Origin of the sequence: Neisseria sp. 74A18, from assembly GCF_001308005.1 — a bacterium.
Lineage (GTDB): Bacteria > Pseudomonadota > Gammaproteobacteria > Burkholderiales > Neisseriaceae > Neisseria > Neisseria dumasiana.
Genome location: NZ_LGZA01000006.1, coordinates 1 through 57671 on the forward strand (window position 1 = coordinate 1; position 57671 = coordinate 57671).

The window sequence follows — 57671 nt, forward strand, 5'->3', positions numbered from 1 at the left end:
GAGAGGCTGTGCCATTGGCCGAGCAGGACGGCTTTGAACATGGAGAGCAAAGGATAGGCGGGACGGCCGCCGTTGTCGCGCACGTAGCGGGTTTTGCGGCCGGCGAGGTATTGTTCGATGGGTGTCCGGTCAAGAATACGGTCGAGTTTGATGAGGGGGAAGCGGTCGAGATGTTTTTCGATGTGGTTGAGGGCGTCGGTGTGCAAAAAGCTGCTCATGAACAAAATTCTCTAAATTCTCGGAGTTTGATGTGAGTGGGAATTTAGAGGATTTTTGAGGGTTTTGCAAAGGTCTCAGGCTAGAGGCCGTCTGAAAATTCGGGGAAAACCGTTTGCGGTTTAATGTAGCCGCGCGAAGGCTGTTTTCCTCTTTATAGAATATTTTTACCGAACTAAAAAAAGATACGCATTTTTATGCGTATCTTTTTTAATGGTTTTGGCTAAGCAGTTTTATGTCTTTACAATAAATATCACAGGGCGGGCATTTCTACCTGCTCCAACTTATTGACTGACTCCAACTTATTGACTGAGACCTTTGCAAAACCCTCAGATGTGGATGCAGTTCAAGGCGTAGCAGCACAGCGAGTGCAGACATATCATATAGATAGGCAAACGAGCGAGCAGCGCACAACGCAGAAATGCGCCTCAGATGAGGGTTTTGCAAAGGTCTCAAGCCAGCAAGCCGCAAACAGTACACGTAATACGGAACCGATTCTGTTGCCGCTTTAGCGGCTCACACAATCGCTCTCTTTGGAGCTAAGGCACAGCAACGCCGAGTAAAAGTTAAGTGGATTGGCTATGATCAAACTTGAAATATTTGAAAACCCTGATCGGCTCAGATCAGATTCATCACCATTCGTGCAGAATTAACCGAAGCCGTTTTCAAAAATTCGTCAAAACTGATTTCGGCCTGCTCATCTGCCGCATCCGATACCGCGCGCACGGTCACAAAAGGCATATCGAGTTGGAAACAGATTTGGGCAATCGCCGCAGCCTCCATTTCTACCGCCAATACATTGTTGAAATTGCGGCGGATAAAATCCACTTTTTCACTACTGTGGATAAACTGATCGCCGCTTACAATCAATCCTTTATGTACATCTGCACCCTCAAACGCATCCGCAGCCACCGCTGCCTTAGCCACCAACTCACCGTCGCTTTCAAATTCCGCAGGCATTTGGGGAATCTGACCGGGCACATAGCCGAATGCCGTCACATCCACATCATGATGCGCCACACGCGTGCCGATAACCACATCCCCTACTTTCAAACCACTGCCGACACCGCCCGCACTACCGGTATTGATCACGTAATCAGGCGAATATTTTCCTACCACCAAAGCAGTTACCGCCGCCGCATTGGCTTTACCGATTCCGCTCAACGCCAACGCCACGCGCTTTCCGTTTAAAAAACCCGAATGCACGGTAAATTTACCGAAATATTCAGTTTGCACATTTTCCATGCTGCTTTTCAGTAATTCGATTTCTTGCTCCATCGCACCGATAACCGCCACCGTACCGCTTGTTTTATGCTCGAACATTCATCTTTCCAATTCAGATAATAAATATCAAAATTATACCTTATATGTATAATTTCTACTAACTCTGTAAAGCACCGCCGACATGCTTAAAATACCACGGCAAACTTGCTATAATCTAGGCCATTTTATCAAATTATCATACAGGCTGAAAAATGGTTGAAAATCCTCTGCCCGCTAAAGAAGAAATCTACTCTTTATTGAAAACATTGAATAAATACAAAGGTTCCGATCTCTTTATCACAGCCAATTTCCCGCCGGCCATGAAGCTCGACGGCAAAATTACCCGCATCAACGATACCCCGCTCACTCCTGAGCGGTGCATGGAAATCGCCTTTTCCATTATGGCCCCGAAACAGATGGACGAGTTCATGAATACCAACGAATGCAACTTCGCCATCAGCCTGCCCGATACCAGCCGCTTCCGTGTAAATGCAATGGTTCAACGCGGTGCAACGGCATTGGTGTTCCGTACCATTACCAGCAACATTCCCAAATTTGAAACCCTCAACCTGCCGCCGGTGCTGAAACAAATCGCCATGCAAAAGCGCGGTTTGGTGATTTTCGTCGGCGGCACCGGTTCGGGCAAGTCCACCTCTTTGGCTTCCATGATCGACTACCGCAACGAAAACAGCCACGATCATATCATCACCATCGAAGACCCGATCGAATTTGTACACAGCCATAAAAACTGCATCATTACCCAGCGCGAGGTCGGCGTGGATACCGAAAACTGGTTTGCCGCTTTGAAAAATACGCTGCGCCAAGCCCCCGATGTTATTTTAATCGGTGAGATCCGCGATCGCGAAACCATGGATTACGCCATTGCTTTCGCCGAAACCGGCCACTTATGCATGGCTACTCTTCACGCCAACAGCACCAACCAAGCGCTCGACCGCATCATCAACTTCTTCCCCGAAGAGCGCCGCACCCAGCTGCTGACCGACCTATCGCTCAACCTGCAAGCCTTTATCTCGCAACGCCTCATCCCGCGCGAAGGCGGCAAAGGCCGTGTGGCTGCCGTAGAAGTGCTGCTCAATTCGCCGCTGATTGCCGAATTGATCCACAACGGCGATGTGCATTCGATCAAAGAAATCATGAAAAAATCACAAAGCCAAGGCATGCAAACCTTCGACCAAGCCTTATACGAATTATACGAAAACGGCCACATCAGCTTTCAAGATGCCATTAAAAATGCCGACTCCGCCCACGACCTGCGCCTGGATATCCAATTGCGCAGCCGTCGCGCCCAAAACGCGGGGCCGGATTTGGAGCTGATTTAACCTGCCAGTTTGGCAAATACCCGCGAGGCCGTCTGAAAACAAATCTTTCAGACGGCCTCTTGCTTCAAATACAAACAAACATGCAACCGCAGCCGGCATCACTATTTAATGGCAACTCAAAACCGTTCGTCATATAATCAACAGACTAAACTTATTCGGCAAATCCACTGCGTATCAAAATGAACAATCAGCCAACCCGACTGCATTACTCCCCTGTGCTATTAAAGCTTTCCATCTGCTGCATGATCATATCCATAGTATTACCCGGCTTCTACACACATTATGAAACTTACTATGGTTTAAAAATCCTGCTAACCGGCTTATTTTTCGGCTGGTTATCTGGCCCCGGAGGGCTGGCTGTTTATGCCAATTTATTTTATATCCGTATTGTTTATAAATTAATAAAAGGCAAAAAATCTCACACCCATCCATTACTGTTTTCAAATATAGCCCTTATATTCTTAGCCGGCTGCACCGCTTTCTTCACTGAAGTCAACTCTTTAGGAAATCCAAAAGAAGTAGTTGCATGGGGCTGGGGAGCGATAGTTTGGGGTATCTCCATCATGTTGCTGTATGCTGCCCAACATGTAAACTCTTCTCTCGTTATAAAACAACACACCATCCTTTGGCTTAGTGTATCCGTATTGATTTTGCTGAATGCGGGCGTTTTGAAATACAACCTTTGGCAACGTGCCAATAACGACGAAAGAGTGCGCTACTTACGATTTGGTGCGGCATTTAATACAAAACCCCTATCCGGCATCCCCTATATCCCGTTTCCTGAACCGGAGAACATACCCATCCATGCAAATACCTTATTTGAAATAAAGGGGGAGCTAAACTCAAACGGCAAACTCAATATCCACATTGATGAAAACGGCCATATCCAACGTGAACAAGATTTACCCGACCGTTTCCAATACGGCCAATACATTTGGGAAAATAAACATCATAATATTTGGTTTTTAAAACCAAGCTCACAGATCGCCGATTACACCCTACACATCCAACCCGGCACACATCAGGCAGAATTTTCACTTTCCACTCCGATTAAAACCTTGTGGAAAGCACCCTCAATTATTACGGAAGATCCATACTACTCATCAGGCATTTACCCGGGCTATGACTCCGCCCTGAGAGATTTATTTATAGATTACAATAACTTAGTACTATACAACCAACAAGACTCAACCAAGCAACTCAATCACTATACCAGTGAAACAGCCGGCCTCAGCTGCCCCATTACCCACAACATAAAGGTTATGAATGTACCCGATGTTTTTAAGTGGCAAAATACACTCATGTGGCTTGAGCGGCATTCCGAATCACATGCCAAAATTCAACAATATCAATCATTTTGCTCACCCAGCTATGCAATATTGCTCCCGCCTGCCAACGATGGATATCCCGACTATACGGAAGAGCCGGAACAAAACCGAACAGTAACCTTAAACGCATTATTATTCAGTCGGCACGACATGCGCTTCATTGATAGGGTTAGCACTACTGTTACTGTTCCCAAACTATCAGACGGCAAGACATCTACAATAAAATATCTAAAGGTTATACCCCAAGCTGAGAAAAATGCCGAAACCAATGAAACTATTGAATACAGATTCAACATCGAACCCATTATGCCAGAAGCAAATCAATAACTTCTTGCAATCCGCAGCAACATATACTGCATAACAAAGGCCGTCTGAAACAAATCTTTCAGACGGCCTCTTTCAACAACCCAACAACTTGATCAGGCAAAAGGCTGCAATTGCTCGTTGATTTCCGTGCGAGCCAGATTATTGGCGTAATTGCACAAAGTGGCCAACGCCACGCCCAGCACTACTTCCAAAGCCTGTTGCTCGTTATACCCCGCATCAAAAAACGCCTGCAACTCGGCATCGCCCACATTGCCTTTATTCGCCATCACTGCTTGTGTAAACAAAGCCAAGCGGTTGAGCTTGGGGTCTGCCAAGGCCTGCGTGTTGCGTAAAGCTTCAATTGCTTGCAGGTTGAGCAAATTCTTTTTCGTACTCAAAGCAGTATGCCCCGCTTTGCAGAAACCGCACTCATTCAGCACCGCCGCCGTAATCTGCACCACCTCTCGCTCGCCCGCAGTCAGGCTAGTGGTGGCATTTAATGCACCCACTTCCTGATACATAGCCAAGGCCGCCGGCGCATTGGCCAACACGCCAATCAGATTCGGCAAAAAGCCGTTGTTTTTCAGAGCCGTTTCCACACGGGCTTTTGCCGCTTCGGGTGCGGATTCCAAATTATGCACAGTTAAACGGGCCATACTTTCCTCTCCGGTTTTTCGATTAAAAGGCCATTCTAGCAAGGCTACCTGAAAGGCTGAAATAACCGTAAGCAATATCGAACAAAGGAAAAATTATATCTTGGTAGCGGTATCTGCTGGATGGCAGGTAAGACAAGGCCGTCTGAAAAGCTGATGGTAAGTGTTTTCAGACGGCCTTAACTCCCACAGATCAACTGCTGTATCATGGCTGGTAATATATGTAATATACGTGGCACAAGCCACGCACGCTGTTACTGGAAAAACGAGCAACGTATGCGTACCGATGGCACACATCCTACATACAGGCTACGCTGGCTACACATGAGTTTTAAGTTTCATGCAGGCTACGGCTTGCTAACTTGCTATCGCGTCAATAAATGACTTAAATTATTCTAACTAAATTTAAACTTTTTTGTTAATTGCTGTAGTGCTTTATAAGAGATTTGTACACTCAACTCTTCTTTGACTTGCTGAGAAGCTCGTTCTATGCGCTTTTTATATAAGATAAGGTTGTTGTAAAGTTCTCTATCATTTCCTAGCACATCAATTTTTTTATCAATCACTTTACATAAAGATTCCAAAGGTCTAAAAGAAGCTCTTTTAGGATCACTCTCTGTAACTTCGTTTAGAAGTTTAATAGCAGTATTTAAATGATCTTGAAAAGAAGGATCTACACTTTTATATTGTTCTGCTTTCATAATATGGACACGAGCTAATTGAGTTTGAATATCATAAATAAAATATTTTCTGCGTTTTCTTATGCTTTCAGCTAGTTTAAGAGCTGTATCAAGATACTTCTCTGCTAACTCTAGGTTTGGATCACGCTGAATATTTGCATATGCTAATCGAGCAATTGCGTACTGAAGCCAAAAATGTGGATTTTTAGTTTGTTGTGGAATAGATCTGAGTCCTTCATAATACTTGATAATGTTAGCTCTTTTTTGCTCATCAGGTAACATTTTTTGTATATTGGTATACGTAGCAAAAGATTTATATAAAGATCTTTGATCTAGATCATACATTTTTTTTGCAATTTTAATCAACAATTCTACTAGTAATTCAGTTTTTGCAAATTTCTTAAAAAAGAACTCAGCAAATAAAACTGATTTAGGACTAATAAAGCTATCAGAATAATCAAAAAATAATGGCTTAAGTGCAGCATTTCTAGAAAAGCTTGAATCCAAAATCAAGGTATTTTCAGTTGCATTGAAGATATCACTTTTTGATATTTGTTGCTTCTTACCAAGAATATTCAAAGAAAAAACATAAATAATTATTTCTAAAAGATCTTTATCATTAGATATAACTTCAAAAATAGAGTTATATTTTTTTGAAATATTTGGTGTATTAAACAAAGACAGCAATAAATGATTTAATTGTTGTTTTGAATCTTTCTTTAAATCATCCATGATACTTTTTGAAGTGAAACTAACTTTGTTTGGATAAAGTTTTTGTAATTCATCTTTTTTCAATAAAGCATTTTTTTCCAAAATATCCTTAAAATCATTAAATTCCTGGTTTGTTAAAAGGCTAGCATTAATCTCTGTAATACTTCTTGATTCAATCAAACGCTGTCTAAACACTATTTCTGTGTAAAACTCTTCATAATTATCATCCCTCATGACAACAACTAATTTATCTATGTTTTTTCGTAATTTTTGAGTGAAGTATAATAATAAATCAGAAACCTGAGAAGTATAGAAATTTATATCTAAAACGAATGCAACTTTTATTGTTTTTTGAGAACTTAAAATATGATCAATATCATCATTAGGTTTATAGAAATCATCTTTTAAAAAATAAACGTCATAGCCTTCTTTTAGAAGGTGATTAGCCAATTGTTTTGCAAAAATACTTTTCCCAACACCTAAATCCCCATGCATGAAAATATAATCAAATCCATGCAACTGCTCAATACGTTCTTTTTGTCTACTGATTGCAAAATCATTTAAACCTCTCCATGTCACATCTTCAAGTAGTTGAGGATTTTCATGACCTAATGTTAAAAATTTAAAGGTGCACTCATTGACATTAATAGACTGCTCTCTGGATTTAACTTCTAGATGTTTCTGAAAGTTAGTAATGCTATACTCTCTATCATCTATTTCTATATTTTTGTATTGAAACAAATCTCGTGCAAATTGTTCTACTCCAATATCACATATTGTACCAAACTTTTGTAATATTTTATCTTGTTTATTTGTTATAAAAAAAACTTTGCTTTTTAAATCACTTTTAAATTCAAAAAATAATTTTTTGATATCAAAGTCTGCTTTTAATGAATAACCAACAAAAAAAATAACTTTACAACTCATAACTTCCGAATAAAAAGATTGATACCATTTGCTTTTAATAAATTGATCAGCTAAATAGCTACTCTGAGTTAACTTAAAACTAGATTGCAAAGTATCTTGTGTTAGATCTTTTATATACCCATTAACATGAATAATATAATCATTTGATGGAGGATAATCTCGATTATTCATTAATGGCCCCACTGCAGATCTAGAAATAGAGTTCTGCTGAGAAGAGTATTCTAATGAATCATCATAATTGGTTGTAAAAATACTTCTCCATCTATTTTTACTAATCCATTCATAGTATTCAGGAACATTTTTAGTAGTGAAAATATCTTTCAATAATTCAATCAATTTATATTCACCAAGTTCTTCAATATACAATTGACTACTATCTTCTAAATTATCAATGTATTCACTTTCAGAATATCCTAATTCTTTACTTAATAAATGAGAAAGTTGATATCCCAAAGGCATTTTTTTTCCATTTATGCCAATTACTTCAGATGACATCCCTGAACCATAAAATAATAATGCTTGGCCGGCTTTTGCATGAAATAAAGCTTCTTGATAATCCATTTTTCACCTTTACAAATATATAATTGAAATACCATGTAAATTTTACTTAACTTCTTCCCACTCCTTCAACAACCTCTTCACCGACACCGGACTCGGCGTCTTCAACTCCTGTGCAAACAGCGACACGCGCAGTTCTTCTATTTGCCATTTAAACATCTTCAGGCCGTCTGAAACGGGTTGGTTTTGTTTCAAAAGTGATTGTACCTTTTCTTGCCACATTTGTTCCAACTCCTGAATATCGGCTTCGCGTGCGGCATCGCGGGCGGGGTTGGCGCTGTATTTTTCCATGCGCAGGGTCATGGCTTTGAGGTAGACGGGTAGGCGTGGCCATTGGCTCCAGGGGGTGCGGCCGGCGAATCCGGCGGATAGTAGGGTTTGGGTGCGTTCGCGCAGCAGGTGGGTGAGCAGGTGTTTGCCGAGTTTGCCGTTGAGTTCGGCGTAGGCAGCGGCGGTGTCTTGCAGGTAACGGCTCATGGCTTCTTTTACGGCGGGCAGGCGGCTGCGGGCGCGTTTGATTTGTTCTTTGAAGGCTTTTTCGCTGCGGGGCAATTCGTCGTCGCCGATAAAGGCGCGGTCGCAGATGGCGGCGGTGAGGTCGTCGCGCAGGGCGTCGGCGGGTATGTGTTTGAGCAGCATGGCGGCTTGGGTGAAGCCTTGGATGCCTTTGCCCAGGTCTTTCATGTGCTCTTTGAGCTGGAGCTGCATGAGGGCGATCACGCCTTGGCGGTGGGCTTGTTCGGCGGCCTCGGGGGTGTCGAACAGGCGCAGGGCGATGGTGTTGTTTTTTTCTTTTTGCAGGCCGAGGTAACCGGTGAGCTGTTGTTTGCCGCGGGCGAATTTGATGCTTTCAGGTAGCGTGCCGATGTCCCAGTTGGTGAGGTTGTCACGCTCAAATTCTTGGGTGTTGTCGCGGAAGGTTACGGCGGCGGCTTGGCCTAGCTCTTGTTGGAGTTTGGCTAAATCGCGGCCGGTGGCAAGCTCTTGGCCGCCGTCGTCGATAATGCGCAGGTTGAAATAGCAATGCTCGGGCAGTTTGAATGCGCTCCATTCGTCTTGGTCGATTTGCTCGAGCAGGCGCATGTCGCCGGCGGTTTTGGCGATAAAGCGGGCAAGCTGCGGGATGAGCGGCTCTTGGCGGTTGGGGTTGCTTTCTAAAAATTGTGTGATGAAATCGGGTACGGGCACGCAGATGCGGCGGATTTGTTTGGGCAGGGCTTTGATAAGCAGTTGCAGTTTTTCGCGCAACATGCCGGGCACGAGCCATTCGAGCGCGGGGGCATGGATACGGTTGAGCACGGTGAGCGGCAGGGTAAGGGTTACGCCGTCGAGCGGGTGGTGCGGCTCGAAGCGGTAGCTGAGTTTGAATTTGCCGTCGGCGTTTTTCCAATGGGGCGGAAACTGCTCTTCGGTGATGTGCGCGGCGGCGTGCTGCATAAGGTCTTCGCGGGTGAGGAACAGCAGGCGCGGGTTGTCGCGCTCGGCGGTTTTAAGCCAGCTTTGAAAGGTGCGGATGTCGGCAAGGGGCAATGGTTTTTTCAGACGGCCTGTGTGATGCGGGCTACCTGAAAGGCCGTCTGAAACAGGGGTATTTTGAGTAGGTCGGATACTGGTATCCGACATCTTATTTACTGCCTTTGTTTCTGCTGTGTTGTCGGATTCGAGAATCCGACCTACGTTTTCTGCACTTTCAGACAGGCCTGTGTTGTCGGGCAGGGATGCCCGGCCTACCTTTTCAGACGGCTCGTAAAACTGCGGTAAACGCCGGTTGTAAAACTCAAACAAGGCTTCTTCGTCCACCAGCACGTCCTGCTTGCGTGATTTGTGTTCCAACTCGCTGATTTCTTTAATCAGTTTTTTATTGTGGATAAAAAAGGCCGTCTGAAGATTGCATTCCTGCGCCACCAGTGCGCTGCGGATAAAGATTTCGCGGGCTTCTTCAGGGGCGACTTTGCCGTAGGCAACGGGGCGGCGCGGCAGCACGGTCAGCCCGTAGAGGGTAACGCGTTCGCTGGCGACGACTTCGCCGCGTTTCTGCTCCCAATGCGGCTCGAAATAGTGGTAGCGCACGAGGTGCGGGGCTTCCTGTTCGATCCATTCGGGCTGGATGGCGGCGACATCGCGGGCATAAAGGCGAGTGGTTTCGGTGAGTTCGGCGGCCATTACCCACTTGGGTTTGGATTTGAACAGGGCGGAGGCAGGGAACAAATGAAAGTGCGAACCGCGCGCGCCGGTGTAGTCGTGGCCGTCGGGCGATTTCATACCGACATTGGCAATCAGGCCGGTCAGCAGGGCGCGATGGATTTGCTCGTAGCCCGCTTCTTTGGCGGCGCGGATGTGGGCTCGATGCTGCTTTTTATCCAGTTGTTTTTGTTTGAGTTTGGCAGATAAATCTTGGTCGCCGGTGTTTTTCCGCAAGGGACTTCCTTCGGTCGCAGACAGCAATTGCGGTTGTGCAGGAGGCCGTCTGAAAGCCTGCTCTTTGGTAGTCAAACCCATTTCCACGGCAATGTCGGCGAGCTGGTGGTGCAGTTCGCGCCACTCGCGCATCCGCAGGTGGGAAAGGAAATATTGGCGGCACCATTGCACCAGTTGCTTGTTAGACAAACCTTTGTCGCGCTCGCGCTGGAAGCTGTCCCAAATATTGAGGTAGGCGAGGAAATCGGACTGCTTGTCGGTAAAGCGTTCGTGCGCTTTTTGGGCGGCTTCGCGGGCTTCGAGCGGCCGTTCGCGCGGGTCTTGAATCGACAGGGCGGACACGATAACGAGTATTTCCGCCATACAGTCGTGCTTTTGTGCCGCCAGCAAAATGCGGGCGACCTTCGGATCTATGGGTAAACGCGCCATTTGTTCGCCGAGTTTAGTTAGGCGGTAGCGCGGTTTGCTTGGGGAATCTGATCTCAGGCCGTCTGAAAGGTTTTTGTTTCTCAGAAACTCGCTTCGCTCATTTTCAGAAGGCATATTTGTATTGCTTTTCATGTTTTGCATAACAGATTCATAAGTCGGGCATTTATGCCCGGCATTTTTGGTTGTTTATTGGTTTCAGTCGGGCATAAATGCCCGACAAAACACTACTGCTACCTGAAATATAACAGGCCGCTTTTTTAGGTTTTATCAAACGGCTTGCTTGGGATTGCCCAACAAAAAGGCAGGCTAAAGCCCACCTTCCTGCAAACTGCCGGTTTATGCTGCTTTCCGCTTGATGGATTCGGTTTCAATATCGTTTAACAATCGAACTAATGCGCGTCCAACTGCATAAGCCAGATTAACAGGAACCGCATTGCCGATTTGTTTGTATTGCGCCCCGAGTGAGCCTTCAAACTGCCAATCGTCGGGAAAGGTTTGAATACGGGCGTATTCGCGTACGGTCAGCGGGCGGGTTTCTTCGGGATGGCAGCGTTCGGTTTGTTTTTGTGCCGGCGCGCAGGTCAGCGTCAAGCTGGGTTCATCCCATGCCAGCCGCCTCGCCATGCCTGTTTTGCCGCCGCTAAGAAAATAACTTTTTTGCATATATTCTCGCTGTAACGCATCGGGGAGGTCTTTCCAATATCCCCCAGCAGGGACTTGCGCCATGATTTCCGCTTTGCGCTGCGGATATTTCTGCCCTGCCGAAGCCGGTACATCATTGCTATAAAGTTCACCCGCTCTCAACGCGTCTTGCAGAGTTAGAATGCGGTGATAAGGTGAAGGCCAATGAAACTCAACTTTTTCCGCCAAATCTTTGCGGATACCGATAAGAAACAGACGCTCGCGCTTTTGCGGTACTTTGTAGAATACGGCTTTAAGTACGCGGGGCGGCACCAAACAGTAGCCGAGTTCGTCGATAATGCCGGTAATCGCAGCTAAAGTGCGTCCTTCGTCATGCGCCAGCAGTCCGCGCACATTTTCAGCGACAAAAACTTTCGGATTGATTTCCTTAACAGCGCGGGCAAACTCGAAAAACAGCGTACCGCGCGTGTCTTCAAAGCCCAGTTTTTTGCCGGCATAAGAAAACGCCTGACATGGAAAGCCGCCGGACAGGATATCGATTTGATTCCGGTAAGGTGTAAAGTCCAGTTTGGCGATATCGCCTTCTACTACATTCCAATGGGGACGGTTTTTACGCAAGGTTTTACAGGCTGCCGCATCAATTTCGTTGAGCAATACAGATTCAAAACCTGCCAACTCCATACCGATTGCCAAACCGCCCGCGCCAGCGAACAATTCCAGCAGTTTGTATGGACGGTTCGGACGGATGGAGAGTTCCTCCTGCCAGCGGCTGTCGAACAGCAAACGGGCTTCTTCAAATACTTCAAGCTGTTCGCGGCTGTATAAGCGGTAGTTGTTGTCTGTTTGACGCTGCGGAACAAGTGTGCCGTTCTTATCCCAACGGCGCAGGGTTTCTTTGGAAATACTCAATATATCGGCAACTTGGGCAATGGTGTAGAGTTCGGGGCTTTGCATGATTCGGTCAAACCTTGGTTATGGTTATTGATTTTCGCGTACTCTAACCCGAAATACCCAAGCAGTCAAACATTACTCATGGTTACTCAATTTTTTTATCATTTCGCTGGCTGAAAGCGTTTGGACGATACGGTCGAAATCCTTACTAAAATCCGCTTCTACTGCAACAGAGCCGATTGCATTGATTAATTCATGATAAAAACCCTCATCGCCTGTCAGCCTGTGCCATAAATCTTTACCGACCACAACATCGTAATCGTATTGCTCGGTAATGCGACGATAATGCCCGCTCAAGTCTTCCGGTTCCCCATACAGAACGCCGACTATCATATCGTCGTTGGGAATTTTCAGGTTATTGGTTCGTGACAGATTACGTACCGATTTGAAATGGCCGGCAATGGTTTCCACATCGTCGGCATTGATGGTGTTCGGCCCTGCTTTAAGCTGGCAATATTTTCTGCGCCCGTCAGTTTGGTCGGTAAATTCGATGTCCATGCCACTGGCGGTGCTGCCGACGGCATTTTGAATGGCGGAAATAAAGCCCTGCATATTTTGCCCAAACGACGTATTGATGGATGTTCCCAAAACACGGGGAAAAAGCAGGGCTTTGGCAATGCTTTCGGGACTGGAATTACCCGTCAGGAAATTGGCGAGATAAACCGTTAAAAATGGGTTGATATTGAATTGCTTAGGGTCGGTCAGCTTTTCTGTATTTTTGATATGGTTTTGCGCAATACGGTCACGAAACCATTGTTTGGACGCATCCAATATTTTTTGCTTTTGTTCTTTATTCAATGACATGGCAATTTCCTTTTGCAACTTGTTCAAAATAAAAAGGGTTATTTTACTTGTCGGTATGCGGATGCACGCAGCAAATGCAGCTTTATCCATAATCCGAAAAAAGTGTGATATCCCATTATGAAAGCTGGAACCTTTTCAGACGGCCTCCTCCACCGCCCCCAATTCCAACAACACCTGAAACCCGTCATTAATATAACGCTGATCCGGTGCTTCGAGGAACGGAAACGCCGCCACATCACCGAGTTTCAATGCGGCCATACGCAGAATGACGGCGGCCAGATTGCTGCGGATGATTTCGGGGTCGGTAAAGGCGGGGCGCTCGTTGAAATCGTCTTCGCTGTACAGGCGCACGGCTACGCCGGCGGATACGCGGCCGCAGCGGCCGGAACGTTGGAGCGCGGCGGCTTGGGAGATTTTTTCCACATGAAGCTGCTCCACTTTGGCGCGCGCGGAATAGCGTTTGACCCGTGCTAAGCCGGTGTCGATCACATATTTGATGCCCGGCACGGTGAGCGAGGTTTCGGCCACATTGGTCGCCAGCACGATGCGCCGTTTGCTGCCGCTGGGGTGGAAAATTTTGTGCTGTTCGGCGTTCGACAAGCGGGCAAACAGCGGCAGGATTTCGTCATCACGGCGCAGCGGAGATTTGCGCAGGGCTTCGGCGGCCTCGCGGATTTCGCGCTCGCCGGGCAGGAACACCAGAATGTCGCCGTCGCCCAGCCGCGCCAGTTCGTCGGCGGCATCGACAATCGCGTCGGTCAGCTCGATTTCCGCTTCGTCTTCATCTTGCGAATGCAGCGGGCGGTAGAGAATGTCGACGAGGAAGGTGCGCCCGCTCACTTCCAGCACGGGCGCGTTGTTGAAATGTTTGGAAAAGCGCTCGGCATCAATGGTGGCCGAGGTGATGATGACTTTCAAATCGTGGCGACGCGGCAGCAGCTGTTTCAGGTAGCCGAGCAGAAAATCGATGTTGAGGCTGCGTTCGTGCGCTTCGTCGATAATAATCGTGTCGTAGGCGGTGAGGAAGCGGTCGGTTTGCGTTTCGGCGAGCAGAATACCGTCGGTCATCAGCTTCACATAGGCATCGCGCGAGGTGTTGTCGTTGAAACGCACTTTGTAGCCGACGGTTTGGCCGATGTTGCTGCCCAATTCTTCGGCAATCCGCTCCGCCACCGAACGCGCCGCCAAGCGCCGCGGCTGCGTGTGTCCGATCAAGCCCGCCGCACCGCGCCCGAGCTCCAAGCAGATTTTCGGAAGCTGGGTGGTTTTGCCCGAACCGGTTTCGCCGCAAATAATGGTGACTTGGTTGTTTTGAATGGCGGTTTTGATGTCATTCAAACGCTCGTGTACCGGCAGCGTGCCGTCATACTGCGGCTTGGGCAGCGCGGCTTGGCGTTTTAAAAATGCGTCGTGCGATTTTCGGTATTTTTTCTGCACTGCTTCGATACCGCCGAAGCGTTTGGGGTTTTTGAAGGCGTTTTGCAGGAAATGGCGGTCGCGGGAAAGCGTTTGGGTGAAGTCGGGCTGCTGCATAGTGTGTGTAAAAAATCAAATAAAACAAAGGCAGTAATTATAACAGAAGGCCGTCTGAAACTTTTAACCGGCCTTATGGTAAATGCGGTGTAAATTTAGTATGCTAGCGCGTGTATATAACGAAGGAGAAACAGACCATGAGCACTATCCGCCGCTTTTCTCTCGGCCTGCTGGCCGGTGCAGCATCTTTCGCCGCTTGGGCTGATCACACACCGGTCGAAGAGCCGGTTTCGGCAGAAGCGCAAGCCGTCTCGGAACAGCAGCCGGTTTATGTGCCGGTTACCCGCCCCTCCTCTGCCGAAGAGCAGGAACAACACAATACTTGGGTAGACAGAAGGCATAAAGATATCCGCAGCACTCTGAGCGGCTGGGCGCATAATATGGACGACTGGTTCGGCGACCCCGACCCCGACAACCCCGCTACCGCCAACCTGCGCCTGATTGTTGATACCTCATGGAACAAACACGACGATTTTTCCGTGAAGCCCCGCGTTCGCGGCAAAGTGAAGCTGCCCGTGCTGCAAAAACGCTTGAACGTGGTATTCGGTGACGATTCGTTGGACAGCGAACCGCAGCAAACCGGCCATCTGTACGACGAAACCGTTCAAAACCGCCAAAAAACCTTCAGCAAAACCGAAACTCGTGAGAGCAACTCTTCGCTGGCCTTGCGTTGGTCGGATATCCACAAACACACCGGCATAGACACCGATGCCGATATCGGTATCCGCTCCGGTGACGATTTATATGTACGTTTGAAAGGCAGTAAAGATTGGGATTTGGGCAACGATTTCAGCACCCGCGTCGAACAGATTTACCGCTACGGCCTCAAAAGCGAACACCACACCCGCACCACTTGGGATGTGCGCCACGGCAAAGCCGGCAAACCTTTTATCGCCAACCACTTGAATATCGAATACAACCATAAAGACCAAGACGAACATTGGACATGGGGCAACAGCCTCTACCGCCAACACAATTTTCCCAATCACAAACGTCTGAACTACGGTATCTACACGAGCGGCGACATCAAAAACAAAAAGGTAAAACTCAACAGCTACGGCCCGTTTGCAGGCTGGCGGCAACCGGTTTGGCGCGAATGGCTGTTTGTGCAACCTGAAATCAATTATCTCAACAACCGCAAAGAAAACCGCAAACACCATATCGGCGCATTGCTGAGGGTGGAGGCTTTATTTTAACGAAACCTTCTCGGGCTGAATTCGGATACGGGCTTTAAATCGACTTACCATCATTTAAAGCCCGGAATCTTTTGCGTGATTTAAGATAAAAATCGTGAGAGAACCTTAAAAAGCTTAATGCCGTCTGAAAGTTATAGTCAATCAACTTAATTTACTACGGCATTGCTGCGCCTTAGCTCAATAAGTTGATTCACATAGACTGTGCGGGTTTCGCCAAAACGCTTTCAGACGGCCTGAGCGGCTTTTCGTAGATATGCTTTGGCTTTGCAGCATTCAGCCGCGCATAAAAAAACGCCGCTTGATATAAGCGGCGTTTGAACATATAAAAGATTATTTACGCAAGCCCAAACGGGTAATCAGATTACGGTAAGTGTCGGGCTTGGTGCGACGCAAGTAAGACAACAGGCGGCGGCGTTGGCTAACCATTTTCAACAGGCCGCGGCGGCTGTGGTGATCTTTGGGGTTGGCTTTGAAGTGAGGGGTCAAATCGTTGATACGGAAAGTCAACAATGCAACTTGTACTTCAGAAGAGCCGGTATCGCCTTCTTTGCGTTGGAAATCTTTAACGATTTCGGCTTTTTGTTCTACGCTTAATGCCATGATGGATAAACTCCGAATAAATAAGTAAGAACCTTTCGGTTCGGACAAGTTTGCCAAGCCTAAACCCGTGCAAACTCCTTAAACCCGTGTAAACGGACAGGCAATTATGCCACAACGCACTGCATTTTGCACGGTTTATCAAACGGTGCCTTGCCATATGTTGCCGATTTTGCCCGCTTGACGGTTTTTCAGACGGCCTCGGCCTGCGTTCCATTCATCCGCAAAAGAAAGCTCAGCCTTTAAATACCGGCACGGCTTCCCATTCGTGCAATATTTTGGCGGCGATATTAATCACGCCGAAAGCAAATACCCACACAATCAGCCACATGCCGCCGTAAACACGGTAGCCTTTGTTTTCTGTGAATTTTTTGCGCGAGCGGTAAAGCAGCATCGAAGGAATCAAGGCCGTCCAAACCGTAGCCGCCAAGCCGACATATCCGATAACTTTTACAAAACCGGTAGGAAACAGCAAACAGCACACCAAAGGCGGCAAAAACGTGAGTGCCGCTGTTTTCGTGCGGCCTGCCGTGCTGTTGTCCCATTTGAACATATCGGCCAAATAGTCGAACAAACCCAATGTTACGCCCAAGAAGGAAGTAGCAATCGCCATATAGGCAAAAAACGACAATACTGCGGCCATGCTGCCCGTGGGCACAAACTTAGACAAAGTTTCAATCAACACCGAAACCTGCCCGTTCACTTCGATCACCGGCCCGAATGCGCTGCGCGGCAGGTTGCCTTGAATGGCCAACTGCCACAGGATGTAGATCACCAAGGCCATCAGCGTACCCCAAAACAAGGCGCGCGCAACTCTGGGGGCATCGCCGTTAAAGTATTTCAACAGACTCGATACGTTGCCGTGGAAACCGAACGATGCCAAACACACCGGCAAAGCGGCGGCAACGTAAATCCAATATTGCGTACCGGGTGCGGCATCGGTATCGAACAGCACCGGCAGCTGCACACTGCCGATTAAGCCGCCGGTAGCCCAGAAAAAGGCGATTACCATACCGGCAATCAAAATACTGGTCAGCCGGTCCACCCAGCGGGTCGATGCCCACACGCAAAACGCCAACACAAAGAAAAACAGCAGCTGCCCCGCAGGCAAGCCTACCTGCCCTTTCAGCAGGCTGCTCAAGCCTTTGGCGGTTAAATCGCCGCCTACGAAAATATAGGCGTAAGTGAGCAGATAAAGCACAAACGCCACGGCAAATCCGTTTACCGCATTCCAACCTTTGCCGAGCAAGTCTTTCACCATCGTATCGAAACTGGCACCGTGCGGGTAATGGGTATTCACTTCCAGCAACATCAAACCGCTCGACAACATAGAAAACCATGTATAAAACAACACCAGCAGCGAGCCGGTAAACCAGATACCCGACGTAGCGGTTGGATTGGCCAGCATACCCGCCCCAATCACCGTACCCGCAATAATCAATGCTCCGCCTACCAGCGACGGATTTTTAGCAGACATATTCATTCCCTTTGTTGCAACCATACGGGCGGGCCTTATCCGTGCCCGACACCTTTAACATGAAATAATATAAACAAAAAATATAAAGCCCCCCGTGCTTTCGCAGCAAACGGCGGGCGGATATTATGCCTGATTGCAGGCTTTCTGACCTACACTTATCCGCTTCGTCAGGATAAAAAATTCAGACGGCTCCGAGAAGCCGTCTGAATTACGCTTACCAGCAATAATAGCAATACCGCCGGAAGGGGTAATAAAAACCGTCCCAATCGTGGTAATAACGCGCTCTTTCGAGTTCTTGGCGAGCAATATAGTTTTGCCAAGCCAATTTGTAGCAGGCCTGAAACATCGGATCGGACACTTTATCTATGTAGCGCAAACGAAACGCTTTTTGCTCTTTTTCGCTGCGGGGCGGCGAATCGAATTGTTGGCGCATCAACTCTGCGGTTTCTTTGTCGCATTGGGAAGCCAGCGATACCTGTAAATCCTGTTCGTATTTTTTCTGTGCAGCGTCCCTTGCGGCCCGCTGTTCGGGAGTAATGGCACATGCCGCCAGCAATAATGCGGCAGACAATAACGGGGCCGTCTGAAAAATCCTCATAACACGCTCCTTCGGCAAACAGAAAAGATGGGGTAAGACCTTTGCAAAACCCTCAGATGTGGATGCAGTTCAAGGCGTAGCAGCACAGCGAGTGCAGACATATCATACAGATAGGCAAACGAGCAAACAGCGCACAACGCAGAAATGCGCCGCAGATGGGGGTTTTGCAAAGGTCTCGGGGTGCGTACCCGCACCGGGTGTACCGCCGCAATGCCTTCTGACGATACGCCCTAGCACACAGTCCGCTTCATGTTTAAATGTACGCCTTTTTCTGCCACATTGCACGCGGTTTACCTATTTTATTGAGCAGAAACAATATCCGATATGAAATTTCATGCCGACGATTGCTAACTATAACGTGTTATTAAGGCCGTCTGAAAACCGGCCCGAACAGGTTTTCAGACGGCCGGATACTTTTGCAAACAGCAGCTGCCTGTTTATTCGGCATCCCATGCTTTATTGCGTTTCAGCAAAATCCGCACCGCGCCGTCGTTGCCTTTGTGCGGTTCCACATAGGCCAACACATCGGGATGGGCCATCAGCCAACGGCGCACCAGCGTTTTCAACACAGGCTTGTAGCCTGAAGACCCCAAGCCGCTGCCGTGTACGATTTCGCCGCACACGCCGCGCTTTTTGGTAAATTCGATAAACTCGTTCAATACTTCCTGCGCCTGCTCTTGGGTGTAGCCGTGCAAATCCACATCGGCCACCACCGGCCAATGGCCGCTTTGCAAACGGCGGATGTCGTTTTTGCCTTGGCCGTTTTTGCTGAACGATGCGGGCGGCTCGTCAAACCCGCCGTCGCCCACATAAAAATAATCTTCCGCCGCCAATGCCGCTTCATCGGTTTTACGCGGTTTGATGGGGCTTTTGTCGCGCGGGGGAGCATAGCGGTTGCTGTTTTTCAGCGGCACGACTCCGCCCATTTCTTTGACAAAGTCCACCTCTTCGGCAGCCTGTTTGCGCGCCTTTGCTTCGGCTTCTTCCCGCTCTCGGGCTTCTTGTTTGGCTTGTTTGCCCAACGCTTTGAGCGCGGCTTGAAAATCGTTGTTCATGGGTTCGGCCTTCGATGGAGTCTTTCAGACGGCCTGATAGGGGCAGGCCGTCTGAAAATGGTTTGTGCTGTATTCAATGTCTTTAAGCAGATTTAGTTCAGTTACCTTTATGCCCTGCATAACGGCGCACATCGTCTATAACTTCTTTGCCGAAATCGGCAGATGCAATCATGGCGGCAATACGGGCGGCGGTATCGGCGGGGCTGCTCAAACCGCCCTGCTCTTTCAGGTCGAGAAAACGCTGCCGCATCGGGAAAGCACCGTCATGCGAAGCACGGATTTCGGCCTGCATCGGCGTATCCACCACGCCGGGCGCAATAGAAGCGATGTAAACTCCGGCATGCTGTTCGGCGGCGATACAGCGGGCATGGTGGTCGAGCGCGGCTTTGCTTGCGCCATACACGCTCCAGCCGGGATAGGCATTGCGCCCCGCCCCGCTGCTGATGTGGACGATTTTCAACACGCTGCGCTCAGGCTTGCAGGCGATCAGATGGTTGGTCAGCAGCAACGGTGCGGCAATGTTTAACGATACGGCGGTGGAAATTTCACCGGCACTCTGCATACCCGCCACGGCATTCGGAGCAACGGCGGCGGCATTGTTGATTAAAATGATTTCGCGCACGCCCGCCGAAAAATCATCTAACAGGCCGTCTGAAAGCAAAGCAGCCAATGCTTCTGCCCGGCTTAAATCCACACTGTGCTGCAACAGATTTTCAGACGGCCCCAAAGCTGCCTGCCGTCGCGACAAACCCAATATGCGGCAGCCTGCCGACAGATAATGTTCGGCCAACGCCAACCCTAAGCCGCTGCTGTGCCCGCTGATGATGACTCCGGTATCCATAAATGCTCCGCCGCTGAATGATTCTGAACAGGCTCCGATGCCGCCGAACGGCACCGGCGTCTTTATTTTAGCGGCTTTTCCAAGCACCCGAAACCCGCGTTTCCGCAGCCTGCCGTATCCAGCGCTTTTATTTTGCGGTATATTAAACGCCTGTTTTCAGACGGCCTAACGCTATTTAGCCGCAACATAAAGGAATTTCCGCATGTTCAAACGCCCCGAAGAATTGATCTTAGCCACACTTGCCGCCCTGTGGGTTGTACTCACTTACCTGATTTCCAATTATTTCGGTGCGCCGATGCAGACCAAACTGCTGATCAGCGCGCTTACGTTAATTTGTTCGGTGGTGTGCTTCGTATTATGGCAGCGCAATTTGAGCCGCAACATTTGGCCGTTTTTCCTCGGCCTGCTCACCGCCTGTTGGTGGCCGTATCTCGACTGGGTTGCCGTACGCGATATTCTCGTTTCAGGCGGCACGATTTCGGCCGACACCATCGTGATTGCCCAACCGTGGTATGCCACTTGGACATTCAAATGGATTATCGCCCTCGCCCCCGTGCTGCTGGGCTATGCAGTGAAATGGAAACTCCGCAACGGCAGGCAAAAAACCATTGATTAACCGTTCATTTCACAATCATCCGTCCATATAACAAAGGCCGTCTGAAAAACTTTTTCAGACGGCCTTTCATATCGGCATTACCCTTTACTTATGCTTGTAAAACAAACTCTTGAAATAAACATCCGCTCCTTCGCGCAGCAACACCAACGTTACCGCCGCCAACGGCAAGCCGATCAACATGCCCACGAAACCCATCAACTGGCCGAACGCCATCAACGAGAAAATCACCCAGAAAGGCGACAAACCGATGCGGTCGCCCACGATTTTCGGCGTGATGAAGAAGCTCTCCAAAAACTGGCCGACACCGAACACCGCCCACACCATCAACAAACCCTGCCACGAACCGAATTGCAGCAAAGCCGCCAACGTTGCCAACAGCAGGCCGGTAAATGCGCCCAAATACGGCACAAACACCAAAATGCCGGCGATCATACCGATGGCGAAACCCGAATCCAGCCCCGTGAGCATCAAGCTCACGCCGTAAATCACGCCCATAATCAGCATGACCAACAGCTGACCGCGCAAAAACTCGCCCAATACCTTGTCCATATTGCCCGCAATGCGCGTGTAAGTATCAATAAAGCGTCTGGGAATCAAAGCCTTGATCCCGTGCGACCACCGCTGCCAATCGAGCAGAAAATAATACAGCAGAAACGGCAGCAGCATCAGGTTGGTCAACCCCACCGCCACATTGCTGCTTTGTCGCATCAAGGTCGGCGCAAGTCGGCGCAAGGCATTGTTCAACTCGCCCGTATGCGATTGAATCCACAGCGTAATACTCTGCACATCAATAGTTGCATGCTTGCCGGCCAGCTTATCGAGCCAAGGCAGCAGTTTGCCCTGAACAAAATGAATAATCTGCGGCACACGGTCGATCATATTGTTAAACTGGCTGATCAGCATCGGCACGATAATCAGCATCAACGCCAGCAGCAGCATCAACGCGAAAACCATCACCATCATCGAAGCCGGGCCGCGTTTTACACCTTTGTTACGCAGCTTTTCCACCAGCGGATTCAAAATATACGCCAACACCGCTGCAACAATAAACGGCGTCAGAATATTTCCGAGTGCATACAGCAACCACACCAGCAGCAGCAACACCACCGTCATCACAATCCACGGCTTCGCGCCGCGCGCTTTTTTATGATACATAGTTTTTCCTGTGTGTAATCAAACGCATCTCTTAGCCGATGCGCGCAAAACGGTGTGAAGCATACCAGTTTCAACCGCATTGCGCATCAGGCTTCCGACAAACGGAACCGAGCATATCCGCAAACGCCTGCGGCAGAAACCGCCCCGAGCCGGCGCAACCGAAAACGGGATAAAGCTGTATAATCGGCGCGAGGTAACTTATAATCCCAGCCTCAATCGGCCTTCATGAACAAAGATTGAATTTCTACTGCAACCACCCGCTTATCAAAAGGAAAAACATGAGCATCAAATCGGACAAATGGATACGCCGTATGAGCGAGCAACACGGAATGATTGAGCCGTTTGAGCCGAATCAGATTAAAGAAATCAACGGTAAAAAAATCATTTCCTACGGCACTTCAAGCTACGGTTACGATATCCGTTGCGCCAATGAATTTAAAATTTTTACCAACATCAACAGCACGATTGTCGATCCCAAAAATTTCGATCCGCGCAATTTTGTAACGGTTGAAGACGACTACTGCATCATCCCGCCCAACTCTTTCGCACTGGCACGCACGGTCGAATATTTCCGCATCCCGCGTAACGTGCTGACGGTATGCCTGGGCAAATCGACTTATGCCCGCTGCGGCATCATCGTGAACGTAACGCCGTTCGAGCCTGAATGGGAAGGCTATGTTACGCTGGAATTTTCCAATACCACCCCGCTGCCGGCCAAAATTTACGCGGGAGAAGGCGTGGCTCAGGTATTGTTTTTTGAAAGCGACGAAGTGTGCGAAACCTCTTATAAAGACCGCAACGGCAAATATATGGGGCAAACAGGCGTTACCTTGCCCAAAACCTGAAGCAGCAACCCGATACCCTTATGCAAAACGATGCCGTCTGAAACGTTTCAGACGGCATCGTGATTTTCATTGCGGCTTATGATTTGGAATCGGGGTAAAACAGCGAAGATTTGTTTTTTTCAAACTCTTTCTGCTTTTCAGGGTTTTTGAATTTCACTTCAAACAGATTTTCACGGCTGAACGTATGTTTGATTTTCTGCTTGACCTCAGGGCTTTCCTGAACGTAGTAAAGGCCGCCCAATAACGCCGCCGCTGCAACAAAAACGGTAATACGCATGATTCCCTCCTTTTTCGATTCTTTTTTGGAGCAACTTTTCATCTTTAAAAAAGGATAAATCGGATGCCGTATTCCCAAGCAAATATCACTCAAACGGTTGCATATCTCACCGAGCGGAAAACAATCAACTTAAGTAATCACTTTGATTATAAATAATTTTTATCTGCCAAAAATCTTATATTCTTCTCTTAAACCTGCTGTTCTGTGAGCAAGCACAGCTTTTTTACCGCTCGATAAAGCCCTAACACGTTTCATATTTTAGGCCGTCTGAAAACCTACTGAATCTTTTTTGCCGAAACAAGTTCGGTAAATATCATCACCTATTTTCACGTTAACCGCCTGCTTCCGCTCGGCCAAATCGTCTATCCGCACGCAGATGGTTCGGGCGGCAAAGCTTCATAATTAATGTCTGTTTTTATTATTATTTTATAAATGCCTCGTTTAAGACAGAAACACCCCCGCATATTGTGCAAACCCGACACGAACACGCATTCTGCCGCCCACTCTTTGACACAACGCGCGAAAATTTCAGCACCCGCCATCGGGTTTCAAACAAGTCGGCCGCCTATGGCGTATCGGCAACAGGCAAAATGAAAAAACCTAACCCTGCCCGTATTTCGCGCTTTTCCATGCCCGATACCTCAACTTTGAGAAAAGTTGACCTGAATCAAATCCAAATAATTATTTTTATCTATAATGTGTTTCAAATCTAATAACAAATATTACCGGGAACATTATGGAACTACTCAAAGAATTATTTGAATCGCCTGTGGGCATTATGTCGCTGCTGACGATTCTTTTTGTGATTGTGATTGCAACGGTTTTATTCTTCTGGGTGAAAAAACAAGCGGACAAACCCGGAAACTGATTTTTTTCATCTCTTTCCTCTTGATGTGTGTGTGTTTGGGTGTGGCGGTCTGCCACCCCTTTTTTTTGCCGATGCCTTTTCAAAACTCTTGTTTTTCAGCCAAACCAAGCCGAACAATCAAAAAACATCAGGCTGAGGCCTTTGCAAAACCCTCAGATGTGGATGCAGTTCAAGTAGCAGCACAACGAGTGCAGACATATCATATAGATAGGCAAACGAGCGAGCAGCGCACAACGCAGAAATGCGCCGCAGATGGGGGTTTTACAAAGGTCTCAGGCCGTCTGAACAGTCAGAACGGCCTGATGTTTTTAAAGCTGCCCTAAGGCTATTTTTCCAATTCCGAAAGCAGTTTCTCATGAATACCGCCGAAACCGCCGTTACTCATAACCAACACATGGTCGCCGCTTTGCGCCTGCCTTACAATTTCCGCCACAAATGAATCAAAATCCTTGCCGACGTAAAGCTTGCTGCCGAGCGGAGCGAGTGCGGCGGCAACATCCCAATCCAACCCGCCTGCATAGCAAAACACTTGATCGGCTTCACGCAGGCTTTCCGGCAACGCTTCTTTCATGGTGCCGAGTTTCATGGTATTCGAACGCGGCTCCAATACGGCCAAAATCCGCCGGCTGCCGATTTTCTGCCGCAAACCGGCAACGGTTGTGGCGATGGCGGTGGGGTGATGGGCAAAATCATCATAAACCGTTACGCCGTTTGCCACACCTTTGGTTTCCATGCGCCGCTTCACGTTTTTAAACTGCCCCAATGCTTCGCAGGCCGTCTGAATGTCCACGCCGGCATGTCTCGCGGCGGCAATAACGGCCAAAGCGTTCATGCGGTTGTGTTCTCCTATGATTTGCCAAGCAACATGTCCTGCTTTTCGGCCTTCGAACCAAACGTCAAACGAGCCGTCTGCCTCTACATTGCCGATCTGCCAACCGCTTTCTCCGCCGAAATATTCCACGGGTGTCCAGCAGCCTTTGTTCAAAGTATCGCGCAAGCTCTGTTCGGTGCCGTTGCAAGCGATCAGCCCTTCAGACGGCACGGTACGCACAAGATGATGGAATTGGGTTTGAATCGCGGCCAAATCGGCAAAAATATCGGCGTGATCGAATTCTAAGTTGTTGAGAATACAGGTGCGCGGGCGGTAGTGGACAAACTTGGAGCGTTTGTCGAAAAAGGCCGTGTCGTATTCGTCGGCTTCAACCACAAAAAACGGAGACTTACTGTTCGGATCTTGACGCGGAGATTGCGGCAGGCGGGCGGACACGCTGAAATTTTGAGGCACGCCGCCAATGAGAAAGCCCGGAGCAAGCCCTGCATATTCCAACACCCAAGCCAGCATGGATGCCGTGGTGGTTTTACCGTGCGTTCCCGCCACAGCCAGCACCCAGTGCCGGTGCAATACATTTTCGGCCAACCACTGCGGGCCGGAAATATACGGCAGGCCGCGGTTCAATACCGCTTCTACCACTTCCATGCCCCTTTTGGCTACGTTGCCGATCACATACACATCGGCTTGAAAGGTATCAAGCTGTTCGGCATCGAAGCCTTCGTGCACATCGATACCGAGTGCTTCGAGTTGGGTGCTCATCGGCGGATACATCTTGGCATCGCATCCGGTTACTTTGAATCCTGCTTCTTTGGCAATCGCCGCCACGCCGCCCATAAAGGTTCCGCCGATACCGATAATGTGTATGTGTTTCATATGATAAGTGGTCTTAACAAAAAAGCTTATTATATCGTGAATCGCTGCCAAGCCGATATATGCGCCAAACAGGAAAGGCAGGTAAGAGCCGCTGTTTTTGTTGCCGATACCTGTCAGTTTCAGACGGCCATGTTTTAAATGCCGGCGATATTCTGCCAATAGCCGCCAAACGGTCGAAAAAACATTTATTCGCACCGCATCTGTTTATTTGCCCTGAAAACACACCGCAAATTTAAATTTTTCTCGCACAACTTTACATAAATCAGTATGATACCGTACATGGCGGTTTTTTTACCGACTGCAAACAACCTGCTTCGGTGCGTTTAGAGCCATCCTTTTTCAAGCCGGCTTCTTTTCAAACGCCCGCGAAGCAGCCGTGCCGGAATAAATGTTTCATCAAACATCCGGCGTAAAACATACTTTAAATTATTCACGAGGTACGATTGTGTCTGATTCAAATCAATCCAAGCGCGAAACCTTCTCAAGCCGGCGGGCGTTTATGTTTGCCGCCATCGGTTCGGCGGTCGGTTTGGGCAATATCTGGCGTTTCCCTTACGTTACTTACGAAAACGGCGGCGGTGCATTTATCGTGCCTTATTTGGTTGCATTGCTGACTGCGGGCATCCCCCTGCTGTTTTTAGATTACGCTTTGGGCCACCGCAACCGCGGTTCCGCACCTTTGGCCTTCCGCCGCGTTAACAAGGCTTTCGAGCCTTTCGGCTGGTGGAACGTACTTACCAACGTAATCATCTGTATTTATTACGCGGTGATCATCGGCTGGGCGGCCAGCTATACCTATTACTCGCTTATCGGCGCATGGGGTTCCGACCCGCAGGCATTCTTTTTTAAAGACTATCTTCAAATGGCCGACGGCGTATCGTTAGGTTTGGATTTTGTCGCCAAAGTTGCCGGGCCGCTGGTGGGCGTTTGGATTTTTACCCTGCTGATTTTGGCCTTGGGCGTACAAAAAGGCGTGGCCCGCTCTTCCAGCTTCTTCATGCCTTTATTGGTGGTGATGTTTTTGATTATGGTGGGAATTTCCCTCACTTTGCCGGGCGCGGAAAAAGGCTTGAACGCGCTGTTTACGCCTGATTGGTCCAAATTGTCCGAACCCGGAGTGTGGGTTGCCGCATACGGCCAGATTTTCTTCTCGCTCTCTATCTGTTTCGGCATCATGATTACTTATTCGTCTTACCTGAAAAAGAAATCTGACCTGACCGGCACCGGTTTGGTAGTGGGTTTTGCCAACAGCAGCTTTGAAGTATTGGCCGGCATCGGCGTATTCGCCGCTCTCGGCTTTATGGCGGCCGCCAACGGCAAAGAAGTGAGCGAAGTTGCCTCTTCGGGCATCGGCTTGGCATTCATCGCTTTTCCGGCCATCATCAACCAAGCCCCTTTCGGCGCTTTAATCGGATTGCTCTTTTTCGGCTCGTTGGTGTTTGCAGGCATCACTTCGATGATCTCTATTGTAGAAGTGATTATTGCGGCCATTCAAGACAAAATGAAACTGGGGCGGGTAACGGCAACATTTACCGTGTGTATTCCCATGATGATCATTTCCACCCTGCTCTTCGGCACCACCACGGGCTTGCCGGTGCTGGATGTGATGGATAAATTCGTTAATACTTACGGCATCGTGGCAGCAGGTTTCTTATATGTCTTGGCCATTGCCGCCAGCAAAAACCTGCCGGTTTTACGCCGACACATCAACGCCGTTTCTTCTTTCAAAGTCGGCCCGATTTGGTATGCCTGCATCGGCATTACCATCGTTATACTGGGTTACATGCTGTTTAAAGACACTTCCGCTCTACTGGAGAAAAACTACGAAGGCTATCCCGACTGGTTCTTAAACATCTTCGGTTGGGGCATGTCGCTGGCTTTGGTTGTATTGGCTTTGGTTTTGTCGGCAATGCCTTGGAGAAAAGAAGAAGCCTTCAATCCTGATGCAGAAAAAGGAGATCAAGAATGAGCAGCACCGCAATCATGATGCTTATCATCACACTGGTTATCATTTGGGGCGGATTCCTAGTATCCATCATCCGCCTGCCTAAAGAATAAAACAAAATAACCATCTGAAAAGCCGGAGGCCGTCTGAAAATTTCAGACGGCCTCATAGCAACAAATATAGTTAATCAACACATTTTTAATACAAGGCAGAAAACTTGTTCAAGCCTTGCCCGTGCTGCCGAAACCGCCTTCTCCGCGCTCGCTTGCGGCAAATTCTTCTACCACTTTAAACGAAGCCTGAACCACGGGCACAATCACCATTTGGGCAATCCGCTCAAACGGTTGAATCACAAATGCTTCTTTACTGCGGTTCCAAACCGATACTTTTAATTCGCCTTGGTAATCCGAATCAATCAAACCGACCAAATTGCCCAGCACAACGCCGTGCTTATGCCCCAAGCCTGAACGGGGCAACAATACCGCAGCATAATCGGGATTGCCCAAATGAACGGCCAGCCCCGTCGGCACAAGAAACGTCTCGCCCGGTTGCAGCTCCACGGCCTCGTCGAGGCAGGCACGCAAATCCAAACCGGCCGAACCGGGTGTAGCGTAAGCAGGCAGCTTGTCGGCCATCTTGGGGTTTAAAATCTTCAATTCCACTTCTGTTTGCATCACATATCCGTTATCAGGGTTAAAGCCGCTCATTATACACAAAGGCCGTCTGAATTTTTTCAGACGGCCTTAAAGCCTTAGAAAATCGGTTGAGCCGATTCGGGCAACAAATAACCGTTTAGCCGATTTCGGCACCGTATTGTTCGGCAGTCAGCAAACCGTCCAAATCGGCAGCATTGGCCGGTTTGATTTTGAAGAACCAACCTGCGCCGTAAGGCTCGCTGTTTGCCGTTTCGGGCGCATCAACCAAAGCTTCGTTGATTTCCACCACTTCACCGGCAATCGGCGCGTAAACGTCGGAAGCCGCTTTTACGGATTCCACCACACCGGCCTGCTCTTCGGCAGCCAGATTCGCACCCACTTCGGGCAGCTCTACAAATACGATGTCGCCCAACAACTCTTGCGCGTGTTCGGTAATGCCCACGGTTACGGTGCCGTCGGCTTCCAAACGCAGCCATTCGTGGCTGGACACATATTTCAATTCAGCGGGGATATTGCTCATGGTTTGTTCTCCATAGGTTTCAAAATTAACACTGCCGTTAGTCAATTAACACATTTTTAAGGCAGCAAGGCGCAGCAACGCCGTAGTAAAAGTTAAGTTGATTGGCTATTTCTCGCATTGCTTGGTGGTTTCATTATAGCTGCCGCCTTGATCCAAGCAAGCGTCTTTCGCATCGCAGCCTGCTAAGGCCAGCGACGACAAAACAGCAGCCAAAAATAATATCTTACGCATTGTGTGAATCCTCTTGTGTTCGGCCTTATGGTCAGCCTGTTTGAAAATACCGTTTGATCTTTTTCAGACGGCCTCTTGGTTTAAAGGCCGTCTGAAAACGCAGGATTATAGCTGTTTATCTGCTATATCGAACTTGATTTACAAACCGTTTCCATCATGCCCATGCCGTTTTACGAAGATTCGGCACAAGCATCAAATATTGGTTTCCAAATAAACCATCTGCGTTTGCAGATACTCTTCCAAACCGTGTTTGCCGTCGGCACCGCCGATACCCGATTTTTTCCAACCGGCATGGAAACCCTGCATAGCCTCGAAGTTTTCGCGGTTGATGTAGGTTTCGCCGAATTGCAGGCGGCGGGTTACGTAGAAGGCTTCGTTCAGATTGGTGGTGTACACCGAGCTGGTAAGGCCGAATTCGCAATCGTTCGCCAACGAAACGGCTTCGTCCAGCGTTTCAAAAGTCGCAATCGGCAGCACGGGGCCGAAGGTTTCTTCTTTCATAATGTCCATGCTGTTATCGACATCGGTCAACACGGTCGGCTCGAAGAAATAGCCTTTACCCTCGGCGCGTTTACCGCCGCACACCAGCGTCGCACCTTGCGAAACGGCGCGCTGCACTTTTTCCGCCACTTCCTTCACCGCGCGCTCTTCAATCAGCGGACCCATTTCCAACGCACCTTCAGCCGCTTCGGCAGGATTGCCGAAACGCACCGCTTTCATGGCGGCGGTCATCTTCTCGATAAATGGGTCTTTAATGCTCTTATGCACATACACGCGTTCGGCGCAGTTACAGATTTGGCCGGTATTGCCCACGCGCGAAGCCACTATCGACTTCACCGCCAAATCCAAATCGGCATCTTTCAACACCAGCGCAGGCGCTTTGCCGCCCAATTCCAGCGACACCTTGGTGATGTTTGCCGAAGCCGCTTCCATCACTTGGCGGCCGGCTTCCACCGAACCGGTAAGGCTCACCATCGCCACTTGCGGATGTGATGCCAACGAATTGCCGATTTCCGCGCCCGGGCCGTTCACCACGTTAAACACGCCCGCAGGCAGGCCGACGCTGTGTACGATTTCAGCAAAAATATGGCAGTTGATCGGCGTAACGCTGCTGGGCTTAACCACAATCGTATTGCCCGTAACCAGCGCAGGCCCCATTTTGCGGGCAATCAGGAAAAACGGGAAATTCCACGGCAAAATACCGCCGATCACGCCCAACGGACGCTTAAACAGGAAAATATTTTCTTTCGGACGGTCGCTCTGAATAATCTCGCCCTCATAACGGCGCGCCCATTCCGCCTGATAATCCAGATAATCGGCGGTAAACATCACTTCGATACGCGCCAAATCTTTGGTTTTGCCGCCTTCGGCCACAATCGTATCCGTCAACTCGTCGGCACGCTCGCGGATGCCCGCCGCAATTTTACGCAGATACGCACTGCGCTCCACCGCCGGCACGCGTTCCCACGCAGGCTGCGCCGCATACGCTGCCGCCACCGCTTTTTCCACATCCGCACGGCTGCCCTTCGGCTCCTGCGCAATCACCACCTCGGTAGCCGGGTTCAACACATCGCGGTAGCTGCCTGCAAAATCAGACACAAACGCACCGTTGATATACATTGCCAATTGTTTCATGCTGTTACTCCTTTTTCCTTTGTAGTGTCGGATAAATTTTACGGGTATGTGTGGTTTGGGTGTAAAGCGGAAACGGCTCTTTTGCTTGTCAATCTTTTTCTTATAAAGTGATTCAAGCTATTTTCAGACGGCATCGTAGAAACAGATAGATATAGGTTTCGTTAAGAGGCCGTCTGAAAATTTAGTGTTGGTAAAACAATTCTGCTTGCCTCGCGTAGGGTGTGCGGCTCAAACCGCGCACGCGTTCTCAACCATTCCCAACCAACGCGTGCGTGCTGGTGGCACGCACCTTGCTTTACTTACTATCCCCAGCCTCAATACCCGATTTGACTAGCCATGCAGTGACTAGATATGAAAAAAATAAGTTGGGAGGAATACGAATGACATTCGCTCCTAAAAGCTGATTTAAGTTTTCACTGAACGTGATAAAAAAGGCGGGAATGCCAAAACATACTCCGAGCCAAAATATCAATAACAAGTCTTGTCCCCAACTACTCTCTTCGCTAGTTAGCCATTTTTTCGTATGAAAACTTAACCAAGGCAAGCCTGAACCAACATATGCACCAACAAGCATAGTATTCACTGATTCCGGTATTGCAATTTTCCTCCAGACGACTATACAACAGCAGCAAATTATGCAAATCGGAATCACATATTGTAGAAAATTAATGATAATTTTTTTGCTCATCTTAATAATCTTTCCTAAATGATGATGGCAAAAATTTTACTTGTTTTTTTCCTTGCGTCAATAGTTATAATAACAGCAGCAACCAAAAAACCCACAAAAAAATCAACAACTAATAACAGGGAAAATATATAAAATTGCTAAAAAGACAGTTAATAGCGGCGTTTTCGGATTTTTTATAGAAACGCGATTTCAAGGAAATGTCAAAATCATATATATGTAAAATTTTGTAAACTTTATTTTTGAAAAACTAAAACAACAACAGCTAGAAAAGACAGCTCTATCACACTTAATTCGGATAAGCCATGATCTTTAATGAATAAAAAACGACTTGCCATTTCAGATGGCTTTTTTATTTGTATATTAAAAAGAAACATTATAGGCAATTGCCACATATGCCTTATTGATGTATCTACCTGCCTCAGCTGGTCCAAAATAAATTAAGCACCTTCAAAAAATCTGAATCACTTTTCGTTTCAGACGGCCTCTCCATACTCAAGGCCGTCTGAAAACCTCAATCAAACTGCTTCTGCCCATTCCGTACAAAAGGCAGTTTCAACACGCGCACGTCCACTTCTTTGCCGCGAATCACCACTTTGGCCGTGTCGCCTTCAAACGCTTTGGGCACGCGGGCGATGGCGATGGATTGTTTCAGGCTGGGGGAAAACACGCCGCTGGTGGTGATGCCTTTGCCTTGTTCGGTAACGACTTCCATACCTTCGCGCAATACGCCGCCTTTGGCCAGCAGCAGGCCGACTTGTTTCACGTCCACGCCTTTTTCTTTGAGGGCGACGAGGGCGGTTTTGCCGATGAAGTCGCGGTTTTCGTCTTTCAAATCCACCGTCCAGCCCATGCCGGCTTGCAGGGGGCTGGTTTCGTCGTTCATGTCGTGGCCGTAGAGGTTCATGCCGGCTTCCATGCGCAGGGTGTCGCGTGCGCCGAGGCCGCAGGGTTGTACGCCGGCTTCGCGCAGGGAGGTGAAGAAGGCGGTGGCTTCGGTGCCGGGCAGAATCACTTCTACACCGTCTTCGCCGGTGTAGCCGGTGCGGGCGACAAACCAGTCGTTGCCTAAATCTGCACCTTGGAAGGGCTTGAGTGCGTTCACGGTTTCGGCCCATTCGGGTTTGACGGCAAGCAGTTTTTCAACGGCTTTGGGGCCTTGCACGGCGAGCATGGCGAGGTCGTAGCGGGGGGTGATTTCGATGCCGAACGCTTCGCCGACTTTGGCAAATTGTGCCAAGTCTTTTTCGCGGGTGGCGGCGTTAGATACGATGCGGTATTGGGTTTCGGCTTCATTGGTGCGGTAAACGATCAGGTCGTCCATCACGCCGCCGTTGTCGTTGAGCATGGCGGAATAGAGGGCTTTGCCGACAAACGAGAGTTTGGCTACGTCGTTGGCAAGCAGTTTTTGCAACCATTGCTTGGCTTGGCTGCCTTTGATGTCGGAAACGAGCATATGGGATACGTCGAACATGCCTGCGTCGGTGCGCACGGCTTCGTGTTCTTGGATTTGCGAGCCGTAGTTGACGGGCAGCTCCCAGCCGGCAAAATCAACAAGTTTGCCGCCTGCGTCTTTATGGGCTTGATTGAACGGGGTGGTTTTGAGGGTAGTCATTGCTCTGGTTCTCCATAGGTTAAGGGCTGCGATGCTTTTCACGCGCCCCTATCTGTCCTTGAACCTGAGATTTTCGGCAACAGGCCGTCTGAATCGAATGCCTGCGTGTTCGCCCGAATATTTTCAGACGGCCTTCTCCCCTTCGGTGGGCGCAGCCGCGCCGCTCTCCAGATGATTTGACGAATGCAGTCCTTTTGCCTGAGCGATTTAAGGGTGTCTGCGCCTTCGGCGGCTTGCCGTGTAATACGGTGTCGCGCTCTCCTGCATTGCGCCTGATTATGGCGGGATTTTCGGTTGCGGGCAAGTTTCGTTTATTTATAAGGTAAAGGTTTTGAACCGGCTGCGGATACGCCGGGTAAAAACGGCGAAAACGCCCGCATGCTCAGACGGATTGTAACCTTTGCAAAATCCTTGATGTGGACGTGGTTCAAAGCGTAGCAACGCACAACGCACAAATGCATCGCAGACAGGGGTTTTGCAAAGGTCTCGGATTGCGTGCAACGCCCGCAAACGGCCTACCCAAACTCCCGAGCAGCAGAGAAAATTAAAAATACTGAAAAAATACAAAACAATATGAAGCTGAAAACTGTGTTTATTATCACATAATATTTTAAAAAAATATGTTTTTTAGACTATTGTGCGTTAAGTTAAATTATTTTATATTAAGCTTGCAGTCGGAATATAAACCAAACCAAAACCATAAGAAAAAGGGCAAGAAAATGGCACAAATCACTCTGGATAAAACCGATTTAAAAATCTTGCAGGTATTACAAGAAAACGGCCGCCTGACCAATGTGGAGCTTTCCGAGCGGGTGGCATTGTCGCCCTCTCCGTGTCTGCGCCGTTTGAAGCAGCTCGAAGATGCCGGCATCATCCGCCAATATGCGGCATTGCTCTCGCCGGTGGCGGTCAAACTGGGGTTGCAGGCGTTTATCCGCGTTTCTATCGATAAAGCGGTGGAGGCGCGTGACGATTTCTCTTCTGCCGTTCAAAACTGGCCGGAAGTGTTAAGCTGCTTTGCGTTAACGGGAGAAACCGATTATCTGCTTCATGCGTTTTTTACCGATATGAACGCGTTTTCGCATTTTGTGTTGGATACCCTTTTATCGCACCCCGGCGTGCAGGACGCGAAATCCAGTTTCGTATTGAAAGAAATTAAAAACACCACCGCCCTACCTTTGGGGCATTTGCATCAAGATTAAGACAACCAACGCCATAAAGGCCGTCTGAACCGTTCAGACGGCCTTACTTGTATCTGTACAACACCACCTTACACGCATTGGCATCGGCAAAATAGCAGCTTTTTGCCCGCCCGAAGCCGCATCTCTTCCGACAATACCCGTTAATCCGTTTTGACACCCTCTCCACCACCCAATAAATCGGGCGTTATTGTTTTCATTCGGGGTAAAAAACCTTATCATTACAAGTTATTCTCAGATAATGCAGTTTTTAACCGATATGACTATTTGCAACCAAACCGTAATCGAGCACACCCGCCAATGGCTGGAAAAAGCCGTTATCGGTCTCAACTTGTGCCCTTTTGCCAAAGCCCCTTATGTTAAAGGGTTGGTGAGGATTGAAGTCAGCAGAGCCAAACATCTCGACGGTTTTCTCGAAGATCTCGACCGCGAACTGCAATTATTGGGCAGCACGCCCCCCGAAGAGTTGGAAACCACTTTACTGGTGCACCCCGATTTATTCGGCGATTTTCTGCTATTTAACGATATGCTTGATTTTGCCGAGCAGGCGGTGGCGGATAACGGTTTGGAAGGGATTATTCAGATTGCTCCGTTTCACCCCGAATTTCAATTTGAAGGCACTCAAGCAGACGATATTACTAACTATACCAACCGTTCGCCTTACCCTACCCTGCATTTAATCCGCGAAGACAGCATCAGCAAAGCGGCCGAAGCATTCCCCGATGCCGAAGCGATTTTCGGCCGCAATATGGCTTTGCTGCGAGAAATGGGGCATCAAGGCTGGAACGATTTAAACATTGCACGTTGCCCCTTCGATAAGCATAACAACAAACACAAACGCTGAAACCTTTACTCACTCACAACACAACATCAAGAAAAACATGATATTACGTCCTCTATTCTGGCTTTTCGGTGCGATTGCGCTGTTATTGGGCATTATCGGCATCTTTCTGCCGATTCTGCCCACCACCCCGTTCGTGATTCTGGCCGCCGCCTGCTGGGCGCGTGCTTCACCGCGTTTCCACCGCTGGCTTCACCAACACCGCTTTTTCGGCCCGATGGTCAAAGATTGGGAAGAACGCCGCGCCGTACCGCGCCGTGCCAAATATTTCGCATTCAGTATGATGGCCTTTTCTTGCTGCCTGATGCTGTATCAGTTTCCCGAACGCTGGTGGGTTGCCGCCGTTTCGGCCGTATTCTGCTTCTGCGTAGCCGTTTGGATGTGGCGTCTGCCCGATGCCTGAATAGGTATATTCAACCAAGGGATTCGCACTGGCTTGCCGACATTTTATGCCATGATTGTTTTCAGACGGCCTGATTGCTGAACAGGCCGTCTGAAAACACGCTGCGGCAAAAGCTGACACACCCGCATCTTTCATTTACAATTTGCCCCTTTCGTAGCCGGAAAATCGGTGGATACACACCATTCAAAGTGTGTTTAACCATCAACATGCGGCAAAACCGATATGGCAAACGGTTGCCTTACCGCTATGATTCATCGAAGCCTTAGGTTTCGGCCGTGCGCGGCAGTTTTTTCCCGCCGTGTATTTCGACGACCCTCCACCATAAGGAATAATAAATAATGCGATTATCCACCGCACTTCTTCCCCTGCTGCTTGCGCCGGCACCTGCGATGGCAGCATCTCTCGACGGTGCCACACTCAGCCTGATGTGGGGCATCCCTTTCGTTCTGATTCTGCTTTCCATTGCCACCGGGCCTTTGCTGTTTTCACATACTTGGCACCACCACTTCGGCAAAATCACTGCCGTTTGGACTTTGCTGTTTTTGATTCCGTTTATTTTCGTATTCGGTTTCGGCGAGGCCGTTCATACCGTTGCCCATGCTTTGGTGGCCGAATATATTCCGTTTATCGTGCTGCTGTTTGCCCTCTACACGATTTCAGGCGGCATTTTGGTGTGGGGTAATCTGCACGGCAGCCCCCGCCTGAATACGACCATTCTTGCCATCGGCACGGTGCTGGCTTCGATTATGGGGACGACCGGTGCGGCGATGCTGCTGATCCGCCCGATTCTGAAAGCCAACGACAACCGCAAACACAAGGTGCATGTGGTGGTTTTCTTTATTTTCCTCGTGGCCAACATCGGCGGAGGTCTGACTCCGCTGGGCGATCCGCCGCTGTTTTTGGGCTTCTTGAAAGGTGTTGATTTCGGCTGGACCGTGCAACACATGATGGTGCCGGTGCTGATCAGCTCCGTATTGCTGCTGATTCTGTTCTACCTTGTAGACAGCTATTTCTTCTCCAAAGAAGATGAAATCCTGCCTAAAGACCCTTCGCCCGACAGCAAACTGAAAATTTTCGGCAAATGGAATTTCCTGCTGCTGGCCGGCGTAGTGAGTGCGGTATTGATGTCGGGCTTATGGAAACCCGACCACCCCGGCATCAATGTTTTGGGCACTCCCTACCTGCTGCCCAACCTGTTGCGCGATATTATTCTGGTTGTGTTGGCTCTTATTTCGCTTGCCATCACCGCCAAACAAGTACGGGCAGGTAACGAATTCAACTGGGATCCAATTCTCGAAGTGGGCAAGCTGTTCTTAGGTATTTTCATTACCATCGCGCCTGTAATTGCTATTTTGCAGGCAGGTGAAAAAGGAGCGTTTGCCGGATTGATTTCGCTGGTGCACAACGAAGCGGGTGATCCTATCAACAGCATGTATTTCTGGATGACCGGCATATTGTCTGCCTTCTTGGATAACGCGCCCACCTACTTGGTATTCTTCAATATGGCCGGTGGCGACGCCCAAGCATTGATGAGCGGCCCGCTGTTCCACACTTTATTGGCTATTTCAATGGGTTCGGTGTTTATGGGCGCATTGAGCTATATCGGTAACGCGCCGAACTTTATGGTGAAAGCGATTGCCGAGCAGCGCAAAGTCAACATGCCCAGCTTCTTCGGCTACATGGCTTGGTCTTTCGGCATTCTTGTACCACTGTTTATCCTGCACACTTTAATTTTCTTTGTGTGGGAATTGCTGTAACACTGCTTATATGTTTTAAACACAGAGGCCGTCTGAAATCATTCAGACGGCCTCTGTGCTTTACCACAACCATTCGGGCGGTTGTGGCGTTGCCACCCCCCATTCCGGCGGATAGTCCACACCGGTCAGATACAAACCGTCCGGCATCAGAGTGGGCGGCGCATAAAGCCTGCTGCGTTTTTCCATTAACGCTGCAAAATCTTCCACACTCAACCGCCCGTCGCCCACATACACCAGCGCGCCCATAATATTGCGTACCATATGATGAAGGAAGGCATTGCCGTGCAAGTCTAAAGTCATCAAAGCAGGGCTGCCTTTGAGTTCTGCACTGTAAATGGTTTTAACCGGCGATTTGGCTTGGCACTCAGCCGCTCGAAAACTGGAAAAATCATGCTCGCCCACCAATAAAGCCGCCGCTTTGCGCATGTTATCCAAATCAAGTTGGCGGCACACCCAGCCCACCCTTCCCTCCAATAAAGGGCTGCGCACGGCCGAAGACTGCAATACATAACGGTAACGGCGGCCGAACGCATCGAAACGGGCATGAAAACGCGCATCTACCGGTTGGGCATGCCACACGGCCACTCCCTTAGGCAAATGAGCATTCACACCCCGTATCCATGCTTGGGCGGGACGCTTTGCCGACGTATCGAAATGCACAACTTGCGCCGTTGCATGAACCCCCGTATCCGTCCGGCCTGCCACCACCGTGTGTATCGGCTCTCCGGCTATACAACTTAAGGCGTATTCCAAAGATGCCTGTACCGTAGGCACACCCTGCACCTGTTTCTGCCAGCCGTAAAAAGCTTCGCCGTTATAAGAAAGCATCAGCACCCAGCGTTGGGAAAATCGAGAAACCGTTTCTTGAACCATAAAACCCTAATAACGCACTTAAGCGGTTTAAATGCGTAAAATGTAAAAACACGCAAGTATAGCGGAAAAAGCAGATGGCGATTAAGGCGGGTTTTTAAGGCGCTCAACATTTTTCCCCATAAAATACATCTCAAACCAAGCTGTTAAAACTAAACCTATCTTTGACAAACCTTAACTCTTCCCCTAATATCAGCAAGCTAACCCGCAGGCAAATTTTTGTATGTGGTTTGATTTTTATGGTTTTACCGGAAAGAAAAATTTATGGAATGGGTATTTAACAGTTATTACACACTGATTGCCGCTACCATTGTTTTGCTGGTTGGCAAAATAATGGTAAACAAAATCAAAGTATTACAAAATTTCAACATCCCCGAACCCGTCGCCGGCGGCTTGGTTGCCGCCATCATCCTATACGCTTTACACTCTTTTTACGGTGTCAGCTTCAAATTTGAAAAACCGCTTCAAGATACCTTTATGCTGATTTTCTTCAGCTCCATCGGTTTGAGTGCAGACTTTTCCCGCCTTAAAGCAGGCGGCCTGCCTTTAATCATCTTTACCGCCATTGTCGGCTTTTTCATTTTCATTCAAAACGCCGTCGGCGTCGGCTTGGCCACCGCACTCGGTCTCGACCCCTTGATCGGCTTGATGACAGGTTCCATTACCCTCACAGGCGGTCACGGAACTGCCGGCGCATGGGGCCCTGACTTTGAGAAAAATTTCGGCTTAACCGGCGCAACAGGCTTGGGCCTTGCCGCCGCAACATTCGGCTTGGTGGCCGGCGGCTTGATCGGCGGCCCGGTATCCCGCCGTCTGATCAACAAAATGGGCCGCCAACCTTTGGACGAAGCCAGCATCAAAGCTCAAGAAGCCGCTTATGACGACGACGATCCCGGCAAGAGCACCGAAGATTTGTTTGAGCATGCCGAGCAAACCCGTCTGATTACCGCCAGCTCGGCGATCGAAACCCTTGCCATGTTTGCAGCATGTTTGGCTTTTGCCGAAATCATGGACAGTATCGACAAAGAGCACCTCTACGATTTGCCCAAATTCGTTTGGGCGTTGGGCGGCGGTGTGATTTTGCGCAACATCCTAACCATCGTATTCAAATTCAATATGTTTGACCGTGCCATCGACGTGTTCGGTAACGCCTCTCTGTCGTTATTCTTGGCCATGGCACTGCTGAACCTGAAGCTGTGGGAACTGACCGGCCTGGCAGGCCCCGTAACCATCATCCTGCTGGCACAAACCTTGGTTATGGTGCTTTACGCCACCTTCGTTACCTATGTATTGATGGGTCGCAACTACGACGCCGCCGTATTGGCGGGCGGACATTGCGGTTTCGGTATGGGTGCAACCCCCACGGCCGTTGCCAATATGCAGTCGATTACAGAACGCTTCGGCGCATCACACAAAGCATTTTTGATTGTGCCGATGGTAGGTGCTTTCTTTGTTGACTTAATCAATGTGATTATCCTTACCGGTTTTGTAAACTTCATCAAATAAACTGAAAGCAAACTAAAAAGCACCTGCAACAACCTTACCCGTTGCAGGTGCTTTTTGCTATGATGCCGTCTGAAATCCAATTTATGAGGTTTGAAAATGTATAAAAAACTACTCACTTTATCCCTGCTCGCCACCGCACTTGCCGCATGCAGCGACGACGCGCCCGTTCAACAAACCAACAACACACTTGAATGCAGCAACCCTGCCGTTGCCCACAACATCCGCACCAACATCCAAGAAATCATCAAACAAGAAGCTCAATCCTACGCACGCAAAGACAGCCGCCAGTTTATCGACCCCGATAAAATCATCGCCGCCGCCACCCAACTGAATATTTCGCTGGATAATCCGCGCACAGAACAACGCAACGGCAACACCGTTTGCACCGCCGGCTTGAATATCCGCATTCCCACCGATATTCTCAACACTGCGCAAACCAACAGCCCGCTGCTGTACAGCAACCGCACCATCAGCCAACTGATGCAAGAACGGCTTACCGGCGGTCAACTCACTTACGACGACAAAGGCGGCTTCTCACACCCCCTATCTTATACACTCGCCCATTCAGACGGCCAAACCACCGTTAATTACGAAGACAACGGCATCACCGTAGCCGCACAAAACATCGCAACCGCCCTCATTCCCTACGGCATCAAAAGCATCCTGATGATAGACGGCAAAGCAGTGCAGCTTAAAGATGCCCTCAATGCCAACAACCAACCCTATTCCGACCCGCCCCAAGCCGACCCCGAAGACATTCTCGAGAACAATGCCGCCAGCAACGCCTTCGATAACCAAGAAGAAGCCTCTCCGCCCGAAATACTCAGCCCCGAACCCAAGCGCACAGAAATCACATTCTCTGCCAACGAACTCGAGCAGGCCAAACAAAACAACCAAGCGGCAAACAACGAAATCAACCGGCTTTGGAACAACATGGAACAGCCCGTTCAAAGAGAATTGCTAAGCGAACAACGCAGCTGGATTCAAAGCAAAACCAACCATTGCCGCCAAGCAGCCGCCCAAGCCGAAAGCACCTTGCAAGCAGAATACCTGCGCCTGCAATGCGACACCCGCATGACGCGCGAACGCAGCCAATATCTGCGCGGCTACACCATCCACTAACCCACTATTCTTAAACTGTGTATCAGGCCGTCTGAAAAACATTTTTCAGACGGCCATTTAGTACATAAGCCCCGATACTACATAAAATAATCAACAACATTACCGCCATTCATAGTAAAATTTCCAACATGCACTACGACCATATAACTTTCCATACCGAAGAAAACTACCCATCTGATTTGCCGAAAGAAAATGCAGCAAATCACATGGGTTATTATTATAAATGGGCCGTATCTCAAAACCTCCACAGCCCCGAAGCAGAAGCATTGCCCCGATTTACAGAACTGCAAAACGGCATCCTTTCCGGCGCAGAGTTCGTTCTAACCCAACTGGGCGGCGGCATAGACACCACCTGTTTCAACGATCTGGGCAACCGCTTCACCCAATACTACTATCATGATGAAGACGAAGGCTACGGCAATTTTATGATCGACTACTTTCTGGCTTTAGGCATTGAAACAGAAGAACACTTTTATCACACCCAAAACACCCGTGAGAATCAGCAGATTTTGAACCGGGTTTTTCAGACGGCCTTTGAAGAATGGCAAGACAGCCTAAAATCCTAAACCCCTAATATAAATAACAAAATAACATTCATTACAAACATTACTCATTTATCCGACGGAATAATTATGGCGACTATATTAGTAACAGGAGGTACTGGATTTATCGGCTCCCACACCGCAGTTTCTCTTGGAGAGGCAGGCCACGAAATTGTCATCATCGATAACTTGTCTAACTCGTCTGCCAATATCCTGCCCCGCCTTGAACACATTATAGGCAGCCCTGTTCGCTTTTATCATGGGGATATTCGAGATAGAGCGCTGCTCAAACAGATTTTCAACACCCATAAAATCGAAGCCGTCATGCATTTCGCGGGCTTAAAAGTCGTAAATGAAAGCATACAAAATCCACTCGAATATTACGATAACAATGTATATGGCAGCTTGGTATTATTTGAAGAAATGAGTAATGCCGGGATATTCAATATCATATTCAGCTCGTCGGCGACTGTTTACGGAGTACCTTCCCGAATGCCGGTAACAGAAGCCATGCCAACAGGCGCCACAACCAACCCATACGGTCAAACAAAACATATTGTAGAAAAAATACTTCAAGACATGGCTGCGGCAGACCCGCGTTGGAGCGCCGTTATATTGAGATACTTTAACCCTGCCGGAGCTCATGAAAGCGGATTGATAGGCGAAAACCCAAACGGAATACCCAACAACCTTCTTCCTTATATCTGCCAAGTCGCATCAGGAAAACTCAAACAACTCAGTATTTTCGGCAACGACTATCCAACTTCGGACGGCACCGGGGTGCGCGATTATATTCACGTCGTCGACCTGGCAGAAGGCCATCTGAAAGCCATGCAGGCAAAGCAAAACCAACCGGGTTTGCATATTTATAATTTAGGTACCGGCCGAGGCTATTCCGTGCTGGAAGTCATCAAAGCATTTGAAAAAGTTTCAGGTATCACCATTCCCTATACCGTCTGCAAAAGGCGCGAAGGGGATGTTACAGAATGTTATGCAGACACAAAAAAGTCAGAAAGAGAATTAGGGTGGAAAGCCAAGCGCAACATCTACGATATCATGCAAAATGCTTGGAAATGGCAAAAAAACTTTGCTAACGGGTGCAGCGGTTCCAATTAACCCCCGACCTTTTATCCGTGGATATCGCGATTATTTCACGTTACTCCGAATAACTCGAAAATAATCATTTTTTTATACTCTACAAAACACTTTTGGCTATTTTTATGAATAAAACAGTTATTCTTGCCGTTCCGTTCCTTTACGGCCTTGATCAGTGTATAGAAAAAAATTTACGCCATCACGGATACAACGTCATCAATCTTTGCTATGACGACAGGGATACATATTATCCTACGCTTAAAAGCCGCTTACTCTCTGCTTATCATAAACACATTACCCAAAACAGCGACTACAAAAAGAAACTAAGATTTGATGTTTATCAAAACGATATTCAAGCCAAACTTGCCGCACTAGGAAGCAATAAAGCAGACTACGCTTTATGTATCAGGGCCAATATCTACCCTAAAGAAATTATTGAAAAAATCAGATTTCACAGTAAGGTATGTATCAACTACCAATGGGACGGCATCGACAGATTTCCTGACATTTTAGATTACTTGCCTTATTTTGATCGCTTTTTTGTTTTTGATAAATCCGATGTAGAAAAATATCCGGAACACCGCTTTCAGACGGCCTCGAATTTCTATTTTGATTTCCCTTTAGATATTACCGAAACCGTATCAAATAAACTGTATTTTCTTGGGGGATATGAGCAAAAGCGCGAAAAAGAAACAAAATTATTCATAGATTTCGCGCGCTCAAACCATTTACCACTCGATTTCCATATTTACTGTAAAGATGACCGTGCTAAAAACTTATTTGGTTCAGACGGCATTAACTACCTAAACCGTGAAACCGTCTTAAGCTTTACAGACAACTTAAAAAAATCAGCCACATGCGGAGTAATAGTCGATTTCGTCAGCCCCGACCATAAAGGATGCTCCTTCAGAATATTTGATGCTCTCAATTACAATAAAAAATTAATCACAACCAATCCCACGGTAACAGAATATGACTTTTACCATCCGGATAATATTTTTGTTTGGGATACTCGAAACAGCGATGAAATCAAAAGCTTTTTAAATAGGCCCTATCAAGAAATTGATTATCGCATTAAAGAAAAATACGGGTTCAAGCATTGGTTGGATCGTCTTTTACACCATGAACCGCAAAACCAAACCGAAAAACAACCATAATGGTTTGATATATCATACATACGCTTAACTCTGATACTTTTTAAACGGCAACCTTTATGCGCAGTAAAAAAATAGCTTTTTTATATGAAGTGTTTCAATTTAAAAAATTATTGAAACAAATCCATTCAAATGTCGAGCAAGCCGATATTATTTTTTTCTTCCCTGCTTATCACTTAGGTGGTGCCGAGCGGGTGCACGCAGATATTTTGGAAACATTTTCTCAATATAAAACTTGCTGTTTCATTACTGAAAAATCTAAAAATGATTTTCTAAAAGAAACTTTTTACCAATATACCGATATTATCGAATTGGGCGCGTTCCGCAGCTTAGTATACAAATGGTATGCAAAAAAAGTTGCCGGATTAATCAACCGTAAGAAAAAAGCCATTATTTTCGGTTGCAACTCCTCGTTTTTTTACAGAGTGCTCCCTCATGTGCAAAACCATATAAAGGTGGTTGATTTAGTTCATGCGTTTTCATTTGAATATCCCTGGGCTGCTGAAAAATTAAGCCTTCCGGTTTTGGAAAAAATTGATACGCGTATTGTTTTAGGAAAAAAAACGTTCGATGATTTCAAACAACAGTACCGTGAAGAAGGAAAAGACGAAAATCTCTTATCGAGGATTATGATTATTCCCAATAAAGTCGATACCCCCGATACTTTTCCACAAAAGCCCGACAACCCCAATCTAAAAGTATTGTTCGTAGGCAGAAATTCATCCGAAAAGCGTCCCGAAATATTTTTGGAGATTGTAAAAAAATCCTATTCATTACAACTACCGGTAGAATTTACTTTAATTGGCGATTTCGATGAGTTTCATGTTTCCTACCCCAATCTTCACATTGCGGGCAGCATCAAAGAAAAAGAGAAATTGAACCAATATTATCTGGAAAGCGACTTATTGTTGATAACTTCATGGCGTGAAGGTTTTCCAATGGTTATTTTAGAAGGAATGGCTTATGGTGTCGTACCCGTTTCAACCAACGTGGGCGAAGTGCCGGAATTCATCAATGATAAAAACCAGAATGGCTGGATCATACAAGACGATTCCATCCCTCTGTATCTCAACAAAAAAACGGTTTCATTAAACGATTTCATGCCTTGTGTGGATAAATTCATCGAATGTATAGCGCAATCGGCAAAAAACCGTACCCAATTAAAAATATTTCAAATGAATGCCTATCAATCGGTTAAAAGGGATTTCTCCGCAGCTGCCAATCGTAAAGCATATCTAGATATGATGGCTATTAATGGATTAGATAAAAAATATGAAGCTTAAAAAACGTCTTCAACAACAGTTTTGGCAATCTTTAGTAGCCCAAAAGTTAAAAAGAACTTTACTCAAAAACAACAGACAAATTCCTGTAATCATTGTGTCATACAACAATGGGGCATATGTTGAAAACATAGTATCCCAAATGAACCGGTTCGATATTATTCCTATTGTTATAGATAATAAATCCACACATAAAAAATCTTTGCAAATTCTGTGTCAGTTACAAAATGACCAAAAGGCAGATATTGTTTTCAGCCCTTATAATTTCGGCCATTTGGTCGGTTTTACAGGAAGAATTTATGAAGCGTTACCCGAAGTGTTTGCTTACAGCGACCCCGACTTAGAACTTTCACCCGATCTGCCGCATAATTTTCTGGAAATATTGGCAGATTTAACCAAGGAATTTTCAGTATATAAAGCAGGCTGCGCTTTATCTATGCCTCCCCAATCAAGCGATAATAATCAAGCTACACAATTCATCCATAGAAAACAAAAAAAACCATTTGCTTATCCGCAAAAACCATTCACACCTGCGCAATGGGAAAAACAATTTTGGAGATTTAAGATCGAGCATCCAATATGGGAAGTTTATGCCGCCAAACTGGATACCACGTTTGCCGTATACAGAAAAAGCAATTACCAATATGATTTTTTAGATGCTGTAAGAGTAGCCGGGGTATTCACAGCTGTTCACCTGCCTTGGTTTCCCGAATCCGACATAATGTGCGCCGAAGATAAATTAGAATATTTCAATAAAAACGAATCTGCGACTTGGAAAAATCAGTCATAGCTAAATGATTAAGAGATAAGAAACATGAAACTCCTCATTACCGGCGGAGCCGGCTTTATAGGCTCCGCAGTTATCCGCCACATCATCAACCACACTCAAGACAGCGTGGTCAACCTTGATAAGTTGACCTACGCAGGCAATCTTGAATCTTTGGCTTCGGTTGCAGACAACCCGCGTTATACATTTGAACAGGCAGATATTTGCGACCGCTCTGCGCTTGAGCGGATTTTCTTTTACCATCAACCGGATGCCGTTATGCACTTGGCCGCGGAAAGCCATGTCGACCGCTCGATCGACGGGCCGGCGGCGTTTATTGAAACCAATATCGTCGGCACTTATACCTTGTTGGAGGCAGCGCGGACATACTGGCAAAACATGCCGTCTGAAAAACAGGCGTCGTTCCGTTTTCATCATATTTCTACCGACGAAGTGTATGGCGATTTGCACGATACCGACGATTTGTTTACCGAAACCACGCCTTATGCGCCTAGCAGCCCTTATTCCGCTTCCAAAGCCTCCAGCGACCATTTAGTAAGGGCATGGCGGCGCACTTACGGCTTGCCTACTTTGATTACCAATTGTTCCAACAACTACGGCCCTTATCATTTTCCTGAAAAACTGATTCCACTGATGATTCTGAATGCCATCGGCGGCAGGCCCTTGCCCGTTTACGGCAACGGCTTGCAGATACGCGATTGGCTGTTTGTCGAAGATCATGCGCGGGCTTTATATGCCGTGATCACACAAGGGAAAATAGGGGAAACCTATAATATCGGCGGCCATAACGAAAAAACCAATCTCGAAGTGGTGCAAACCGTCTGCAAACTGCTGGAAGAATTGATGCCCGAAAAACCCGCCGGGATTCGAGCCTATGAAGATTTGATCACCTTTGTCGAAGACCGCCCCGGCCACGATGTGCGTTATGCCATTGATGCGGCCAAAATCAACCGCGAACTTGGCTGGAAGCCTGAAGAAACTTTTGAATCGGGTATCCGTAAAACCGTAGCATGGTATTTGAACAACCGCGGCTGGTGGCAACGTGTGCTCGACGGCTCCTACCGGCTCGAACGCTTGGGAGTGGCAAAATGAAAGGGATTATTCTCGCAGGCGGTTCCGGCACACGGCTTTACCCGATTACACGCGGCGTATCCAAGCAGCTTTTGCCCGTGTACAACAAACCGATGATTTATTACCCTTTATCGGTTTTGATGCTGGCCGGAATCCGCGATGTGTTGGTGATTACCACGCCCGAAGACAACGCCGCTTTCCGCCGCCTTTTGGGAGACGGCTCCGATTTCGGCATCCGCATCGATTACGCCGAACAGCCCAGCCCCGACGGTTTGGCTCAGGCTTTCATCATCGGCGAAACCTTTATCGGCAGCGATAAAGTATGCTTGGTGTTGGGCGACAATATTTTTTACGGCCAATCGTTTACCCAAACCTTGCAGCAGGCTGCCGCGCGCGAATCGGGGGCAACGGTTTTTGCTTATCAGGTAAAAGACCCGGAACGCTTCGGCGTTGTGGAATTCGATAAGACATTTAAAGCTCTGTCTATCGAAGAGAAACCGCAAAAACCTAAATCGGATTGGGCGGTAACCGGCCTCTATTTCTACGACAACCGCGTTGTTGATTTTGCCAAGCAGGTTAGGCCGTCTGAAAGAGGCGAACTGGAAATCACCAGCATCAACCAAATGTATCTCGAAGACGGCTCGCTCAACGTGCAACAACTCGGCCGTGGTTTTGCCTGGCTCGACACCGGCACGCACGACAGCCTGCATGAAGCTTCTTCGTTCGTCAAAACCATCGAGCATCTGCAAAACCTGCAAGTGGCCTGCCTTGAAGAAATCGCGTGGCGCAACGGTTGGCTTTCCGACCAACAACTCGAAACGTTGGCAGCTCCGTTGTGCAAAAACGATTACGGCCTTTATCTGATGCGTTTATTGAAAGCCCGTGAACATGGCTAAATTTTTGATTACCGGCAAAAACGGTCAAGTCGGCCATTGCCTTACCCGCCTGCTCGCCCAGCGTTCCGACCAAGTGTCGGCTCTTCATTCCTCCCAGCTCAACATTACCGACCGCGATGCTGTTTTTCAGACGGCCTTAAGATTCCGCCCGGACATTATTATCAATGCGGCAGCTTATACTGCCGTAGATAAAGCCGAAAGCGACAGTAATCGGGCGTTTGCCGTCAACCGCAACGGTGCGGCATATTTGGCCGAAGCCGCCCAAGCGTGCGGAGCGGCCATCATCCACCTTTCGACCGATTATGTGTTTGACGGGCAAAAACAGCAGCCCTACTCCGAAACGGATACCCCCTCTCCCCAAAGTGTTTACGGAGCAAGCAAACTTGCCGGAGAACAAGCCGTTCAAGCCGCATGTTCCCGCGCCGTGATTATCCGCACTTCATGGGTGTTCGGAGAACACGGCCACAATTTCGTTAAAACCATGCTCCGGCTAGGAAAAGAACGCGATACCCTGAATATTGTCGGCGACCAATACGGTGCGCCCACCTACGCCGGCGACATTGCCGCTACCCTGATACACATCGGCCGCCGCTTATCCCAACAAGACCACGGTTACGGTTTATACCACTATTCGGGCAGCCCTTATGTCAGCTGGTATCAATTTGCCCAAGCTATTTTCGATGCGGCCGCAGCACAGGGTCTGCTCGATCGGATACCGGAGCTCATCGAAATCGACACAGCTTCCTACCCTACACCGGCAAAACGCCCTGCCTGCTCCCGCCTGAACACCCATAACATTCAGACGGCCTTTGGCGTTCAACCCAGCAACTGGCAGGCTGCCCTGCATGATTTGCGCCCATATATGCCTGCACCTTAACGATGCCGTCTGAAAAATTCTTTTACCCGACCACACCGATATGAACATCATCTCCACCGCCATTCCCGACGTAAAAATTCTCGAACCCAAAGTATTCGGCGACGAGCGCGGTTTTTTTATGGAAACCTTCCGCGACCAATGGTTTAGAGAAAACGTCTGCGACCGCACTTTTGTGCAGGAAAACCATTCCAAATCCGCCGCCGGCGTTTTGCGCGGCCTGCACTACCAAACCGAAAACACGCAAGGCAAGCTCGTGCGGGTGGTGGCGGGCAGCGTGTTTGACGTGGTGGTGGATCTGCGCCGCTCATCGCCCACTTTCGGCCGTTGGGTCGGAGCGGTGCTTTCGGCAGAAAACAAACGCCAACTGTGGGTGCCGGAAGGCTTTGCCCACGGCTTTTATGTACTGGGAGACAACGCGGAATTCGTGTATAAATGCACCGATTACTACAACCCGCAAGCCGAGCATTGCCTGCTGTGGAACGACCCTTCTGTGAATATCCGCTGGCCGCTCACGGACGAGCCGCAACTGTCGGCGAAAGATACGGCCGGCAAAACGCTTGCCCAAGCCGTTGTTTTTGAATAATGTCGGTATTTCCTTTTCAGACGGCCTCATCCGCTCTGAGGCCGTCTGAACATTTATGTGAATCATTGTGAACCTTATGAACCCTATCGCCATCAGCATCAACCGATTCAACCGCGGCGGCGGCATGGAAAGCTACACCTTCGACATCGTCCGCGCGCTGGCCGCACAAAATATACCCGTTCGCGTTTATGCCTCAAGGTTCGACACTTCCCTGCCCGAATACGCGCAAATCGACGCGCAAACCGTTAATCAGAAACGCATTCCCAAAAAACTGCGTCCGTTTTTCTTTGCGCGCCAACTGCAAAAACTGCGCCGCAGCGGCGAACGGCTGATTGCCTGCAACCCCGGCGACCACGCCGATATTTTCGTCTGCGGCGGCACGCATCTGGGCTATTTGCGCGGAATGCAGCAGCAAACCACCCTGCTCGACAAACTCACCATCCGCCGCAACCGCACCAATTACCGCACCGCCCAATCCATCATGGCGCATTCAGCTTTGATGCAGCGCGAGCTGGTCGAACTCTACGGCGTGAACCCGAACAAAATCCGCGTGGTGTATCCGCCCGCCGATACCGCACGCTTTTCTCCCGCCCGGCCGGAAGATATTGCCGCCCTGCGCCAAAAATACGGTTTCGGCGAACATGAAACCGTGTTCCTCTTCCCCTCCACCGGCCACAAACGCAAAGGTTTGGATATGCTGGCAAACTTTTTCGAGCATACCGAGCTGCCGGTAAAACTCGCCGTGGCCGGTTCGCCGCTACCCCGCCCGATGAACAATGTCATCGAACTCGGCTTCTGCAAAAACATGCCCGAACTTTACCGCGCCGCCGATTTCACCATCATGGCCTCGTTGTACGAACCTTTCGGCTTGGTGGGTGTAGAATCCGTGTTGAGCGGCACGCGCGTGGTGTTGGCCGACAACATGGCCTGCACGGAAGTGATGAACGACCACGCCGGTTTCTTCTTCTCTCGTGCGCGCCCCGAAACACTGACTGCCGCCGTGGAACAAGCAGTCGCCCTCAAACAGAGCGGCACGCACAAACTGGCCGACCCGCAACAGGCATTAACTTACAACCCTTCTTTAGAACAGCACATTACCGAGCTTCAAGCCATGCTTAAGGCCGTCTGAAAAAGGTATCCGAACCATGAAACTGATTATTCTCGACCGCGACGGCGTGATTAACCACGACCGCGACGACTTCGTAAAATCCTGCGACGAATGGGTGCCCATCGAAGGCAGCATGGATGCCATTGCCTTCCTAACCGAAGCAGGCTACACCATCGCCGTGGCCACCAACCAATCCGGCATCGGCAGAAAATACTTTACCCTGCAAGACCTTACCGAAATGCACACCAAAATGCACCGCTTGGTACAACAGGCCGGCGGCAAAATCGACGGCATCTGGTTCTGCCCGCATCTGGCCGACGACAACTGCGGCTGCCGCAAACCCAAGCCCGGCATGATTACCGACATCATCGAACGTTTCAACGCCGATGCCGCCGAAACTTGGCTGGTGGGCGACAGCCTGCGCGATTTGCAGGCGATTGACGCAGTCGGCGGCAAATCCGCGCTGGTGCTGACCGGCAAAGGCAAAAAAACGCTCGAAAACCAAGGCGACGACCTGCCCGAACGCACGCAAATCTTCGACAACCTGCTGGCTTTTTCGCAATACCTGATGCAGGAAAACGCACGCCAGCAGGCGGCAGAACATCAGGCCGTCTGAAAACCCGTTAAAGAAAGCTCCCGATGCTCTATATCCGCAACCTGATTTACTGGCTGGTATTGGTATTGATTACCCCGCCGATGTTCACCGTTATCATTCCCGCCGCCCTGATTCCCAAAGGTGCCAACCACGTCGGCCGCGCTTGGGCGTTGATACTGATGTGGATGCTCAAACACATCATCGGCCTCAAATACCGCGTGGTCGGCCGTGAAAACATCCCCGACCGCCCCTCGATTATTTGCAGCAAACACCAATCGGGCTGGGAAACGCTCGCTTTTCAAGAAATCTTTCCCCTGCACGTTTTCGTGGCCAAAAAAGAACTGTTCAAACTGCCCTTCTTCGGCTGGGGCTTGAAACTCGCCAAAACCATCGGCATCGACCGCAGCAACCGCACCCAAGCCAACCGCCAGCTGATGGAGCAAGGCTTGGCGCGTAAAAAAGAAGGCTTTTGGATTACCATTTTCCCCGAAGGCACACGCCTGCCGCCCGGCACGCGCGGCAAATACAAGCTCGGCGCCGCACGCATGGCGAAAATGTTCGAGATGGATTTGGTGCCCGTTGCCCTCAACAGCGGCGAATTTTGGCCGCGCAATTCGTTTTTGAAATACCCGGGCGAAATCACCATAATCATCGGCACACCCGTTGCCCACAGCAGCGGCACACCCGAAGAGTTGATGGCCCAATGCGAAAACTGGATTGAAAGCCAACAGGAAAAAATCGACGGTGCCGGGCCGTTTGCCGCCAAAAAGGCCGTCTGAACATTTCAGACGGCCTCCACACCCAACAACATCATACCAACCCATGAACAGCGACACTTATTCCGCCCTCATTTTCGCCGTGCTGGTTACCCTGATCGGCGGAGCCTATTTCAACCGCAGTCTGCGCGATGCAGGCGTGCCGACCAACGCCCGCACCGCCCTGCTTGCCGGCGGAGCCGCCATGATTATCGGCTGTGTGCTCTATTATCTCGGCCTGATTTGACCATGCAGCTTGCCCACACCCTTTCAGACGGCCTCGACATCACGCTCCATCTGAAACGCAGCGCCAAGAAAAACATCATTTTGCGGCCGCTGTCGGCAGCCGCTATCCGCATCAACATTCCGCCTTTTCTGAGCGAACGGCAACTGCGTATGTGGCTGCAACACAACGAGTCGCTGATTCTCCGCACCCTCCGTCACACGCCGTCCACACCCACGCCGCAAACCACACCCGAACACATTTGGTATCGCGGCCAACCCCACCAACTCCGCACCCACGCGCAACACCACATCAGCCACCAACCGCCGTACTTTCTGCTACCGGAGCAACCGTGGGCGCAGCAAAAAACGCATTTACGCCGCTTTCTCACCGAACGCGCCGCCGAAACCCTGCTGCCGCGCTTGCAGCAACACGCCCACACCCTGCAACTCTTCCCCGCCGCCACCGCCCTGAGCAACGCCAAAACCTTTTGGGGCGTGTGTCGGCAGCGCACCGGCATCCGCCTGAACTGGCGTTTGATCGGCGCGCCCGATTTCGTGATTGACTATGTGTGCGTCCACGAACTTTGCCACCTTCCCCATCCCGACCACAGCCCGCGCTTTTGGGCGCTGGTCAACCGCCACACGCCCCATACCGATACCGCCAAACAATGGCTGAAACAACACGGCAACGAACTGTTTTTGCTGGATTAAGCCACCCTACGCCCGAATACAAAGAAGCCGTCTGAAAAACTTTTCAGACGGCCTCCAAACCGATGATTCAAAACACCGGCGCGTTCATTACGCTTTCAATGCCTCTTGCAGCTCACCGGCTTCATACATTTCCATCATGATGTCCGAACCGCCGAGAAACTCGCCGTTTACATACAATTGAGGAATGGTCGGCCAGTTGCTGTATTCTTTAATGCCTTGGCGCACCGCGTCGTTTTCCAACACGTTTACCGTTACAAAATCTTCGCAGCCCGCAGCCTGAAGAAGCTGCACCGCACGCGAAGAAAAGCCGCATTGCGGAAACTGCTTGGTACCTTTCATAAACAGCACCACGCGGTGGGTGGTTACGACTTCTTTGATTTGTTCTTGAATGCTCATCTCAATTCCTGATTCTAAAATAAAACGATTAAACGCCTGCATTATACGCGGTTTGAAAAAAGATACGTTAAGCTTATTTGCGGTTGCTCAGCATAATCCCGCCGAAAATCGCTGCGATGCCTGCCACATGGTACACCTGCAACGTCTCGCCCAAGAGCGTTACCGCCAGCAGCGTGCCGAATACGGGCATCAGATAAATGCTCAAACCTGCACCCACCGCGCCCAAGCGGGCGATGGCGGCGGTGTAGCATAAATAAGCCACCACGGAAGGGAAAATGCCCACATAGGCAAAGCCAGCCAGCGAACGCAGGTTCCAATTTACCGCCGCGCCGCCGGCCTGCTCCCACCACCACAAAGGCAGCAGCACCAGCAAGCCCAGCATAATCTGCACGGCGGTCAAACCCGTGCGGTTGATTTCTGCGGGTATTCTCTTCATCCACAATGTGTAAAACGCCCAACACACCGCGGCGGCAAACACCCATAAATCGCCGGGGTGGAAACGCAGCGCCACAAGATTGTCCATGCTGCCCTGCAACACGACAACCAACACGCCCGACAGCGACAACAGCAACCCTGCCGTCTGAAAACGGTTCAGCCGCTGCCCGTAAAACACCGCGCCGATCAGCATAATCAACACGGGAATGCACGAATTGAGCAGCAAAGCGTTGGTGCTGGTGGTCGTGTGCAAGCCTGCATACACCAGCGTGTTAAACGCGGCAATGCCTGTGAGCGCCGTTGCCGCCACCATTTTTTTGTGCTGGAAATACAGCGCCTTATCGCGCCGCATCGCCGCCCAAGCAAACGGCAGCAGAATCAGCAGCGAAATCACCCACCGCCCAAACGACAAGGTAAACGGCGGAATATCGTTACGCACCGCCCGCGCCACAATCACGTTCCCCGACCATAACAGCGGCGGGGTGAGCAGAAACGGCAGGTTTTTCAGCAGGGAAGGTTTCGACATAACGGGCTGAGAATCAAAGTGGGCAAAACGTCATGCGGGTTACGGCAGCAGCGGCGCGTTACCCAAGCCTGCGTTTTCTTCAAAACCAAACATGATGTTCATATTCTGCACGGCTTGGCCGGCCGCGCCTTTCACCAAATTATCAATCACCGACAACACAATCCACACGTCACTTTGCGGCGCCTGCTGCACGCTGATGCGGCAGAGGTTCGCCCCGCGCACGCTGCGGGTTTCTGGCGTGCTGCCCGAAGGCATGATGTCCACAAACGCACTGTCGCGGTAAAAATCGCTCAAGATATCGTACGGGTCGGAGCCGTCTTTCAGATGCAGATACATGGTGGCCTGCATGCCGCGTATCATCGGCGTGAGATGCGGCACAAACACCAGCCCGTCGGCCACGCCGTTTTGCAGGCCGCTGATGGTTTGCTTGATTTCGGGCAGATGGCGGTGTCCGCCCACGCCGTAGGCTTTGAAATTGTCGCCCGCTTCGCACAACAGCGTGCCCACGTTGGCCTTGCGCCCCGCACCCGATACGCCGGATTTGCAGTCGGCAATCAGCGGCATGTTTTCTTTCAGACGGCCTGCTTTCAACAAAGGCAGCAAGGCCAGCGAAACGCAGGTCGGATAGCAGCCGGGGTTGGCCACCAAACGCGCTTTTGCCACTTCGGCACGGTTCATCTCGCTCAAACCGTACACCGCCTCGGCAACCGTTTCGGGGCTAGCGTGCGTCATGCCGTACCATTTTTCCCAAGTGGGAATGTCTTTGATGCGGTAGTCGGCCGACAAATCCACCACGCGCACGCCCTTAGCCAACAGCTCCGGCGCTTCTTTCATGGCTACGCCGTTGGGCGTGGCAAAAAACACCACGTCGCACGATGCCAAATCGGCATCATCGGGCGTTTGGAACACCAAGTCATACACACCGCGCAGGCTGGGAAAATAATCGGCCACCGCAATACCCGCCTCGCCGCGGCTGGTTACGGCACAAACATCGACATGGGGATGGGCAGACAAAAGGCGCAGCAGTTCCACGCCTGTGTAACCGGTTGCGCCGACAATACCCGCTTTCATTTTTTGATGCGACATGATGTTCCTCTACTTAAACCAAGGTGTTTTTATCAAGCCGCCAGTTTAAGCGCAAACAGGCCGTCTGAAAAGATTGGTTCAGGCTGTTTTATCTTTTCAGACGGCCTCATGTTCAAACGGAAACTCAAGCACACGTTAGCCCGGTTTGCCGTCCGCCCGCGGCGCCGTCAGCCACGGAATATACCGCCACGCATACAGCAACAACGACGCGGCAAACAAAGCGGCCGACAAGCGGATGCTGTGCGTATAAGCCGTACCGCCCACAAAAGCCGCCAGCGCGCGCACCAGCGTTGCCCCCACCATCAGCCAAAACGCCAAAGTCATCGGCGAAGGCGCCGGATAAATCGGATGCCCCGTGTGGCCGAGCGCCGTCCGCGCCATCATGCCCACCGTCAGCAAACCGATGCCGCCCACGCCGATCAAGTGCGCCCCCAAACTCAGATAAACCGGCACCCATTGCGCCACGCCCACCACCATCAAGCCCAGCGCCGTAAACAGATAGCCTGCAAACAAAATCCACAACATCGGCTCGCGCAGCACCTGCTTGTGCCACCAACGGAACAGCTGCACCAAATTAACCACGCCCGCGGCAAACGCACACAGCCCCACCAGCGTAAAGGCCGTCTGAAAAAGCATCAGCACCGCCGCCAGCATAGGCAGCACCAAAGCCGACAAAGCCACCCACATCGGCGAAGACACCTGCGGAATGCCCAAACGCTTGGCCGTGAAAAACGGCATAATCCGCATCCCCACCAAGCCGATAAAACCGGCCACCATAATCAAACCCGCCAGCATACCGTTCAGCAGCGCCGCCGCCTGAAAAGGCTCCAGATAGAGATGAAACACAGCATGGGTAAGGCCGAACACCGCCAGCGCCACCACGGCAATATAGTTGCGCGAATTTTTGCTTTCGACCACCGGAATCGCCATACACACCGCCGCATACCCAAAAAACAGCGTTCCCAACACCCCGCTGACTGCCGCGCCGTGCGGAAAATACATCGCAATGCGCGCCAGCAGCCAGCAGGCCGTCAAGCCAAACAAAGCCGCACCCCGCGTAGGCGGCCGGCCTGTCCACGTTGCTACTGCCGTCAGCAGAAAGCCCACCACCACCGCACCGGCATAACCCCAAATCATTTCATGCGCGTGCCAAAAAAACGAAGGCATGTCTGCCGTACCCTGATAACCGAATCCCCACAGCAATATCGACACGGCACCAAACACAGCCGCCAACGCATAAAACGGGCGGAAAGCCATTGCCCACACAGGATGGGAAAACAAGGTTTTCATGGTAAGTTCCTTTTATATAAGTTTGAGACCTTTGCAAAGCCGCCAGATGTGGATGCAGTTCAAGGCGTAGCAGCACAGCGAGTGCAGACATATCATATAGATAGGCAAACGAGCGGGCAGCGCACAACGCAGAAATGCGCCGCAGATGGGGGTTTTGCAAAGGTCTCCAGTTTTATATCAGTGATCTTCACATACCAAAACGCCGGACAAGCATCCAATCAGCCGCGTCTAAAAGATTGCCGCCCACCTTGCCAAAATATTGTTCAGACGGCCATCCTACAAAAGTCTTAACGCGTATCAGCCTTAATCAGCAGCAGCCAATGCTCAATCCATACCTCAAATACAAACCGAGGCCGTCTGAAAACTTTCCCCTCCGGCTTTAGCAGTTCAATCCAAAAACGGCTCGAGCGCCGGAAACAGTTCACGCTCTTCAAAACGCGCATGATCGCGCAAAGCCGTGGCAAAACGGGTATTCCACTCCGCATCATCGTATTGCGGTGCCGCCGCCATCCCGCGCAGCAAAGCATGTTCCGCTTCAAAACGCTGCCGCAGAGCCGAATCCACCTTATCCCAATACGGCGCGAACTGCGCTTCTTCCGCAGCAAAATGCACAAACAAAACAGGCAGGTGCGCTTCAATATCATCACAGTAGTTCTGCTTGGTATCGCGCAAAATCCGCACACACAAGGCCAAAGTATGATGATGCTCGCGCGAGCGCTCGATTAAATCTGGGTGGCGTTTCAAAGGTTTCATGGCTGCGCCCGTACTGGATTATTGTATAAGTTTCATATATTATGAAACTTATAACGACACAAAGTCAAACTCACCCCTTCATCCATTATGTATTTAACCCAACACACCGATTACGGCCTGCGCGTATTGATTTACACCGCCATCAACGACGATACCCTAGTCAACATCAGCACCATTGCCGATACCTACGGCATCTCCAAAAGCCACCTGATGAAAGTGGTTACTGCATTGGTTAAAGGCGGCTTTCTCGACAGCATCCGCGGCAAAGGCGGCGGCCTGCGCCTGTCGCGCCCCGCCGATAAAATCAACATCGGCGCAGTTATCCGCCATCTCGAACCCATGCAGCTTGTGGAATGTATGGGCAACAACAACCAATGCATCATTTCCCCCAACTGCCGCATGGCCGGAATTTTAGGCGGTGGCATCCGCGCGTTTCTCAACTATCTCGACGGATTTACTCTGGCCGACTTGGTCAACAAACCGACTTACGATTTACTCTATATGCCCAAAATTGACGTCATCGAGGCAAGCA

The 57671-nt window shown here is 49.3% G+C and carries 58 protein-coding genes, 1 pseudogene and 1 riboswitch (1 of these 60 running past the window's edge); of the genes and pseudogenes, 29 read left to right on the forward strand and 30 right to left on the reverse strand.

What is annotated here, in order from left to right; genetic code table 11:
* The 3 genes and pseudogenes from AKG43_RS12695 to AKG43_RS03295 form a co-directional block, all read right to left on the reverse strand.
* A pseudogene (locus tag AKG43_RS12695) lies at positions 1-218 on the reverse strand (IS5/IS1182 family transposase); the annotation flags it as partial.
* Positions 219-486: 268 nt separating this feature from the next.
* The gene (locus AKG43_RS13640; RefSeq protein WP_369799561.1) at positions 487-696 is read right to left on the reverse strand and encodes a signal peptidase; all 210 of its coding nucleotides are present in this window, start codon (positions 694-696) and stop codon (positions 487-489) included.
* 138 nt (positions 697-834) lie between these two features.
* Complete coding sequence (locus AKG43_RS03295) at positions 835-1539, reverse strand: 5'-methylthioadenosine/adenosylhomocysteine nucleosidase (RefSeq protein WP_054599156.1); 705 nt, start codon at positions 1537-1539, stop codon at positions 835-837.
* A 152-nt stretch (positions 1540-1691) separates the two neighbouring features.
* On the opposite strand from AKG43_RS03295, the gene AKG43_RS03300 reads away from it, so the two are divergent.
* Together AKG43_RS03300 and AKG43_RS03305 are read left to right on the forward strand one after the other, a co-directional pair.
* Positions 1692-2819, forward strand: a complete 1128-nt coding sequence (locus AKG43_RS03300; protein ID WP_054599157.1) for a PilT/PilU family type 4a pilus ATPase — start codon at positions 1692-1694, stop codon at positions 2817-2819.
* 179 nt (positions 2820-2998) lie between these two features.
* Positions 2999-4474 (forward strand): hypothetical protein, encoded by a 1476-nt coding sequence (locus tag AKG43_RS03305; RefSeq protein ID WP_156300610.1) that lies wholly within the window; start codon positions 2999-3001, stop codon positions 4472-4474.
* Between the two features lie 92 nt (positions 4475-4566).
* Here the strand turns inward: AKG43_RS03305 and AKG43_RS03310 are convergent, their stop codons facing one another.
* The 6 genes from AKG43_RS03310 to hrpA all read right to left on the reverse strand — a co-directional run bounded on the left by AKG43_RS03310 (position 4567) and on the right by hrpA (position 14759).
* On the reverse strand, positions 4567-5109 hold the full coding sequence (locus AKG43_RS03310) for a carboxymuconolactone decarboxylase family protein (RefSeq protein ID WP_054599159.1): 543 nt from the start codon (positions 5107-5109) through the stop codon (positions 4567-4569).
* Between the two features lie 392 nt (positions 5110-5501).
* Positions 5502-7985: an SIR2 family protein gene (locus tag AKG43_RS03315; protein ID WP_054599160.1), complete on the reverse strand. Its 2484-nt coding sequence runs from the start codon at positions 7983-7985 to the stop codon at positions 5502-5504.
* Between the two features lie 42 nt (positions 7986-8027).
* A complete protein-coding gene (locus tag AKG43_RS03320) occupies positions 8028-10970 on the reverse strand; it encodes a DUF3418 domain-containing protein (protein WP_054599161.1) in 2943 nt (980 codons plus the stop codon).
* Positions 10971-11165: 195 nt separating this feature from the next.
* A complete protein-coding gene (dcm, locus tag AKG43_RS03325) occupies positions 11166-12425 on the reverse strand; it encodes a DNA (cytosine-5-)-methyltransferase (RefSeq protein WP_054599162.1) in 1260 nt (419 codons plus the stop codon).
* A gap of 72 nt (positions 12426-12497) precedes the next feature.
* Positions 12498-13316, reverse strand: coding sequence for a PmeII family type II restriction endonuclease (locus AKG43_RS03330; RefSeq protein ID WP_231718098.1), 819 nt, complete (start codon positions 13314-13316; stop codon positions 12498-12500).
* 45 nt (positions 13317-13361) lie between these two features.
* Positions 13362-14759 (reverse strand): ATP-dependent RNA helicase HrpA, encoded by a 1398-nt coding sequence (gene hrpA / locus AKG43_RS03335; protein ID WP_082402959.1) that lies wholly within the window; start codon positions 14757-14759, stop codon positions 13362-13364.
* Positions 14760-14896: 137 nt separating this feature from the next.
* Between hrpA and AKG43_RS03340 the strand changes: the two genes are divergently transcribed.
* Positions 14897-15955: a hypothetical protein gene (locus AKG43_RS03340; protein ID WP_231718099.1), complete on the forward strand. Its 1059-nt coding sequence runs from the start codon at positions 14897-14899 to the stop codon at positions 15953-15955.
* A gap of 330 nt (positions 15956-16285) precedes the next feature.
* Here AKG43_RS03340 and rpsO read toward each other — a convergent pair whose 3' ends face one another.
* From rpsO to AKG43_RS03365, 6 genes are all read right to left on the reverse strand, one after another.
* A complete protein-coding gene (rpsO, locus tag AKG43_RS03345; RefSeq protein ID WP_054599164.1) occupies positions 16286-16555 on the reverse strand; it encodes a 30S ribosomal protein S15 in 270 nt (89 codons plus the stop codon).
* A gap of 232 nt (positions 16556-16787) precedes the next feature.
* Positions 16788-18029, reverse strand: a complete 1242-nt coding sequence (locus AKG43_RS03350) for an aromatic amino acid transporter (RefSeq protein WP_054599224.1) — start codon at positions 18027-18029, stop codon at positions 16788-16790.
* Between the two features lie 214 nt (positions 18030-18243).
* Positions 18244-18627 (reverse strand): hypothetical protein, encoded by a 384-nt coding sequence (locus tag AKG43_RS03355; RefSeq protein ID WP_054599165.1) that lies wholly within the window; start codon positions 18625-18627, stop codon positions 18244-18246.
* Complete coding sequence (locus AKG43_RS13145; protein WP_082402960.1) at positions 18624-18797, reverse strand: lipoprotein signal peptidase; 174 nt, start codon at positions 18795-18797, stop codon at positions 18624-18626. The genes AKG43_RS03355 and AKG43_RS13145 overlap by 4 nt, the downstream gene beginning before the upstream one ends.
* Positions 18798-19064: 267 nt before the next feature.
* Positions 19065-19682 carry a Smr/MutS family protein gene (locus tag AKG43_RS03360; protein ID WP_054599166.1) on the reverse strand — a complete coding sequence of 206 codons (618 nt, stop codon included), beginning with the start codon at positions 19680-19682 and terminating at the stop codon, positions 19065-19067.
* 97 nt (positions 19683-19779) lie between these two features.
* Positions 19780-20523 (reverse strand): SDR family NAD(P)-dependent oxidoreductase, encoded by a 744-nt coding sequence (locus AKG43_RS03365; protein ID WP_054599225.1) that lies wholly within the window; start codon positions 20521-20523, stop codon positions 19780-19782.
* Between the two features lie 202 nt (positions 20524-20725).
* Between AKG43_RS03365 and AKG43_RS03370 the strand changes: the two genes are divergently transcribed.
* Complete coding sequence (locus AKG43_RS03370) at positions 20726-21139, forward strand: hypothetical protein (RefSeq protein WP_054599167.1); 414 nt, start codon at positions 20726-20728, stop codon at positions 21137-21139.
* 84 nt (positions 21140-21223) lie between these two features.
* Here the strand turns inward: AKG43_RS03370 and AKG43_RS03375 are convergent, their stop codons facing one another.
* On the reverse strand, positions 21224-22294 hold the full coding sequence (locus tag AKG43_RS03375) for an AI-2E family transporter (RefSeq protein ID WP_054599168.1): 1071 nt from the start codon (positions 22292-22294) through the stop codon (positions 21224-21226).
* A 278-nt stretch (positions 22295-22572) separates the two neighbouring features.
* On the opposite strand from AKG43_RS03375, the gene dcd reads away from it, so the two are divergent.
* Positions 22573-23139: a dCTP deaminase gene (dcd, locus tag AKG43_RS03380; RefSeq protein ID WP_054599169.1), complete on the forward strand. Its 567-nt coding sequence runs from the start codon at positions 22573-22575 to the stop codon at positions 23137-23139.
* A gap of 76 nt (positions 23140-23215) precedes the next feature.
* Here dcd and AKG43_RS03385 read toward each other — a convergent pair whose 3' ends face one another.
* Positions 23216-23416, reverse strand: a complete 201-nt coding sequence (locus AKG43_RS03385) for a hypothetical protein (RefSeq protein ID WP_054599170.1) — start codon at positions 23414-23416, stop codon at positions 23216-23218.
* Between the two features lie 736 nt (positions 23417-24152).
* Here AKG43_RS03385 and AKG43_RS12100 point away from each other — a divergent pair.
* Positions 24153-24284 carry a DUF3149 domain-containing protein gene (locus AKG43_RS12100; RefSeq protein ID WP_082402961.1) on the forward strand — a complete coding sequence of 44 codons (132 nt, stop codon included), beginning with the start codon at positions 24153-24155 and terminating at the stop codon, positions 24282-24284.
* Positions 24285-24609: 325 nt separating this feature from the next.
* Here the strand turns inward: AKG43_RS12100 and mpl are convergent, their stop codons facing one another.
* Positions 24610-25989, reverse strand: coding sequence for a UDP-N-acetylmuramate:L-alanyl-gamma-D-glutamyl-meso-diaminopimelate ligase (mpl, locus tag AKG43_RS03395; protein ID WP_054599226.1), 1380 nt, complete (start codon positions 25987-25989; stop codon positions 24610-24612).
* A 388-nt stretch (positions 25990-26377) separates the two neighbouring features.
* Here mpl and AKG43_RS03400 point away from each other — a divergent pair, with 388 nt between their 5' ends.
* Both AKG43_RS03400 and AKG43_RS12110 read left to right on the forward strand, forming a co-directional pair.
* A complete protein-coding gene (locus AKG43_RS03400) occupies positions 26378-27958 on the forward strand; it encodes a sodium-dependent transporter (RefSeq protein WP_054599172.1) in 1581 nt (526 codons plus the stop codon).
* Positions 27955-28047, forward strand: coding sequence for a methionine/alanine import family NSS transporter small subunit (locus AKG43_RS12110; protein ID WP_082402962.1), 93 nt, complete (start codon positions 27955-27957; stop codon positions 28045-28047). Before AKG43_RS03400 ends, AKG43_RS12110 begins: the two co-directional genes overlap by 4 nt.
* 108 nt (positions 28048-28155) lie before the next feature.
* Here AKG43_RS12110 and dut read toward each other — a convergent pair whose 3' ends face one another.
* The 6 genes from dut to gcvT all read right to left on the reverse strand — a co-directional run bounded on the left by dut (position 28156) and on the right by gcvT (position 33276).
* Complete coding sequence (dut, locus tag AKG43_RS03405) at positions 28156-28608, reverse strand: dUTP diphosphatase (RefSeq protein WP_054599227.1); 453 nt, start codon at positions 28606-28608, stop codon at positions 28156-28158.
* 118 nt (positions 28609-28726) lie between these two features.
* Positions 28727-29110, reverse strand: coding sequence for a glycine cleavage system protein GcvH (gcvH, locus tag AKG43_RS03410; RefSeq protein WP_054599173.1), 384 nt, complete (start codon positions 29108-29110; stop codon positions 28727-28729).
* 105 nt (positions 29111-29215) lie between these two features.
* Positions 29216-29341 (reverse strand): hypothetical protein, encoded by a 126-nt coding sequence (locus AKG43_RS13520; RefSeq protein ID WP_004285715.1) that lies wholly within the window; start codon positions 29339-29341, stop codon positions 29216-29218.
* 192 nt (positions 29342-29533) lie between these two features.
* Positions 29534-30976: an aldehyde dehydrogenase gene (gene aldA, locus AKG43_RS03415; protein ID WP_054599174.1), complete on the reverse strand. Its 1443-nt coding sequence runs from the start codon at positions 30974-30976 to the stop codon at positions 29534-29536.
* Positions 30977-31271: 295 nt separating this feature from the next.
* Positions 31272-31664, reverse strand: a complete 393-nt coding sequence (locus AKG43_RS03420; protein WP_054599175.1) for a hypothetical protein — start codon at positions 31662-31664, stop codon at positions 31272-31274.
* A gap of 511 nt (positions 31665-32175) precedes the next feature.
* Positions 32176-33276: a glycine cleavage system aminomethyltransferase GcvT gene (gene gcvT, locus AKG43_RS03425; protein WP_054599176.1), complete on the reverse strand. Its 1101-nt coding sequence runs from the start codon at positions 33274-33276 to the stop codon at positions 32176-32178.
* Between the two features lie 176 nt (positions 33277-33452).
* A riboswitch (glycine riboswitch) is annotated at positions 33453-33550 on the reverse strand.
* A 445-nt stretch (positions 33551-33995) separates the two neighbouring features.
* On the opposite strand from gcvT, the gene AKG43_RS03430 reads away from it, so the two are divergent.
* The 4 genes from AKG43_RS03430 to AKG43_RS03445 all read left to right on the forward strand — a co-directional run bounded on the left by AKG43_RS03430 (position 33996) and on the right by AKG43_RS03445 (position 37476).
* Positions 33996-34478: an Lrp/AsnC family transcriptional regulator gene (locus AKG43_RS03430; RefSeq protein WP_054599177.1), complete on the forward strand. Its 483-nt coding sequence runs from the start codon at positions 33996-33998 to the stop codon at positions 34476-34478.
* A gap of 256 nt (positions 34479-34734) precedes the next feature.
* Entirely contained in the window at positions 34735-35319 is a 585-nt protein-coding gene (locus tag AKG43_RS03435; protein WP_054599228.1) for a DUF1415 domain-containing protein, read from the forward strand.
* 37 nt (positions 35320-35356) lie between these two features.
* Entirely contained in the window at positions 35357-35719 is a 363-nt protein-coding gene (locus AKG43_RS03440) for a YbaN family protein (RefSeq protein WP_054599178.1), read from the forward strand.
* Positions 35720-36057: 338 nt separating this feature from the next.
* Positions 36058-37476, forward strand: a complete 1419-nt coding sequence (locus tag AKG43_RS03445; protein WP_054599179.1) for a sodium:proton antiporter — start codon at positions 36058-36060, stop codon at positions 37474-37476.
* Positions 37477-37536: 60 nt separating this feature from the next.
* Here AKG43_RS03445 and truA read toward each other — a convergent pair whose 3' ends face one another.
* Complete coding sequence (gene truA / locus AKG43_RS03450) at positions 37537-38349, reverse strand: tRNA pseudouridine(38-40) synthase TruA (RefSeq protein WP_054599180.1); 813 nt, start codon at positions 38347-38349, stop codon at positions 37537-37539.
* 261 nt (positions 38350-38610) lie between these two features.
* Here truA and gltS point away from each other — a divergent pair, with 261 nt between their 5' ends.
* The 16 genes from gltS to AKG43_RS03530 all read left to right on the forward strand — a co-directional run bounded on the left by gltS (position 38611) and on the right by AKG43_RS03530 (position 52653).
* Positions 38611-39852 (forward strand): sodium/glutamate symporter, encoded by a 1242-nt coding sequence (gene gltS, locus AKG43_RS03455; RefSeq protein ID WP_054599181.1) that lies wholly within the window; start codon positions 38611-38613, stop codon positions 39850-39852.
* A 96-nt stretch (positions 39853-39948) separates the two neighbouring features.
* Entirely contained in the window at positions 39949-40974 is a 1026-nt protein-coding gene (locus tag AKG43_RS03460) for a lysozyme inhibitor LprI family protein (protein WP_054599182.1), read from the forward strand.
* Positions 40975-41180: 206 nt separating this feature from the next.
* On the forward strand, positions 41181-41540 hold the full coding sequence (locus AKG43_RS03465) for a hypothetical protein (RefSeq protein WP_342351500.1): 360 nt from the start codon (positions 41181-41183) through the stop codon (positions 41538-41540).
* 66 nt (positions 41541-41606) lie between these two features.
* Positions 41607-42632: a UDP-glucose 4-epimerase GalE gene (gene galE / locus AKG43_RS03470; protein ID WP_054599184.1), complete on the forward strand. Its 1026-nt coding sequence runs from the start codon at positions 41607-41609 to the stop codon at positions 42630-42632.
* Positions 42633-42736: 104 nt separating this feature from the next.
* Complete coding sequence (locus tag AKG43_RS03475) at positions 42737-43768, forward strand: hypothetical protein (protein ID WP_054599185.1); 1032 nt, start codon at positions 42737-42739, stop codon at positions 43766-43768.
* 56 nt (positions 43769-43824) lie between these two features.
* Positions 43825-45048, forward strand: a complete 1224-nt coding sequence (locus tag AKG43_RS03480) for a glycosyltransferase family 4 protein (protein ID WP_054599186.1) — start codon at positions 43825-43827, stop codon at positions 45046-45048.
* Positions 45038-45835 (forward strand): glycosyltransferase family 2 protein, encoded by a 798-nt coding sequence (locus AKG43_RS03485; RefSeq protein ID WP_054599187.1) that lies wholly within the window; start codon positions 45038-45040, stop codon positions 45833-45835. The genes AKG43_RS03480 and AKG43_RS03485 overlap by 11 nt, the downstream gene beginning before the upstream one ends.
* A 24-nt stretch (positions 45836-45859) precedes the next feature.
* Positions 45860-46924, forward strand: coding sequence for a dTDP-glucose 4,6-dehydratase (rfbB, locus tag AKG43_RS03490; protein WP_054599188.1), 1065 nt, complete (start codon positions 45860-45862; stop codon positions 46922-46924).
* Positions 46921-47799 carry a glucose-1-phosphate thymidylyltransferase RfbA gene (gene rfbA / locus AKG43_RS03495; RefSeq protein ID WP_054599189.1) on the forward strand — a complete coding sequence of 293 codons (879 nt, stop codon included), beginning with the start codon at positions 46921-46923 and terminating at the stop codon, positions 47797-47799. Before rfbB ends, rfbA begins: the two co-directional genes overlap by 4 nt.
* Positions 47792-48676: a dTDP-4-dehydrorhamnose reductase gene (rfbD, locus tag AKG43_RS03500; RefSeq protein WP_054599190.1), complete on the forward strand. Its 885-nt coding sequence runs from the start codon at positions 47792-47794 to the stop codon at positions 48674-48676. Before rfbA ends, rfbD begins: the two co-directional genes overlap by 8 nt.
* Before the next feature lie 40 nt (positions 48677-48716).
* The gene (gene rfbC / locus AKG43_RS03505) at positions 48717-49259 is read left to right on the forward strand and encodes a dTDP-4-dehydrorhamnose 3,5-epimerase (RefSeq protein ID WP_054599191.1); all 543 of its coding nucleotides are present in this window, start codon (positions 48717-48719) and stop codon (positions 49257-49259) included.
* A gap of 76 nt (positions 49260-49335) precedes the next feature.
* On the forward strand, positions 49336-50388 hold the full coding sequence (locus AKG43_RS03510; protein ID WP_054599192.1) for a glycosyltransferase family 4 protein: 1053 nt from the start codon (positions 49336-49338) through the stop codon (positions 50386-50388).
* A gap of 16 nt (positions 50389-50404) precedes the next feature.
* Entirely contained in the window at positions 50405-50983 is a 579-nt protein-coding gene (gmhB, locus tag AKG43_RS03515) for a D-glycero-beta-D-manno-heptose 1,7-bisphosphate 7-phosphatase (RefSeq protein WP_054599193.1), read from the forward strand.
* A gap of 23 nt (positions 50984-51006) precedes the next feature.
* Entirely contained in the window at positions 51007-51741 is a 735-nt protein-coding gene (locus AKG43_RS03520) for a 1-acyl-sn-glycerol-3-phosphate acyltransferase (RefSeq protein ID WP_054599194.1), read from the forward strand.
* 43 nt (positions 51742-51784) lie between these two features.
* A complete protein-coding gene (locus tag AKG43_RS03525) occupies positions 51785-51964 on the forward strand; it encodes a hypothetical protein (protein WP_054599195.1) in 180 nt (59 codons plus the stop codon).
* On the forward strand, positions 51961-52653 hold the full coding sequence (locus tag AKG43_RS03530; RefSeq protein ID WP_054599196.1) for a M48 family metallopeptidase: 693 nt from the start codon (positions 51961-51963) through the stop codon (positions 52651-52653). Before AKG43_RS03525 ends, AKG43_RS03530 begins: the two co-directional genes overlap by 4 nt.
* 87 nt (positions 52654-52740) lie before the next feature.
* Here AKG43_RS03530 and grxD read toward each other — a convergent pair whose 3' ends face one another.
* From grxD to AKG43_RS03555, 5 genes are all read right to left on the reverse strand, one after another.
* On the reverse strand, positions 52741-53049 hold the full coding sequence (grxD, locus tag AKG43_RS03535; RefSeq protein ID WP_054599197.1) for a Grx4 family monothiol glutaredoxin: 309 nt from the start codon (positions 53047-53049) through the stop codon (positions 52741-52743).
* Positions 53050-53122: 73 nt separating this feature from the next.
* Entirely contained in the window at positions 53123-54010 is an 888-nt protein-coding gene (locus AKG43_RS03540) for a DMT family transporter (RefSeq protein WP_054599198.1), read from the reverse strand.
* Between the two features lie 39 nt (positions 54011-54049).
* Complete coding sequence (argC, locus tag AKG43_RS03545; protein WP_054599199.1) at positions 54050-55096, reverse strand: N-acetyl-gamma-glutamyl-phosphate reductase; 1047 nt, start codon at positions 55094-55096, stop codon at positions 54050-54052.
* A 135-nt stretch (positions 55097-55231) separates the two neighbouring features.
* Positions 55232-56386, reverse strand: coding sequence for an NnrS family protein (locus tag AKG43_RS03550; protein WP_054599200.1), 1155 nt, complete (start codon positions 56384-56386; stop codon positions 55232-55234).
* A 387-nt stretch (positions 56387-56773) separates the two neighbouring features.
* Complete coding sequence (locus AKG43_RS03555) at positions 56774-57139, reverse strand: hemerythrin domain-containing protein (RefSeq protein WP_054599201.1); 366 nt, start codon at positions 57137-57139, stop codon at positions 56774-56776.
* Positions 57140-57226: 87 nt separating this feature from the next.
* On the opposite strand from AKG43_RS03555, the gene AKG43_RS03560 reads away from it, so the two are divergent.
* Positions 57227-57671 carry the 5' portion of an Rrf2 family transcriptional regulator gene (locus AKG43_RS03560; RefSeq protein WP_054599202.1) on the forward strand. The gene runs 11 nt beyond the window's last position, so only the first 445 of its 456 coding nucleotides appear in the window; the start codon lies at positions 57227-57229; the stop codon falls past the right edge of the window.

Excerpts from the sequence above, each read along its gene's own strand:
- AKG43_RS03430 (WP_054599177.1), top strand. The coding sequence starts at position 33,996 with ATGGCACAAATCACTCTGGATAAAACCGATTTAAAAATCTTGCAGGTA.
- AKG43_RS03400 (WP_054599172.1), top strand. The coding sequence starts at position 26,378 with ATGTTTCATCAAACATCCGGCGTAAAACATACTTTAAATTATTCACGA.
- AKG43_RS03295 (WP_054599156.1), bottom strand. The coding sequence starts at position 1,539 with ATGTTCGAGCATAAAACAAGCGGTACGGTGGCGGTTATCGGTGCGATG.
- AKG43_RS03440 (WP_054599178.1), top strand. The coding sequence starts at position 35,357 with ATGATATTACGTCCTCTATTCTGGCTTTTCGGTGCGATTGCGCTGTTA.
- AKG43_RS03435 (WP_054599228.1), top strand. The coding sequence starts at position 34,735 with ATGACTATTTGCAACCAAACCGTAATCGAGCACACCCGCCAATGGCTG.
- AKG43_RS03555 (WP_054599201.1), bottom strand. The coding sequence starts at position 57,139 with ATGAAACCTTTGAAACGCCACCCAGATTTAATCGAGCGCTCGCGCGAG.
- AKG43_RS03540 (WP_054599198.1), bottom strand. The coding sequence starts at position 54,010 with ATGTCGAAACCTTCCCTGCTGAAAAACCTGCCGTTTCTGCTCACCCCG.
- AKG43_RS03305 (WP_156300610.1), top strand. The coding sequence starts at position 2,999 with ATGAACAATCAGCCAACCCGACTGCATTACTCCCCTGTGCTATTAAAG.
- AKG43_RS03525 (WP_054599195.1), top strand. The coding sequence starts at position 51,785 with ATGAACAGCGACACTTATTCCGCCCTCATTTTCGCCGTGCTGGTTACC.
- AKG43_RS12110 (WP_082402962.1), top strand. The coding sequence starts at position 27,955 with ATGAGCAGCACCGCAATCATGATGCTTATCATCACACTGGTTATCATT.
- mpl (WP_054599226.1), bottom strand. The coding sequence starts at position 25,989 with ATGAAACACATACACATTATCGGTATCGGCGGAACCTTTATGGGCGGC.
- grxD (WP_054599197.1), bottom strand. The coding sequence starts at position 53,049 with ATGAGCATTCAAGAACAAATCAAAGAAGTCGTAACCACCCACCGCGTG.
- AKG43_RS03315 (WP_054599160.1), bottom strand. The coding sequence starts at position 7,985 with ATGGATTATCAAGAAGCTTTATTTCATGCAAAAGCCGGCCAAGCATTA.
- aldA (WP_054599174.1), bottom strand. The coding sequence starts at position 30,976 with ATGAAACAATTGGCAATGTATATCAACGGTGCGTTTGTGTCTGATTTT.
- rfbA (WP_054599189.1), top strand. The coding sequence starts at position 46,921 with ATGAAAGGGATTATTCTCGCAGGCGGTTCCGGCACACGGCTTTACCCG.
- dut (WP_054599227.1), bottom strand. The coding sequence starts at position 28,608 with ATGCAAACAGAAGTGGAATTGAAGATTTTAAACCCCAAGATGGCCGAC.
- AKG43_RS03330 (WP_231718098.1), bottom strand. The coding sequence starts at position 13,316 with ATGGATAAAGCTGCATTTGCTGCGTGCATCCGCATACCGACAAGTAAA.
- dcd (WP_054599169.1), top strand. The coding sequence starts at position 22,573 with ATGAGCATCAAATCGGACAAATGGATACGCCGTATGAGCGAGCAACAC.
- hrpA (WP_082402959.1), bottom strand. The coding sequence starts at position 14,759 with ATGCAGCAGCCCGACTTCACCCAAACGCTTTCCCGCGACCGCCATTTC.
- AKG43_RS03480 (WP_054599186.1), top strand. The coding sequence starts at position 43,825 with ATGCGCAGTAAAAAAATAGCTTTTTTATATGAAGTGTTTCAATTTAAA.
- AKG43_RS12100 (WP_082402961.1), top strand. The coding sequence starts at position 24,153 with ATGGAACTACTCAAAGAATTATTTGAATCGCCTGTGGGCATTATGTCG.
- AKG43_RS03475 (WP_054599185.1), top strand. The coding sequence starts at position 42,737 with ATGAATAAAACAGTTATTCTTGCCGTTCCGTTCCTTTACGGCCTTGAT.
- AKG43_RS03320 (WP_054599161.1), bottom strand. The coding sequence starts at position 10,970 with ATGCAAAACATGAAAAGCAATACAAATATGCCTTCTGAAAATGAGCGA.
- AKG43_RS03365 (WP_054599225.1), bottom strand. The coding sequence starts at position 20,523 with ATGGATACCGGAGTCATCATCAGCGGGCACAGCAGCGGCTTAGGGTTG.
- rpsO (WP_054599164.1), bottom strand. The coding sequence starts at position 16,555 with ATGGCATTAAGCGTAGAACAAAAAGCCGAAATCGTTAAAGATTTCCAA.
- AKG43_RS03385 (WP_054599170.1), bottom strand. The coding sequence starts at position 23,416 with ATGCGTATTACCGTTTTTGTTGCAGCGGCGGCGTTATTGGGCGGCCTT.
- AKG43_RS03445 (WP_054599179.1), top strand. The coding sequence starts at position 36,058 with ATGCGATTATCCACCGCACTTCTTCCCCTGCTGCTTGCGCCGGCACCT.
- AKG43_RS03375 (WP_054599168.1), bottom strand. The coding sequence starts at position 22,294 with ATGTATCATAAAAAAGCGCGCGGCGCGAAGCCGTGGATTGTGATGACG.
- gcvH (WP_054599173.1), bottom strand. The coding sequence starts at position 29,110 with ATGAGCAATATCCCCGCTGAATTGAAATATGTGTCCAGCCACGAATGG.
- argC (WP_054599199.1), bottom strand. The coding sequence starts at position 55,096 with ATGTCGCATCAAAAAATGAAAGCGGGTATTGTCGGCGCAACCGGTTAC.
- AKG43_RS03420 (WP_054599175.1), bottom strand. The coding sequence starts at position 31,664 with ATGAGCAAAAAAATTATCATTAATTTTCTACAATATGTGATTCCGATT.
- AKG43_RS03520 (WP_054599194.1), top strand. The coding sequence starts at position 51,007 with ATGCTCTATATCCGCAACCTGATTTACTGGCTGGTATTGGTATTGATT.
- rfbB (WP_054599188.1), top strand. The coding sequence starts at position 45,860 with ATGAAACTCCTCATTACCGGCGGAGCCGGCTTTATAGGCTCCGCAGTT.
- AKG43_RS03460 (WP_054599182.1), top strand. The coding sequence starts at position 39,949 with ATGTATAAAAAACTACTCACTTTATCCCTGCTCGCCACCGCACTTGCC.
- AKG43_RS03355 (WP_054599165.1), bottom strand. The coding sequence starts at position 18,627 with ATGAGGATTTTTCAGACGGCCCCGTTATTGTCTGCCGCATTATTGCTG.
- AKG43_RS03300 (WP_054599157.1), top strand. The coding sequence starts at position 1,692 with ATGGTTGAAAATCCTCTGCCCGCTAAAGAAGAAATCTACTCTTTATTG.
- AKG43_RS03510 (WP_054599192.1), top strand. The coding sequence starts at position 49,336 with ATGAACCCTATCGCCATCAGCATCAACCGATTCAACCGCGGCGGCGGC.
- dcm (WP_054599162.1), bottom strand. The coding sequence starts at position 12,425 with ATGCAAAGCCCCGAACTCTACACCATTGCCCAAGTTGCCGATATATTG.
- truA (WP_054599180.1), bottom strand. The coding sequence starts at position 38,349 with ATGGTTCAAGAAACGGTTTCTCGATTTTCCCAACGCTGGGTGCTGATG.
- AKG43_RS03350 (WP_054599224.1), bottom strand. The coding sequence starts at position 18,029 with ATGTCTGCTAAAAATCCGTCGCTGGTAGGCGGAGCATTGATTATTGCG.
- gmhB (WP_054599193.1), top strand. The coding sequence starts at position 50,405 with ATGAAACTGATTATTCTCGACCGCGACGGCGTGATTAACCACGACCGC.
- AKG43_RS03370 (WP_054599167.1), top strand. The coding sequence starts at position 20,726 with ATGTTCAAACGCCCCGAAGAATTGATCTTAGCCACACTTGCCGCCCTG.
- rfbD (WP_054599190.1), top strand. The coding sequence starts at position 47,792 with ATGGCTAAATTTTTGATTACCGGCAAAAACGGTCAAGTCGGCCATTGC.
- AKG43_RS03465 (WP_342351500.1), top strand. The coding sequence starts at position 41,181 with ATGGGTTATTATTATAAATGGGCCGTATCTCAAAACCTCCACAGCCCC.
- galE (WP_054599184.1), top strand. The coding sequence starts at position 41,607 with ATGGCGACTATATTAGTAACAGGAGGTACTGGATTTATCGGCTCCCAC.
- rfbC (WP_054599191.1), top strand. The coding sequence starts at position 48,717 with ATGAACATCATCTCCACCGCCATTCCCGACGTAAAAATTCTCGAACCC.
- AKG43_RS03310 (WP_054599159.1), bottom strand. The coding sequence starts at position 5,109 with ATGGCCCGTTTAACTGTGCATAATTTGGAATCCGCACCCGAAGCGGCA.
- AKG43_RS03340 (WP_231718099.1), top strand. The coding sequence starts at position 14,897 with ATGAGCACTATCCGCCGCTTTTCTCTCGGCCTGCTGGCCGGTGCAGCA.
- AKG43_RS03360 (WP_054599166.1), bottom strand. The coding sequence starts at position 19,682 with ATGAACAACGATTTTCAAGCCGCGCTCAAAGCGTTGGGCAAACAAGCC.
- gcvT (WP_054599176.1), bottom strand. The coding sequence starts at position 33,276 with ATGACTACCCTCAAAACCACCCCGTTCAATCAAGCCCATAAAGACGCA.
- AKG43_RS03550 (WP_054599200.1), bottom strand. The coding sequence starts at position 56,386 with ATGAAAACCTTGTTTTCCCATCCTGTGTGGGCAATGGCTTTCCGCCCG.
- AKG43_RS03485 (WP_054599187.1), top strand. The coding sequence starts at position 45,038 with ATGAAGCTTAAAAAACGTCTTCAACAACAGTTTTGGCAATCTTTAGTA.
- gltS (WP_054599181.1), top strand. The coding sequence starts at position 38,611 with ATGGAATGGGTATTTAACAGTTATTACACACTGATTGCCGCTACCATT.
- AKG43_RS13520 (WP_004285715.1), bottom strand. The coding sequence starts at position 29,341 with ATGCGTAAGATATTATTTTTGGCTGCTGTTTTGTCGTCGCTGGCCTTA.